This is a genomic window from Phocicoccus schoeneichii, from assembly GCF_014635565.1.
In the GTDB taxonomy this organism is placed as follows: Bacteria; Bacillota; Bacilli; order Staphylococcales; family Salinicoccaceae; genus Phocicoccus; species Phocicoccus schoeneichii.
On record NZ_BMDB01000002.1, the window covers coordinates 112,574 to 170,244 of the forward strand.

Genomic DNA, 57,671 nt, shown 5'->3' on the forward strand with positions numbered 1-57,671 from the left:
TTACTCTTTTCATTTCACTAAAGTATGTTGGTGGTTCTGGTTGATCTTTCGTAAGTTCATCAATAAATGCTGATTTTTCATTCTCTCCATACTGCAATGCCCAGTTATTTTTACGTTCATAACCGAGAGTAGATAAAGGTACTGCACCAAGTGATTTACCACATGCGCTACCTGCACCATGACCTGGCCATATTTGTAAAAAATCAGGATACTGAGATAGCTTTTGTAAAGAATCAAACATTTGATTACCACCAATCTCAGTTGTTCCTTTTATGTTCGCAGCTACTTCTAATAAATCCGGTCTACCGACATCACCTACAAATAAAAAGTCACCAGTGAACATTCCCATAGGTTCTGTACTACCACCGCCATGATCCGTTAATACAAATGAAATACTTTCAGGTGTATGTCCTGGTGTATGAACAACTTTAAGTTCAACAAAACCAATATTAATGATATCTCCATCTTTAAGAAACACAGTATCTGACGGCATATTTAGATACTTCCAATTATCATCACCTTCGTCAGACACATAGAGTTGTGAACCTAGCTTTCTACCCACATCTCTTAAGCCAGAAGCAAAATCCGCGTGTATGTGTGTTTCAGTCGCTTTTGTAATTTTAAACCCTTCTTGCTCTGCTACTTCGATGTATTCATCTAACACTCTTTTTGGGTCTATGATCATCGCTTCATTCGTCTTTTGACATCCGATCATATAAGATGTTTGTGCAAGTTTGCTATCAAAAAATTGTTTAAAAAACATGTAAATTCTCCTATTCTATATAAATAAATTTAAATTACTATTTTCAGTATCACCAAGATACGTACCAACGCCACCAAATTCTACAAATGGTAGTAATTCTTCTTTCTCTATTGCCATTACATCCATACTCATTGTGCACGCAATCATCTTCACACCAAGGCTATCCGCTTTTTGAATCATTGTAGATAATGCCTCTACCTTTTTCTTATTCATGATATTTTTCATCATTTTTTGGCCTGCACCAAGCATATTCATTTTAGAAATTGGCAAATGATTCGCAGAATTTGGCAACATTGCGCTGAATAACTTATCTATCCCTGATTTTTTAATCTTTTTGGCATTTGGATCTTTAATCACGCTTAGTCCCCAAAATGTAAAGAACATAGTAACTTCGCGTCCCATACTGCGTGCACCAGTCGCGATGATAAATGAAGCAAGTGCTTTATCAAGGTCTCCACTAAACACGACCATTGTCGCTCCATCTTTTGTCTCCATCATTTTAGGTGCATCATTATCTTGATTTTCTTGTTTTTCAATGATGATATTTACAGCGTTATTTTCAACCACATTTTTTAATATTTTATTACCAGATTTCTTTGCCCATGCCTCTATATCTGCACTAAATCCAATATCGTCCACCGTTACTTCAAGTTTCTCACCAGCATTTAATTTTTGCATTTCCATATTCACAGTGATGAGTGGGCCAGGGCATTGTAAACTCCCAAGCGCCAAAAGTTTATGCGCTGATGAAGTTATGTTTTTATGTGTCGAATTAAAACTTCCTTTATATTCGCTATATCCTTCAGTAAGATTTTTTGCAGAGAATCCTTTATCATTTAAAATACTAACTGCAATTTCACTTCTTCTACCGCTCTGACAGTACACATAGATTTCTTTTTCTTTTGGAAGTTCTTCCAAACGACTGTCTAATTCTCCTAGAGGCACATGCTTCACTCCAGAAATATGTCCAGATTCAAATTCCGAGTACTCTCTAACATCTAATATCAATTGCTGATTTTCTAATAAACGATCCACATCATTTATGTGGTAAACATTTTCGCTCATTATTATTCCCCCTTCAAATACCTATAGGGGTATAATAGCACGTAAATTTTTGAAATGCAAATACCATGCGGGGTATGTAATAATATAAATAAAAAAAGCAGCCGATTAGCTACTTTTATTAAGTAGTTCGACTGCCTGGCTTACAAGTTCATCCGTTTTCTCATCATTGTTCAAGACACTTTCTCTGACACATTGAACAAGATTGTCACTAACGATAACGTTCATGGTACGATTCAAAGCACTTTTAGCGGCACTTAATTGTGTCACAACCTCTTTGCAATCTTTACCTTCTTCCATCATCTTTAACGCACCATTTATTTGTCCTTGAAGTCTTTTAATTCTGTTTATAACTGCTCTATCATAAGTTGTTTGCTGATTAATATTCATCATTTATACCCCCTATTGTATACATAGTAACACGAAGTACCTTAATTAAAAAATATTACATATATAAAACATTAACCTGTTTAAGAAGAATTTTAAATAACGTATATCGTTTTAACATAAACATCTCTATAACAGTTATTATAGGTGTTTATATCATAGTTATAACGTAATTCATTACCTTAGATATTGTTGTAGACGTGTTATATCTACTGGCGTTATAACCCCAGTAGTATCTTCTCTTGATTTAATATATCCATTAGGTGTGATTAGAATAATAAGATTTGAATCTCAGTGTACGTCTTTCTTCATTGCTGTTTGAAGCAGGTTAAACGCCGTTAGAAACCGTCAAGAATATTTCACGTGAAACATTTAAAATAAAAAGCCATCCCGCCAAGTAGGCTGAGATGACTGTAACATCTATTAATGTGTAACATCTGAAGTCGAAATACCAGTAATAGATTTAACTTGAACTTCTCTAAATTTTTCATCAGATTCTTTCTTACCAAAGAACGTACCGACAAATGCTCCTATGAATCCTGCAGGAACGGATATAATCGCTGGATTCGCAAGTGGGAATATCGCTTCCGCATTGATAAACCCAGTTCCTGCTGGGTTCATAACGTTCGGACTTAATATAACGAGTACAAGCGAAGTTACCAAACCAACAACGATACCTGTGATTGCGCCTTGTGTGTTAAATCTCTTCCAAAATATGGTATATACAATAACAGGTAAATTAGCACTCGCAGCCACACAAAATGCTAATGAAACAAGGAATGCGACGTTCATATTTTGTGCAAATAGAGCAAGTACGATTGAGAATATAGAAACAGCTAGTGAGGCCATTTTCGCCGCGAAGATCTGTTCTTTATCTGTAATCTTCCCTTTTTTAATAACTTGCCCATAAATATCATGAGCAAATGCAGATGCTCCTGTTAATACTAGTCCTGCAACTACCGCTAAAATCGTTGCGAATGCAACAGCTGATACAAATGACATTAACAAATCTCCACCTAAACGGTCAGCGAGAAGTGGTGCAGCCATGTTACCCGCAGGATTTGCTGCGATAATTTCTTCTCTAGTTAAAAGTGCAGCAGCACCGAAGCCTAAGAAGATTGTAAGAATGTAGAAAATACCGATAATCCATGTTGCCCACATTACAGACGAACGAGCTGTTTTCGCATCCCTAACAGTGAAGAAACGCATCAGAATATGTGGTAAACCAGCGGTACCAAAAAGTAATGCAATAATAAGTGAAATATTATCTAATGGAGACTTACCTTGAGAACCCGGATTTAAGAAATCTCCTTTAAGTTCTGGCGCTTTAATATTTTGCATAGATCCAAACATCTCAGAAATACTAAAATTAAAATGTAAGAGTACTAAGAACGAAATGATAATCGTACCAATCATAAGTAATACAGCTTTAACCATCTGTACCCAGCTCGTAGCAGTCATACCACCGAAGAGTACGTAAATCGTCATCATAATACCTACAAGAACTACAGCAACTGTGTATGGAATACCAAATAATAGCTGAATCAATGCACCTGCACCCACAAGCTGTGCCAGCATGTAAAATATGACTATAGTTATAGAAGATAACGCTGCAGTAGCACGCACTTTTTTCAACTCAAAGCGTGATGCGATCATATCAGCAAGTGTATATTTACCTAAATTACGAAGTGGCTCTGCAACAATGTATAATACAACTAAATAAGCAGTTAAATATCCAATACTATAAAAGAATCCATCAAATCCCCAAAGCGCAATTGCACCTGCAATACCGAGGAACGAGGCTGCAGATAAATAATCACCAGCAATCGCAAGCCCGTTCTGCCAACCAGTTAAACCACCACCGGCAGTGTAAAAGTCACTCGTAGACTGCGTTCTCTTAGATGCAAAATATGTAATGACTAGTGTTAAGCTCACAAACACAATAAACATGATTACAACAGTAGCATTCATTTAGTATCCCCCTTGTACTTTTCAATAATACGTTCGGCTTTCTTATCAAAAGTCTTAGCTTTGTTCATATAAAGCATAACTAACGTCCATACCATAATGAACAGCATAAGAGAATAGATCCACGCCCAGGAGATATTCCAAAATGCAATGTTGTTTAAAAACGTAGTGTAACCTGTTAAAAATGGAAACAGTAAAGTCGCAACGACGAAAAACAGAGTGATAGGTAAGATAAAAGAATTGCGCTCTTTCTTAAGTGCTTTATACTCATCACTATGCGCAATTTTCTCATAATCAATTCGTGACAATAGTAGACCCCCTTATTTTATAAACATTCATTATACTGATAGTTTATTTTTCTTATATATCAATGTCAACGGAAATGTAATCGCATACAATAATGAATATAAGAAAATTACACCTATAAAATAAAAATCCATACATTATATATAATGTATGAATTATTTTAAATAACTATATTTGTACTCGCAGGAGGATTCATGCTTCTCATCTCTAGAAGAAGAAAATTTGAGAGATAATACTCCACAAAAAATGGCCTAGACAATTTGTCTAGGCCTTCTTTTTTATTTATTTTCAGCTGGTTTGTATAGAATTGTTTGAATGAAGAACACAATAAAGCTAAGTAATAAGACAGATCCACCAACAATATAGAATACTAATGAAAATGTCGTACTAGATAGTACGTTATTCATATACATTCCAATTGTAAGTCCAAATGCGCCAACGATTGCTGACCACACATGTATTTTCTCTAAGACACCATATTTATTAACAAACACTTTATAGTAAACAGACCAACTAAATAACGTAAGCCAACCTACAACTAATACGTGAGCGTGAATGGGTCTCATTGCGTAATCACCAGCACCTGCCATATGTGATCCCATAAATGCACCAATTAAACCAAATAATCCTGCACTAACTAATAATATTTTCGATGGTTTGTGCACCTTAATTTCCCCCTAAACTCTTGTTTATATAGATAATATGAATTCAATATGAACAGAGTATGAACGCGTGTAACATTTATTACACCGGATAAGCTGTTTAATTCACCGCTTACGAAAGATTCAACTTTATTAGAGATAAATATCCTATACTAAATGTAACAAAGGAGGGACATCATATGAAAACCGAACTAATCTTAGACCACTCTTTACCAGATGATGTAGTAAAAATTTATTCAAAAGATGCTCAGATAGGCGCACGCATTTTATCTTATATCGATCACTTCACCACTGGTCTAGAAAACTTGGTCATACGCTCAGAAGACGGTGTAATCATTATAAAGAAAATGGATATCGTCTCTGCTGCAATTTACGATAAGTCTTTAACCATTTATACAAAAGAAGATGAAATCAAGACGTCAAAGGCTTTATCTGCACTTATGAAAGAATTAGATTCAAAAACCTTTTTACAAGTTTCAAAATCGGAGATGTTGAATATTCATATGATTAAACGAGTAGAGCCATCGTTCTCAGGAAATCTAGTTGCAAGAATGGCATACGGGGATAAAGTAATTATTTCAAGAAGGTATGTTTCAAAATTAAAAGAAAGGTTGGGAATAAAATGATTAAAAATATAATCAAAACAATATCACTCTCAGTGGGGATTGGAAGCTTTATCTTTCTATTCTCATTAATGACTATAGAACCTTCAAAAACTATTCTATCAGTCTGGATTGCTTCAGCTTTAATCGGCATTGCATCAATATTATATTATACAAAAGTCCCTAAAGTTATTGCTACAGTCGTACAGCTCGTTGTTGGTATCACTGCATTTACAATCGTCGCAATCATGAATCGTTGGATAACGATGACTATTACTAATATTATATTATATGCTGGTGCTATACTAGCAATCATGATTATTATCCAATTGATTTTTTATCTTGTATCATTGAGTGATAGTAAACAAATCAACCAAAGACTTGAAGAGAAATAATACTAAACTAACAAAACCCAGTAGAACAACTACTGGGTTTTGTTTAAATAAATGTTTGGGTAATGCTACCTTTGCCATTTGCACATTGAACTTTAGCATATGCACCATTCACTAGTGTGATTTGAGGTGGCATATGTCCACAGTCAGTATCATAATTAGTGATTTTTAATTACCACTTGCTCAACTGTCAGATTCTTTCTCTCTTTTACATTTGCCATAATGATATCAGCGATATCTTCTGGATCCATTAATCCTGACATTTGTTTTTCTTCTAAGATGCCATTCCAAAACTCTGTCTTCATACCACCCATATAAGCACCAAAGATGCGGATGTCCGTATCCTTAAGTTCTACTAGTAAGGCTTCTGTGAATCCACGTGCTCCAAATTTGCTCGCACAATATACCGTCTCATTCATTTTACCGACAAGACCTGCAGTAGATACAATGTTTGCGATCACACCGTCGTTATTTTTCTTCATAGAAGGCACCACTTGTTGCGTACAGTAAATCGTTCCCTTAACATTCACATCAATCATGCTGTTGATTTCATCCGCACTGATATCTTCCACTAATTTAAAAGCACCTGTACCAGCGTTATTGACCAATACATCTACGTCACCATATTGTTCAGTAATTCCTTTAAACGTTGTTTCAACTGCAGAATAATCTGCAACATCCACTGAGTGAACAGAAAAATCATCCGACTTTAACGTCTCACCAACTTTTTTAAGTTTATGTTCATTACGGCCCAAAAGCGCTACATGATATCCTAAATCAGAAAAACGACGTGCAAGAGACGCACCAAGACCACTACCAGCACCTGTAATTACCGCTAATTTTTTACTCATTGATAAAAACTCTCCTCTAATTAATTTCAATCTATCCATAAACAACATGCTTATCGAAAATGAATCTTACATACTTATATACTACAAAAATAACGACTACCATTACAAACAATACCTCCACATAAATCAATGAATATAAAAGGTCTAGTTCACTCTTTTCCCCTAAGAAATATCGCCTAGTGTTATAGAAAGGATACTAGAACCGAGACATAATATACTGGCAGCAATTGAAACTCTCTTTAAAGCCACATTCATAATAATTGTAGCCATTCTAAATTGCACTATTTTTTTGCAACAATTCTTCCATTGGATTTCAAATTATTAATATATTTTAACAAATTAGGCGAAATAGAATTTGTGCTAATCGCTTTTATTGTTTAATATTAGATATGTCAGATTCATTCTGACTATCCTCAATGGTTATGTTAAATACAAGTGAATACAATTCTTTCGGGGCTTGGTGAAATTCCAAACCGGCAGTAAAAGCCTGCGACCCGCATATTTCTTTTATGTGGCTGATCTAGTGAATATCTAGAGCCGACAGTTAAAGTCTGGATGGGAGAAAGAATGAAGTGTACAGTTTATGAAAAGTAAACTGTTTATTTAGTGTACACTTTTTTATAAATCAACCACCCCTGAATCTAAAATTCAGGGGTATTTTTTGAGGTGAACAATTTTATGTATATGGATGCTGCTAGAGAACTCGTCAAAATGACGGTTGGACAAACCGGAGTCAATCCTCCTGTTGGTGCAATCATCGTTAAAGGTGGCGAAATTGTAGGCATAGGTGCGCATTTAAAAGACGGCGATGCGCACGCAGAAGTCCAAGCAATCCGAATGGCGAAAGAAAAATCTAAAAATGCAACTATTTATGTCACGCTTGAACCGTGCTCTCATTATGGTAAAACACCACCCTGTGTAGACGCGATTATAGAAGCGCGTATTAAACGTGTGATTTTTTCAGTAAAAGACCGTTCTTTAAAAGGTTGTACAGACCTTATGAAAGATCACGGCATTGAAGTCATTCAAGAATCAAACGAAGCACTCGAACAATTTTACGCTGAGTTTTTTCATGGAAAACAATTGCAAGTTCCAATCACGACGGTGAAAGTTTCGAGTTCATTGGATGGGAAAGTTGCAAATGATTTTAGTGAAAGCAAATGGATCACTAATAAGCAAGTCAAAGAGGATGTCTTTAAGCTAAGACACAGACACGATGCGATTATAACCGGCTATCAAACAATAAAAAAAGATAACCCAAAATTAACGACAAGACTTCGGGATGGTAAGAGTCCCACTCCGATTATCTTGAGTCGCAGTGGCATCATTGACTTTAGCTTGGATATTTTTAAAGACGACAGCCGCAATATCATTATCATTACAGAAAACAAAAGATTACGTGCGCCATACACGCATGTAACTGTATTTTATCTTGATAAATGTAACGTGGAAAACATCCTGAAGAAATTGTACGCGTCTGGTTTTGGACGCGTGCTAGTAGAATCGGGACCAAACGTTACTTCACAATTTTTAAATTCAGATTTAGTATTACACTTCACTCTCTATTATGCCCCGAAATTAATAGGTGGAAGCGGAAGATATCAATTCTTTCAAACAGAAGATATCGTACCTCTACACGAATCCAAATTATTTACTTGTGTAAAGACAGAACATATTGAAGATAATCTCAAACTTACATTTAAAAAGGAGATTTAATATGTTTACAGGTATTGTGGAAACAACTGGTGTAGTCACTAAGAAAAGCACGACGAATACATTACACACGATTACAATCCATGCGAATCATTTCCTAGAGAATGTTCAAATTGGAAGTTCGATTAGTGTAAATGGCACATGTCTAACGGTGACTGATTTTAGCACAAACACATTTACGGTCGACATTATGCAAGAAACGCTTCAAATCACAACTCTCAAACATTTAGAAATAGGAAAAAAAGTCAATCTTGAGCGTGCCCTGACACCTACCAGTGAACTTGGTGGGCACTTTGTCACAGGTCATGTGGATGGAATTGGCGTGATTAAAGACATAGAATCACTTAATGAAACTAAAGTCATCACGATTGAAGTAGATGAACGCCTAAAATCTCACCTGATGAATCAAGGTTCAATCACAGTGGACGGGATCAGCCTGACTATCTTTAAAGTAGAAGATACACGTTTTAAAGTGCATATTATTCCAGAAACACTGCGAATCACGACGCTAAACGAAAGTCATGTGGATGACACGGTGAACATCGAAACAGACATGCTCATAAAATATGTCGACAACATCCTGAAAAATAGGGAGGTTGCTGTTCAATGATTTTCGACTCAATAGAAGAGGCTTTAAAAGACCTTAAGAGCGGTAAGGCAATCATCGTTGTAGACGATGAAAACAGAGAAAACGAAGGTGATTTACTCTCTGTTACAGAATGGATGAACGAAGACACAATCAATTTCATGGCAACACATGGCCGTGGTCTTATCTGTTCACCTGTTTCAGAGAAAATCGCAAAATCAATCGGACTCACACCTATGATTAATAACAATACTGATCCATATGGTACAGCATTCACAATTAGTATTGATCACAAAGAAACTACTACTGGAATCAGTGCAGAAGAACGGTACTTCACAGCCAAAATGATGTTAGAAGATAATATCACGATAGAGTCATTCAATCAACCAGGTCACCTGTTTCCTCTTATCGCAAAGAAAAATGGAGTGCTGGAACGTCCTGGACATACTGAAGCGGCAGTAGATCTTGCACGACTGACTGGTGCTAAAGAAGCAGGAATCATCTGCGAAATTATGAACGAAGACGGTACGATGTCTCGACTTGAAGACCTCGTTCATTTCAAAGATAAACACAATCTAAAACTCATCACGATACAAGATCTTGTTCATTTCAGACGAGTCAATGAAGTCAATGTAACGCGCGTAGCATCTGTAAAACTTCCTTCGGAAGATGGAGAATTTACGCTCGATGCCTATCGCAACTTTGATGGGTCGGAGCATCTGATGTTGCACAAAAATTTACACGAAAATCCAAATGTGCGCGTGCATTCATCTTGTATCACTGGAGATATTTTTCATAGTAAACGTTGTGACTGCAAGGAACAATTAAGTAATGCTATGCGTTATATCGATGAAAATGGTGGTGCTGTTATTTATCTTTTTCAAGAAGGAAGAGGCATTGGACTCGTAAATAAATTAAAAGCATATGAGCTCATAGAAGAAGGGTATAACACAATCAGTGCGAACGAAAAATTAGGCTTTAAAGCGGATCTTCGAACATATGAAGTAGCTGCACAAATTTTAAAATATAACGAAATAGAATCTGTACGATTACTTACAAATAATCCAGATAAAATTATGAGTCTGGAGTCATTTGGAATCGAAGTAGAATCACGAATTCCTTTAATAATTGAGGGCAACGAACACAACGCAGATTATCTAACGACAAAATTTGAACAGATGGGGCATATCATTTAGGAGGAAACAGCATGAAATTAGAAGGTAAATTAAATGGTAAAGATTTAAATATAGGGATTGTAGTCGCACGTTTTAATGACTTTATAACAGACCGGTTACTAGAAGGGGCAAAGAAAACACTTATGCAACATGAGGTAGAAGAGGCCGATGTTGATATAGTATATGTACCAGGCGCATTCGAAATTCCATACGTTACAAAGAAACTCGCAGAATCAGAGAAATACGATGCAATCATTACAGTCGGATGCGTGATTAGAGGTGCTACAACACATTATGACTATGTGTGTAACGCTGTTACAAATGGAGTGAATCAAATAAATTTAACATCGAATACACCCGTTATATTTGGCGTTATAACTACAGAGAATATAGAACAAGCGATAGAACGCTCCGGCACGAAAGCAGGAAATAAAGGATCAGACTGTGCGCAAGCAGCAATTGAAATGGCACAACTAAAACGCTTATTATAAAACAAAAATCACGACTCTCCGAGTCGTGATTTTTTATATTATTTTTGATCAGCATGAGTATCCCCAATAACTTCACTATTTTTAATTGGATAGTTTCTAAATACATATGACATCACGAGACCTACTGCGAAACAGATCGCTGCTGTGATTATTGCATATTTTACAACTTCCATTGCTGGGTTAAATCCAAACATAACAAGTAGTCCTGGCGTCGGTGCTGCCGTTCCTGGAGCGTTATTTACAAGCCCAGAGTAGGCAAGTACAATACCGGCTAATCCACCGCCTATGAAATTGGTCACATAAATCGGTATCGGGTTAGCGGAGACGAGGTCTGCCTTCGATAATGGCTCGATCGCGATTGAAATTACGGATTTTAAGTTACCAATTTTTAATCGATGCAAGATTGTTGTATTCATAAAGCTTGAACCAAATGCTGTTAAGGCAGCTACTGCCATTGGAACACCTGTTAAACCAAGCATTGCTGTTAACGCCATTGAGCTGAGTGGAGATGTACCAACAACTGTGATGATACCACCTAAAATAAGTCCCATAATTAGTGGGCTTGTTGACATCGCACCATCAATAATTGCACCTATTCTAAGTAATGATCCATCTACTAATGGAGTGAATAAAACACCAATTAAGCGTGCCAATGGAATACAAAAGATCACAATGATAATAAAATCGAGTCCGTTTGTTACTTTCTTTTCAATAAAACGTATAATAAATGAAATAATGTAGGCTGCAAATAGTGCAGGGATGAGTCCGATTTCAACAAAAGATACCGCAAGTAACGCTGAGTTTTGTGCGTTTATCTTTCTAGATAAAGCGACTAAGAATCCAACAATTACACCACTCATTGTGCCTGCTAAGTGACCTGTTTCTTGTAAGAATTCAATATGTAAAATATCACCAAGAACAAAACCTTGAAGTGCTTCTACTAGAAACGTAGCGATTGCAGCTGTCGCCAGCGCACTCATTACCGCACTACCGTCTGGAGCGTAGTAAGTAAAAATACTAAAAAATACTAGAATTAATAATAATAAACCAGTACCAACTAAAATATCTATTTTAAACAACTCCTTTACTTTTACTATACACATTTGATTCTCAAAATGCATAGACTCTTGTGTAAAATAACACTCTTTTCTTCGAATTATCTTAATAATATCTAATTGTGAATGATTATAATATTTTGACTAAATGCTATAATTCATTTTCTCCACAAAATAAAGCAGAAATTATTCCATTTATCGTTCATGAAATGTAAAGTGAGTATATAGAAAAGAGGGAGTCGCCATGAGCTCTGGAAAAAATCCTAATGATGCTTTTTCTCCACAATCTGTTATTTCATTGATATTTCTAATTATTGTCATTGCTTTGTTTATATGGGCGTACTTTAACGTGGATGTACCTGAACCTGAAAAATTAAGACAAATTATTCTCGGCTACGGTTGGGCGGGGTGGATTGTGTTTATCGGCATCGCATCACTGATTGCCATTACGCCAATTCCTGTTACAATTCCAGCACTCGTCGCTGGATCGTTATATGGTGTTGTAGAGGGAAGTGTCGTATCATTTCTTGGGGTTATGATTGGCTCTTGGATTGGGTATTGGATTGCACGTCTCACTGGTCAAGAACTGACTTTTAGATTATTAGGTCGTCATGGTCAGACTGTTAAAAATTATCTTGGGGATGCTGGATTCTTAGCGATGTGTACCGCACGCCTCATGCCAGGTTTGCCGTATTGGCCAGTCAATTATGGCGCCGGGGCATTAGGTGTCAGTCAATCTGCATTTCTTTCAGCCACATTTATTGCCTCGATTCCAGGACAAGTGTCACTTGTTGCACTTGGCGCATTTGCAGTAAATCCAACCATCTTAAATGGAACGATCCTTGCCTTCGCGTGGATTGTAGTAGGAGTAGCTACATGGACTTCGTATAAATATTGGCGCGGATCTAAAGCACAGAAACGCATCAAGAAGAACAAAAAATACAAATTGAAGACTAAATTATTAAACACGAAAAAGCATGTATATGAAAAATGAACTGACCCCCTAATTCCGGACACGGATTTAGAAGGTCTTTGTATGTCAAAGTATAGTTATGATTTGAAGTTAGAAATTATAAAAAGATATGAAGAAGGTTTTGGATCAACCATTCTTTCAAAATAGTTTAATATAAGCCATGATACGATAAATAATTGGATAATGGCTTATAATCTCTATGGCGAAGTTCGTCTAAAGAAAAGTTTATCTAAAACACGTTATTCTGGTGAGTTTAAGTTATCCGTATTAAAATATAGGATAAATAACGAAACTTCCTATTCAGAAACAGCTCAAGTCTTTGGGATCAAGAATCCATCTACTTAATTACTCTAATATATTTTTATTAAACCGGAAAATAAAGAAGTAACAAGTAGTCTCTTCATAAAAATCCAGAACAAATATAGTCAAATCCTTTTGTGTAACTGAACTATTTGTGTTAATATCATCATGAATAAAATGACGATTTTTTAATAAGAATAGAAGGTTAAATAGATTATGAAAGAAAACTTTTGGCGTGATTTACCACGTCCATTTTTTATTTTGGCACCTATGGAAGACGTTACAGATATTGTATTCCGACACGTTGTTAGTGAAGCGGGCAGACCTGATGTGTTTTTCACTGAATTTACAAATACGGAAAGCTATTGTCATCCTGATGGGATACAAAGTGTTCGTGGACGCTTAACTTTCAGTGAGGATGAGCAACCTATGGTCGCTCACATTTGGGGTGACAAACCTGAAAACTTTAGACAAATGAGCATCGGTATGGCCGAAATGGGTTTTAAAGGAATCGATCTTAATATGGGATGCCCTGTAGATAATGTTGCAAAGAAAGGAAAAGGATCTGGTTTAATACTCCGTCCTGAAACTGCAGCAGAGATCATTCAAGCCGCTAAAGCTGGAGGACTCCCGGTAAGTGTCAAAACCCGTCTTGGATATTATGAAATAGATGAATGGAGAGACTGGTTAAGGCATGTTTTGGAACAAGACATTTCAAACTTATCCATTCACCTTCGTACCCGTAAGGAAATGAGTAAAGTAGACGCACACTGGGAATTAATTTCTGCTATTAAAGAACTTCGTGACGAGATTGCACCAGATACACTCCTTACAATTAATGGAGATATTCCAGATAGACAAACAGGACTAGAACTTGCTGAAAAATATGGTGTGGATGGTATTATGATTGGTCGTGGAATCTTCCATAATCCGTTCGCATTTGAAAAAGAACCTCGTGAACACTCGAGCGAAGAATTGCTTGATTTATTAAGATTACACTTGTCTTTATTCGACAAATACTCAAAAGACGAACCTAAACAGTTCAAACCATTGCGTAGATTCTTTAAAATCTACGTACGTGGGTTTAGAGGTGCGAGTGAACTACGCCATCAATTGATGGAAACACACACGACAGATGAAGTTCGCGCGTTACTCGATTCCTTTGAGTCACAAATGGAAGATATATAATAATATATTGTATACAAAAACGAGAGAAGAATTTTTGTTCCTCTCTCGTTTTTATTTTAGTCTTCTAATCTTTGATTGTCTTTATGATATTTAATGATACCTTCTGCACAACGGTATGCAAATGCTCCTACTGTACCTGTTGGGTTATTTCCTGAGTTGTGTACGAATGTACTTGAACCTGCAACAAAGAGGTTATCTCTATCCCAGTGTTGTAACCAAGTATTTACTACACTGTTTTTAGGATCTGTTCCCATTGGTGTCCCACCAGAAATGTTTGTAGATTGATAAGGAACGATATCGTAGTCACCTAAGTCACCATTTTGTACATCGATATGTTTTGCACCCATTTTTTCTACGATTTCTGCACATTTCTCCGTAAGATATTTGTTTCTCGCATTATCTTGTTCTGTCCAGTTGTAAGTAAGCATTACTTGAGGATTATCATAAGCATCTTTATACGTATCATCTAAATCTAGGTAATGATCTCTATGTGGACCTGTATGCGCCATTGAGTACACTTCTAGAGTTCTTGTGAAATTCTCAACTGATTCTTTCTTAAACTCTTCACCCCACGCTGGTGTACCTTCACGTACTTTGTTGTTCAGTATTGGACGTAAACCTGTTTGAGTAAAGTGGATAGATCCACCATGAATGAAGTCTAAGTCTTCATGGTCAAAGTTATCTCCGTTGAAATCATCTAAAATCATTCCTAATGCACCTGCACCCATGAATGTATTATATTGCTCATCGAAGAATCCCGTTGCACCTAATCCAGTTTGGTAACAATAGTTACTACCAAGTGTACCTGTTTCTGTTTCAGGGTCATATTGTTCACCAATCTCAGAAACTCTGAGTAATTTATAGTTGTTAAATAAGAAGCTTGTTAAAACAACGACATCTGCAGGTTGGAAGTATTCTTCTCTTGTTTCTGTATCGATGAATTTAACACCTGTTACTTTATTTTTATCTTTTTCATCTGTAACGATTTCAGTAACGTTAGAATTATAACGAATTTCATAGTTCCCAGTTTTTTCTGCTGTTCTCAATACCGTTACATCTGGCGTTGCTTTTGCATCGTATTCACACGCAAAACGTTCACAGAATGCACAATACTGACATTGGTTTAACTTTTCTCCGTCAGGGTTTGTATAGTTTTGTGACATGTTAGCAGAAGGCATCATGACTGGATGGAGCTCTAATTTTTTAGCTGCTTCTTCAAACAGTTTTAATGATTTTGTTTTAATCATCGGTGGGTTTGGATATGGACTTGAGCGTTTTTCTCCAAGTGGGTTTTCTTCACCACTGACCCCCGCAGTCTTCTCAAACTTATCATAGTATTTTTCCATTTCGTCAAACGTGATACCCCAGTCACGGTAGCGTAGACCAGAATCTTCACCAAGTTTATCTTTACCGTACTTTTTCTCAGTCATAGACTTGATTTCGAAATCATACGCCATATAGCGGTCTGTCTGACCATTCCAGTGAGTACCCGCTCCACCACGACCATTACCTGGTAAAAATGAACCTAAACGGCGTACTGGAAGCGCGCGCTCATCTCTTTTATTTCTAAAAGTGAGTGTTTCCACTGATGTATCTTGCATCAATTCATAACGTTGTGCATATTTTAATTCGTCGTGAACACGTTGATAGTCATTTGTATCGCGATAGCCTCCACGTTCTAGACTTTTTACTTTTAGGCCCGCTTTGGCTGTTTCTGCAGCAACAATACCGCCAGTCCAACCAGCACCAATTGTTACTACATCTACTTTTTCTAATTCTTTAACCAATCGTTATTCCTCCTGTAATATTAACTAGCCAAAATTAGGCATAGGTTCGATATCTTGAAACTCATCGCTATCAATGAGATTTAGATAAGAGTGTTGGTGTCCTGGGAATTGTTTCATCTTCCAGCCACCCATATTTCTGTTACCTCTATATATTGGATCTGAATATACTCCTTCAAGAGTTGCTTCACGTAAAAGTTGGAAGAAGTAACCTGCAGTCGCTGTACTTCTTGGTATATCGAAATCGACTTTGTCATCTTCAAAGTCTTTTAGGATTTCATCTTGTTCTCCCGCTTCAAGCTCTGCAAATGATTTTTCAAAACGATCATTTGATTCTTCTTGTAGCTTTCTGATACCAAGTGTGAAATACTCTGCACGGTTTAAGTTAGACTGATACCCTTGAGTCGCTGTACCTTCGTAGAAAGGACCTTGCATGTACTCTCTAGAGTTATTTCCATACGCTCCAGCCAACTGGCCATCTAAAAAGTAAGCTGCACCGAGCTCTTTAGCACCTGGTCCAATATCTGAATCAGGGAAAATTCTTTCCATAGCAGCTTCTATTACTTTAAAATCTTCATCTTTGCTGAAGAAGATACGTCCTTTTTCTGGAATTATTAACCCCTCGCTGGATGACTCAGAACTCTCAGACTTAGTGTCTGTCGATGTATTTTCTGTGCCATCCATGTTAAAACCAATCAAACCACCAAGTAAACTACCTCCGATAATACCTCCCGTAGCAACACCTGTGGTTTTTAGGAAATCACGTCTTGAAAATTGCTTTTCCTTCGCCATTTCGCTTACCCCCATATTCTTTTTAGGCATAAAAACACCCTCTACTAGTATATTGTACCATTAATAGAACATTTAGTAAGGGGCGAATAAGTTTATGTAGTTGCTTAACATAAATATTGTATCAATACGAAGAAATTAATTGTGCAAAATTGATTATAGATAAAAATAGAAGGAAAGTGTTTTTTTATGCTGGACTTATGCCCAGCCCTATTTTTTCTATCAATTAGTAAATAAATGGGCATAAAAAAAGAGAGATACCTAATGTTATATCTCCTTGCCTATATCCTTGTGGTTATACACAGCAAGGTAGGACTTCCCTTATTCCTTATATACTATAATATAGAAATAGGTTATATTTTCAACCATTAGATTCGATATACTTTGTCAAAACTATTTCTAAGCTTTAATATACTTCATTTTATAATCATATTCCTCATAATAGCCTCTATTTTTTACTAATATATCTATTAACTTCTCAAGATTTTTGGCAGCTCTTAATTTTATATTTAAAAATATGATATACTAGTATTAATAAAATAGTTCTCTTATTAAGAGTGAGTGGAGGGATTTGGCCCTTGGAAGCTCCAGCAACAGCTTATAGCGATGTGCTAATTCCAACAGTTTTAAGTAACTGAAAGATGAGAAGATGTGTTAAAGCTCTTCTTAATATAGAAGAGCTATTTTATTTAATATAATAAAAGGATGGTTATATTTTATGAAAACATGTCGTGAACTTTACGAAGAACTCGAATACCGAGAGAATACTCCAGCAAAAAATTGGGCAGGAAGTATGGCTAGAGTTGGAAGAATTAATCAGATTAAAGCAGAAATCAGTCAACAGATTGATGTTGTGAAACACAAAGACGCTATTTTAAAAATGCTAGAATCTTCTCATTAAACACAAAAACGAAGTGCACATGAAGTGCGCTTCGTTTTTTAATTGCTATCTCTTTTCCCATAAATTTCTCTAACAAATACTTCTTTTGAATCCGTATATTCTTTAATTCCAGTAGATGAGTGTTTCAGAAAGTTTTGTTTAATATCTAGATATCCTTTTCTAACATCTTCATGAGTATTTAAATAGTCTCTGAAGAATATTAGGTTGTTCCAAAGCTCTCCATCATACTCAACCAGGTGTAGGAAATGTGTTTTTATCTTATAAGTATCATCTGAGAATTTCGCCAACACTATCTCTCCAGGTCTTTCGACTCTCAACCTCAAGAATCCAACTTTACTTAGTCTATAAAAAAATTCCTTATCAACAGACTCAAGGTCATCTACGCCAGCTACAATATCTATTATTGGCTTAGCTGACATTCCTTCAATTGCAGTGCTTCCTATGTGCTCAATTCTTGATGCTTGTAGATCTGTATTGTTCAGTAGATCATTCTTAACTCGTAAAAACTCATCTTTCCATTCCGGATTATACGGTTCTAATCTTATTTCATTATTTTCAAGGCCTAATTTCAAAATAAGCACTCCCATATTTAAACAATTAAGTTAAAGCACTATTATATATTCATTACATTGATTCCACTACGTTTCAATTTGCTGTTTACATGGTAAAGATAGTTAAGGAAGTGATTACGTGCGTATTAGTTTAATTGTATTGTCTGTAATCAATATCATCTATATGTTTACGACATTTATCATCAACGACCCGAACATCTTTTTCCTCGCACCATACGGGCTTACTTACTATCTTGCCTTCTTTTTAGCGCTATTCAGCGTTGGTGTGTTAATCATCACTAAGTCGAGTGATGGTAGAGATAAAAACCTGCTACTCGTCTCGATGATCATCAATATTGTAGGTATGTTCCTAGTAAAAATATTCTTTTAGATTAAAGAGCAGAGTAATCTGCTCTTATTTATTTTCTAAAACTGGGTACACAACTTCCCCGTCATCCTCAATAATCGGCATTGCTCCCCATTGCCCTAATTTATGTGGAACGAGATCACTACTATCTTTGTTTAAGATAATATGTGTGACGTCTTGATCGTGTGCCGCTAAAAAGTTACTAATGATCAAGCGATGGCATCTTGAAGGGTGTCTTTCAGCACAGAGGAGTGCGACTGTGTCATCTTCCATCTCTTTCTTCAATACCTGTATACCTTCCTTAAAATCGTCAGTTAAAGTGTAATCTGAATAGTTGCGAAAGGACTGGTTTTTCCAACCAGCATTTAAATCATCGCCAACAAAGCTAGAAGTACCACGTCTGCCACCTAATAGAGTGATGTGTTTGTATTTATAATTATTTTCTTCAAGCCATTTCTTGAACACATCTTGGTTATAATGTGGGCTCTTTTTACTCATAGGAAATGCACGGACATCAATAATTTTTGTGACTTTACCTTTTTTCATCATTTCATGAAACTTAACAAGGTCGTAATCAAAATGACCAATTGTAAATACTGTCATGAACAGCAACTCCTTTTATAAATCAAAGTTCGTTGAAATGGGGCATTATCACTAAGAAATACTTTCAAAAATTCATACGCATACTGATCTGTATCATCTACTTCGGCATATACCCTTTTGATATTTTTATTATCCACATTCGTTAAACGTTTGAATAATAAATGCTTTAAATATTGTTTTGCAATATTATCTTGATAATACATATATTCAAGTTCTACAGTCGCTTCATCGTAATTCATAAGTAATTCTTGATCTACTATGATAACGCTTTACGTCTATTTCCTGTATTATAAAAGTAACTACTGTTTTATTAGGAAGGGAAGGAAATTAATGAGCTATAAAGAAAATTGGGATATGGAGAGTGTATTTCCTGGTGGAAGTGATTCTCAGGCTTTCCAAGATCGATTATCAGAAGTAAAGAAAAGTATCACAAGTTTTTCACAAGAACTAGGGAATTGGGAGCTAGGTGAAGATTCTAATGACTTTTCGCCACTGAAAAATCTCTTACAGCACTATGAAAAGATTTCAAATGCACTTGGTGAAATGGGAACATTTGCGAATGGTTTAGTATCTGCAGATGTTAAGGATCAAAAGGCATTGCAGATTTTAAATGCAGTCGCAAACTTACGTAAAGACTTCTCATCACAAAATATTATCTTAAATAAAAAGATTAGCGCATTAACTGAAGATCAGTTTAATAAACTGTTAGAAGATGATTTCTTTAAACCAATGCATTTCCCGTTAGAAGAAATTCGTAAAAAAGAACATGATTTACTATCCACTGAAGAGGAAACTATCATCAACAACTTATCACTAGACGGCTTAAATGGTTGGGGTAATATGTACAATCAACTCGTCGCTTCTATTCAAGTTCCTGTAACCGAAGATGGTGAAACTACTTATTACTCAGCTGGTCAATTTGAAAACAAGATGAATTCAGAAGAAGACCCAAATAAACGCGAAGCGCTTTTAAAAATTTGGGAACATACTTGGGAGAAAAAAGCGGATCTATTCTCTACAACACTAAACCATTTATCAGGATTTCGTTTAAGTAACTATGAACTTCATGACTATGATGATTATATGAAAGTTCCACTAGACTACAACCGAATGGACGAAGAAACACTCAATACAATGTGGGATACGATTACAAAAAATAAAGCTCCTATCAAAAAGTACTTCGAAAGAAAAGCGAAACTCATAGGTGTAGATCAACTCGGATGGCTCGATGTTACCACAGGTGTTGACGTAGGGGATTACACAAGCAAACAGTATACGTATAATGAAGCTGCAAAGTTCATTATCGATAACTTTGAATCATTCAGTCCAAAAATGTCAGAGATGGCAACTCGAGCATTTGAAGAGCAGTGGATTGAAGCGGAAGACCGTCCTGGAAAACGTCCTGGAGGGTATTGCTCAAATCTACCTGAATCAAAACAATCACGTATTTTTATGACATTTGCAGGTAGCACAAGTAATGTGTCCACACTCGCACATGAACTCGGACACGCATTCCATGGTTACGTAATGCGTGATTTACCACTATTCAACCAACGTTATGCAATGAACGTTGCAGAAACAGCATCTACATTTGCTGAGCTTGTAGTATCAAACGCAACAATTGAAAGTGCGTCATCAGAAGCAGAAAAAATTAACTTACTCGATGAAAAAATTTCCAGAAGTGCGACATTTATGATGAACATTCACGCACGTTATATCTTTGAACGAAACTTTTATGACGAACGTCAAAAAGGAACTGTGGACAGCAGTAGACTGAAAGAACTGATGGAAGAAGCACAAAAAGAAGCATTCCAAGAAAATCTACGTTCATATCACCCAATGTTCTGGGCAACGAAGTTACATTTCCATATTACAGGTGTACCATTCTATAACTTCCCGTACACATTTGGATACTTCTTTAGCTTAGGAATATACAACCGTTTCTTAGAAGATGAAACAGTAAATGAAGATAACTATATCGCATTACTTCGCGATACTGCAAGTATGACCACAGAAGACCTTGCACAGAAGCATTTAAATGTGGACCTAAGAAAACCAGACTTCTGGCAAGACGCACTAGATACCGTGCATAAAGATATTGAAGAATTCTTAAATCTCACGGAATCATATGTTTAACTCATAGTATAGAAGAGCTAAGTGAAGCGTTAGTCAAAAATTGAATTTTTAATATTGAGATCAGACAATCAAGTAATAACTAGGTAGAAGTACAATTGCAAAAATGAATTTTAATTGTGTTAGTTTCATATTATACATGTTACTTTAAATATAAAGTGACACATCACTCACCGTTCTAATGAATAGAGCGGTGAGTTTTTAACAATTTTTTCATAATTAAATCACGTATCTAAATCACTTATGATAGCTCTCATTATTCAATATCTTATTCACCCTAAATAGTTGCTCTAGGAGTATGACTTTCATCATTTGATGCGGGTAGGTCATTTTACCGAAACTAATCTCCTGGTTTGAGCGTTTCTTCACATCTTCTCCGATTCCGTTACTTCCACCAATCACAAACACAACATTGCTTTTTCCTGTATTTTTCCACTTTTGATACTCCGTTGCGAGTTGTTCCGATGTATATTCCTTACCGTCGATCTCCAAGGTCACTACATATTGGTTGTCTTTAATCTTAGACAAAATTCTCTCTGCTTCTTTTTCTTTAATCATCTCTAAGTCTTTAAGACTAGCGTTATTCGGTTCTTTTTCATCTGCTACTTCCATCATAGTAACGCTCGCATACTTTCCGAGTCGCTTTTCATATTCCTTAACTGCTTCACGCCAATACTTCTCCTTAAGTTTGCCTACCGTTATTATCGTCAATTTCATCTCATTATCGCCTTTCTTTTCCTAAATTATACACAAAAAAGACCAAGTTATTCACACTTGGTCATTTGTTATCCACATTATATCCACGTTATCCACACAAACCTGTGGATAACTTTATAACGTGTAAATTTCAGTCGGAATTTCCTTATCCGTATCACATAGCGTTATATGTTGTTTCGTATCAATATCATAATGATGAAGCACTTGTTCTACACTCATACGTGCCAGTTCTTTAATATTGTTATCCTGACTCAAGTGAGATAAGTAAATACGCTTCGTACGGTCTGTAATCACGTCACGCATCGCATGTGCCGCATCTTCATTCGACACATGCCCAACATCACTCAAAATACGCTGCTTCGTCGACCACGGGTATCTTCCCATTCTTAACATGTCTATATCATGGTTCGATTCAAAGATAAATACATCGCTGTCTTTAATAATTCCCTTCATCTCATCCGATACATAGCCCGTATCCGTGATTACAGAGAGTTTTTTGTCATTTTGAGCCATTGTGTAGAACTGTGGGTTAATGGCATCGTGTGACACGTTAAATGACTGTATATCCATTCCTATAATCTCTTTTGTTTGGAGTGGATTAAATTCAAATCTCTGCTCTGATGGCACAGGTATGTTTTTCTGGTCAATCGCTATCCAAGTTTCTTTATTCGCAAATATCGGCACATTGTAACGTTTTGCAATTACCTTAAGCCCTTTGATGTGGTCAATATGCTCATGAGTAATTAAAATCGCATCGATATCATTTAAACTTCGATCAATTGATCCTAAAGCAAGCTCAATTCTTTTACATGTTAATCCCACATCGATTAAGAGACTTCCTCGATCTGATTCTACATATATGCAGTTTCCACTCGAGCCACTCGCAAGTACACTCATTTCCATGTGGTATTTCACTCTTTCTCAATAAGTTTTTCAGTCTGACTAATTGCATCAATAAAAATTGTGCGTGTCAGATTTCCATCTTCAATAACAAATCTCCATTTAGGTCGCATGACCACTTGTCGCGATTCTTCTTCAATGGCAATAATATAGTATCCAAGTCTTGCATCTAATATTTTTGCGTCTGCGGTAATCGCATTATCTTTATATAACTCTTCAATAATTTGTAACGGTTCACGTACTTTCTGTGGTGATGAGAATCTACTCTCTCGTATATCTGTGAGATAGCTCTGTTGCATCATTTTATTTCCATCTTCTTCTAAAAAACGTATGCGTGCACTATGATGATTAAACACAGGCTTTCCATTGATGAGCTGATTGAAGTTTATCATATCTTCTTTACTTGTTATGGTGTCATATTCATATTCAGTCCCACGATATACATCAACTTCCATGTACTGTTTTAAATATCCAATTTCAAAAGGTAGATCTGAGACATCTTTCACTACTTCAATTGTAACATTAGTGATGTCTCCATCTGCCTCATCATTCTTAAAACGATACATCTCAGCGTTCATGATATTTAATGTATCTCCTTTAAATTCAGGTACTTGAGATACATCAATATTTGTTGAACGCAAGCTTCTCGTGGACGTTAAAATCGATTCTGGCTCTTCATTTTGTTGATTTAGGAGAATAATTAAAAACACGATATTCACAAAGAAAAATACACTGATATAAATAGATTTCGTATGATTCCAAATCAATTCATAGCGCCTCCTTCGAATTTACGCCATTCCCCATCATAGAGCACATACCACGCAGGTGTGTATTCTATTGTGTTGAGCTCTGTCTGATCTTTCGTAAAATGCATATCATACGCAACGATCAGCTTCGATACTTTCGTTAAATCAAGATTAGGGTTTGATGCGATATTATAACGCACGAGTTCAATGTCAGCAAGTTCCATGCTTTCATCTGTCGGCAGTACCGCATTCGTTTGAATCATCGGTCTATCGTACTCCACAATCGTACTCTTACCTGATGCGATTCTGATTTCTGTCGCTATTTCATCACTGAACACGATGTAGTCGTCGAGCGTCTGTCGATACGTCACTTCATCTTTGTCTAAATCATAGCTAAACAGTATATATCTGGATGATAAACCCATGTGTCCATTTAAAAAGATGAACGATTTTTCAATCGTTCTGTGAGGGGAACGGTCGTTATCTCGCGTCTCTTTTAAATTCGTATAGGAATAACCATAAGTTTTAGAAGAGTATGTCGCAAGACCCGTGTCACTCTCATAAATTGTAAAGTCATCTTCCTTACGTGCCGTCACTTTCTCATTTAAAAAGAGTGACTCATTTAGTGCGTTAACACTAATTGTAGATGGTATAAATTGCTGCACTTTCTTGCGTCCAGGGACAGACGGACCATATATTGCAGTCATTCGATTCGACGTGAGATCGTTCGTAATAATGGCAGAGTAATCCTCGAAAGTTTTCATGTTTTTATCTAACACATTACGAAGATCTCTTGTCTTTATATCAGTTTCATATGATACGAAATTAGTACGGTCCCCATTTACCAAGTTGAATACTACAAACTCTTTATTTAAGTCGATTAACACACGGTCAAAATTGTATTCTATCATCTCAGGACCAATTTCAAAACCTAATATACTGAATAAAGATCGTGCGGGTAATTCTGACAAGTAGTCTACAATCATAAAGTTTTCTTCAGTAGTCTCTGAAGGTGATAGTTTCAAGTTATTAATTTTTTCAGGCTTGCCTGACAGATTGATTTTAGAGCCTTCCAAGAATTGACGCATACCTACAAGTGTTCCTTGGTCCATCGTACCAATAGATTTGTCATCTTTTACTCGAATAATCTGAAATGTACGCATCGTTGTCTTAAATTCTACTTGTTCACCTTGCGCTGTGGACGGGGCAGTCGTGAGGGTCGTGTCCACTTTCCTGAATTCAGGCTCGTAACTCCACGTCTTGTAAGTGAGCACACAGCTCGAAATTACGAGTATGACAAGCGCAATGGTTTTTAGGTGTTCCTTAGACATCCCAATCATCCTCATTTATAACTTCACTAGGTAAGTTAATAAAAATTGTCGTGCCTTCACCCTCAATACTATTTGCCCAAATTTTTCCGTCATGAGCTTCAACGATTTCTTTTGAAATCGCAAGACCGAGTCCCGTACCACCCATCTTTCTTGTACGTGCCTTATCAATTCTATAAAAACGGTCAAAAATACGGTCAACTTTTGAGTTAGGTATACCGAGACCATAGTCTTTGATACGTAATGTTAACCTATTATAGTATGAGTTTTGTTGTAGATAAAATTCCACACGCTTTGGCTCTCGTTGTTGATATTTAATGGCATTAGAAATGACGTTATCTAACACTTGTCCCATTTTATCAATAGCAATTTCTGTGAATATCGCTGTGTTAGGAAAGTTCTTAATGAATTGCACATCTTCTTTATGTGTCATCTCAAATCTTTCAATAATACGATCTAAGAACATATTAAAGTTCACAATTTCTTTGTTAATTTCTTCAACTTCACTATCCATACAAGAGAGTTGAAGAAGATCCTCTACTAGTCGAGACATTCGCTCTGTTTCCTCATGCGTTACTTTTAAGAATCTCGGTGCAATTTCTTCATCTTGCCACGCACCATCTTGTAACGCCTCAATATAACTTTTCATAGAAGTTAGTGGCGTACGCAGTTCGTGCGATACGTTCGCAACGAATTCACGACGTTCTGCATCGATACGTTCTTGTTCAGTAACGTCATGCAAAACAGCGATATATCCGTTGATAAATCCAGTATCCTTAACGATTGTACTGAAGTTTACACGGATCATCGTATCTTCTTCATCTTTATTTTCGATGACAAGTAGGTGACTTATTTCAGTACCTTCAACGATATCTTCTGTCGTTACATCGTTCTGAAGGTTTAAGATTTCGAGCATATCTCTCCCTTGGAGTTCTTCTGCTTGTAAGTTCAATAATCCAAGTGCCATATCATTGATTAGTCTGATGCGCCCACGTCTGTCTGATGCAATAATACCGTCCGACATGTGCGTAATGACAGAGTCCAATCGATTTTTCTCACTCTCCGTGTTCGCTTGTGCTTCTTGTACACGTTTTGATAGTATGTTGAAAGATTCTGCGAGTTGCCCAATCTCGTCATCACTGTAAATTTGTACACGTGATGTGTAGTTACCTTCAGACATGAGGAGTGCTTGGTTCCTCATATTTATGATTGGCTTAGTAATTGTACGCGCAACAAATATACCCAAGATACTCGTAATAAATAACGAGAGTATCGTTGCGATAATGAATGTATTATTAATTTTTTCTAACTGTTGATACACGCTTTCAATATTAGATGCAACATAAATCGCACCAATGACGCGGTCTTCCACAATCAACGGAGCGTTTACAATCCACATGCGTTTTGAGTCATCTTCAACGCTTACAAATATCTCATCATTAGATAATCCTGTATCGAGTGATTCTTTCGTCTTCGGAGCCTTTATTGTCGAGTTTACAGATGATTCATTAGATAATTTACTTGTTGCGATTAAAACACTGTCTGGATTCACAAAACGAATCTCATCAATGTCGGAACGATTTCCATAATCATAAAGTAGTTTCTGTACTTCAGCTTGGAAACCCGCACGGTCATCTCCATATTCTTCGTTGATTTCTTCAATTCGAGTTTCAATTAAATCGATTTGTGTCTCAATATTCGTCTTGAAGTTCCCAGTTAAGTCACGCTCAAGTACGTTAGTGAAATACACACCAATGATCTGCATTCCAACTATAATAAGCAATACATAAATCACTACAAGTTTAATTTGCAGTGATTGTAAGCTTTTAAATAGATTTTTCATCTATTCATCACCTTTTATAAAATATCCAACCCCACGACGTGTCATGATATATTCTGGGTGACTTGAATCTGTTTCAATTTTTTCACGTAGACGTCTTACTGTTACATCAACTGTACGCACGTCCCCAAAGTAGTCGTAACCCCAAACAGTCTCAAGTAGATGTTCACGTGTCATGACTTGAGAAGGGTGCTTTGCTAAATAAATTAACAGTTCAAATTCACGCTGAGTCAGGTCAACTTCTGTCCCATTCTTCTTAACAGAATACGCGTCTAAGTTAATTTCAATTTCACGAAGTTTGATTGTGTTTTCATCTACTTCTTTTGTATCATCCACAGGTACTTTGCGTCGTAAGTTTGCTTTTACGCGCGCAATGAGTTCGCGTGTTGAAAATGGTTTTGTGACATAGTCATCAGCGCCGAGTTCAAGGCCAAGAACCTTATCAATCTCGTCATCTTTCGCCGTCAGCATAATGATTGGCATATCGTGTGACTTTCTTACTTCACGACAAATCTCCATACCATCTTTTCCTGGCAGCATAATATCCAGAAGTACGAGATCTGGAACTTCTTTTAAAATCAGTTCGAGCGCTTCATCTCCATCGTTTGCTGTTAATACGTCATATCCTTCTTTTTCAAGGTTAAATTGTAAAATATCTGGAATTGGCTTTTCATCGTCTACAACTACAATCTTTTTTGCCATTCTTTACCCTCATTTCATGAGTTATCTAATCCTAAATGATTATATATAAATGTATCATTTTCATGCTATTTTGCCTAATTCTGAATCATCCCATATTCTTCTATTGTAATATGTATGACAAATTATTGAAATGAAAAAAACCTATAACTGACATGGATTCAGTTATAGGTTAATGCGATTTTATACTTGCCACGCTTTAAATTCTTCTTCTGTACAGTATACGTAATGATCGTTACCAAAACTTCTAAATTCGAGTAAGCTATCATCAATCTCTGTGTATTCTTGATGTTCATATTTGATGCGCTTTCTCCCACGTTCCGAAATTGGATCTGGTTGCGGGACTGCTGATAAAAGTGATTTTGTGTATGGATGAATCGGGTTGTTATATAATTCATCCGCTTCACCAATTTCAAGTAGGCGTCCCTTATACATCACCGCAATTCTGTCAGAGATGTATTTGACCATTGAAAGGTCATGCGCAATAAAGAGATATGCAAGACCACGTTCTTTTTGTATATCTTTCATCATGTTGACGACCTGTGCTTGAATCGAGACGTCGAGTGCCGAAATCGGCTCGTCTGCAATAATCAATTTAGGGTCAAATGATAAAGCACGTGCGATACCAATTCTCTGGCGTTGACCCCCAGAGAACTCATGTGGATAACGACTTGCATGCTCTCTATTGAGGCCAACAGACTCTAGGAGTTCATACACTTTTTCTTTACGTTCTTTTTTATTTTTATAAAGACCGTGAATTTCGTACCCTTCTTCTAAGATCTCACGTACTGTCATTCTAGGGTTTAGCGATGCGTATGGGTCTTGGAAAATCATCTGCATATCTTGATAGAAATGCTTTTTCTCTTTCTTAGACAATTTACTGATGTCTTTACCATCAAAAATGACTTGCCCAGAAGTACTTTCATACAATTTAATGATCGTACGTCCCGTTGTTGATTTCCCACACCCTGATTCTCCAACAAGCCCGAGGGTTTCTCCTGGCATGATGTTAAATGACACGCCATCTACTGCTTTAACCAGATTTTTACGTGACCCAAAGTGTTTTGATAGGTTCTTAACCTCTAATAGTGGCTTAGACAATGGAGTCACCTTCTTTCGTTTGACGATACTGATTGTAGCGCTCTTTAATTATTTCAGGAATCTCCGTTTTCGGAGCGTCCGGATGTAATCTCCACGTTTTTGCATAGTGTGTTTCACTCACTTTAAACATTGGTGGGTTTTTCTCATAGTCAATTTTCATTGCATGGGGGTTACGCGCTGCAAATGCATCCCCTGCTGGCGGATGCGTTAGGTCTGGTGGTGAACCAGGGATTGTTCTTAACTTTTGTGATTTGTCTGCAGTTAAGTCTGGCATAGAACCGAGCAGTCCCCATGTATATGGGTGTTGTGGGTTATAGAAAATATCTTCTACTGTCCCAATCTCTACAATCTCACCTGCATACATAACTGCTACTCTATCTGCCACGTTTGCTACAACTCCGAGGTCATGAGTAATGAAGATGACTGCTGTTTCCATCTCTTTTTGAATCTCTTTCATCACCTCTAAGATTTGTGCTTGAATTGTTACATCGAGAGCTGTCGTTGGTTCATCAGCAATAAGTAGTTTTGGATTCGCAGCTAACGCAATCGCGATGACGACACGCTGTCTCATCCCACCTGAAAACTCGTGTGGATATTGTTTTAATCTTTTTTCTGGCATTGGAATACCAACAAGTTCCATGAGTTCTAAAGCACGTTTGTCTGCTTCACTACGTGAAATCTTGTGGTGTTTAATCATCACTTCTGTGATTTGTTTTCCAATTTTCATTGTCGGGTTTAAACTTGTCATCGGATCTTGGAAGATCATACTGATTTCATTACCACGTACTTTTTCCATTTGTCTATCCGATAATTTTAATAAGTCGCGTCCCTCAAATAGAATTTCTCCGCCTTCATAGATTGCCGGCGGGACAGGAAGTAATTGCATAATCGCCTGTGACGTTACACTTTTACCTGATCCTGATTCTCCAACTATCGCAAGTGTTTCACCACTGAATACTTCAAAAGATACATTTCTTACGGCTTGAACTTTACCTGCGTATGTTGAGAAATTCACCTTTAAATCATTTACTTCTAAAATGGATTTCTTCATACTATCACTTCCTTAACTTCGGATCGAGCGCGTCTCTAAGCCCGTCTCCTACTGTATTAAATGCAAAGATTGTTAAACAGATAAAGGCCGCAGGGAAGAATAATCTCCATGGCGCGTTTGCGAGCGCTGGATACCCATCGTTAGCCATTGTACCCCAACTTGCAAGTGGAGCAGGGACACCAAGTCCAAGGTAACTTAAGAATGCTTCTGTAAAGATTGCACTTGGAATTGTAAGTGTCATTGTTACTAGAATCGCACCGAGTGCGTTTGGAATTAAGTGTTTCATAATTAAGTGTCCAGTAGACGCACCGAGTGTACGTGCTGCTAAGACATATTCTTGGTTCTTTAATTTTAAGATTTCAGAGCGTGTAATACGTGCCATATTTACCCAGCCTGTAATTGAGATCGCAATGATCATTGGTAATAGTCCTGGTTGCATTACTACAAGTAAGATAATTACTACAAGTAGGTAAGGAACAGCTGTTAACACGTCTGCAATACGCATCATGACTTCATCGACACGACCACCACGCATACCAGCAATTGCACCCCATGCAACACCAATAATGAGGTCAATGACTGCAGCAGCAAATCCAATAAAGATTGAGATTCGTGCACCGACCCAAACGCGTACAAATATGTCACGACCTAGGTCATCAGTACCAAAGAAGTACTTCGATGATGGTGCAGCATTATAGTCGCCGTTTTGCTGCCTATACGTGAATTCTGAAAACATTGGTACAAAAATCGCACCAAGTATAATAATTGAGAGTAATACAAGTCCAACGAGTGCAAGTTTATTTTGCATAAACCTTCTGAGCACTTCTTCCCAGAATGAAATGGATTTTTTACTCAGTTGCTCAGCTTCTTTGTCTCGCTCACCAACCACTTCAAAATCTTCCGGATTTAACTTAATGTGCTCTTTATCAATCATTTGATTTGCCTCCTCTCAGCTGAATACGTGGGTCAATAAAGCTGTAAAGAATATCGACGATTAGAACAGCGAGCAGCAGGATCACTGCATAGAATACTGTCGTACCCATGATTACTGTATAGTCACGGTTTGTGATACTCGTTACAAAGTGTTTACCAAGTCCTGGAATCGAGAAGATTTTCTCGATAACGAAACTTCCTGTAACGACCCCAGCTGTTAACGGTGCAAGGTAAGTGACTACTGGTAAAAGTGCGTTTCTTAGTGCATGTTTAAACACAATTACTGGTTTAGAAATACCTTTTGCTTTTGCCATTTTAACATATTCGCTATTTGTTTCTTCAAGCATACTTGAACGTGTCAGCTTCGCAATAAACGCCATTGGCGTAGATGCGAGTGCGACTGCTGGCAGTATACTATAGGCGAACCCCTTCCATCCTGCTATTGGAAACAGATTAAGCTGAAGTGCTAAATAATACTGTAAGATTGTGGCCATTACGAAGCTTGGGATGGATATCCCCAAGACGGCCAATATGGTCATGAGATAATCTGGCCACTTATTATGGAATAGGGCAGCAATTGTCCCGATTAAAACACCGAATGCAACAGCGATAAACATTGCTTCTAACCCAAGTGTCATAGACACAGGGAAACTTTCCGCAATCATATCGTTTGTTTCACGATATTTATATTTCATAGATGTACCAAAGTCACCCTTAGCACTGTTAATTAAATAGTCTTTATACTGTACATACCATGGATTATCTAATCCGTATTGTGCATTTAGACTCTCTTGAATTGCTGGTGGCAACGCACGTTCAGATGCGAACGGATTACCTGGAGCTAAGCGCATCAGGAAGAATGTTGCTGTGATAATTAACCACATGGCAATTAAAATATATACTAAGCGTTTCGCTATGTAACTAATCACAGTGAAACCCTCCTTAAAAATAAATTAAAGGTGAGTGATTACACTCACCTTTTAGGTTTTACTCTTCAACGTCAACGTATTTTAACTGTACGTTACCCATTGGGTCTGCTTCCATGTTCTTAACGCTATCTTGTTTAACTGATAGGTTAGTGTAGAAGTAAATTGGAGAGATTGGGAATTCACTCATTAAGATTTCCTCAGCGTCTTTCATGTACTGAGTACGAGCCGCTTCATCAGTTTCAGTTGCGACTTGGTTTAATAAGTTAGTGTATTCCTCATTCGTCCAACCCGTTTGGTTGTTTCCGCCATCACGTTTGTAAATTTCTAAGAAGTTAATAGGGTCATTAAAGTCACCAACCCAACCATAACGTCCTGCTTGGTATTCACCTGCGTCTAATTGCTCAAGGTAGACTTGCCACTCTGAGTTATCTAAAGAAACATCGATACCAAGGTTTTTAGACCAACCTTGTTGCACGAACTGCATGATTGCCGCGTGAGCTTCACTTGTGTTATAAGATAATTTAATTTTTAAATCTGCAGGGCTGTCTAATCCGAGTTCAGTTAATCCTTTTTCTAATGCAGCTTTTGCAGCTTCGATATCATTAGATTTAAAGTAATCCGCTGGCTCTTCAAATCCAGTCATTGTAAGTGGTACTAAACCAGAACCTGGTTTTTGTTCCCCTTTAGTTACGTTATCGATTAAACCTTGACGATCAATCGCGATTGTTAATGCTTCACGGATATTTTTGTTACCAAGAATTTCATCTTTAGTATTGAATACGATCATGTAAGTACCTGCTTGGTCAGATACGTTTAGTGTACCGTCTTCTTTAAATCCGTCTAACGCGTTTAAGTCAATTGAGTTAAATGGAGCACCGAGGTAATCAAGGTTACCTGCTTGGTATTCCTTAAGTGCTGTAGCTTCACTTTCGATCATTGAGATGTTTACTTTGTCTAAAGCAACGTTGTCTTTATCCCAATAGTTATCGTTTTTAGATAAAGTGATGTGATCCGCACTTGCGAATTCGTCTAGATTGAATGGACCGTTACCAACGAAATCTTCGCCGCTTGGATCTTTGTACCAATCTGGATTTTCTTCAGCAAGTTTAGAGTTCACTGGGAAGTAAGTGTAGAACGCTGTTAACTCGTCAAAGAACGGCGTAGGGTTCACTAGAGTAACTTCAAGCGTTTTTTCGTCGATTACTTTCACACCAACGTCATCCGCTGAACCTTCCCCATTGTTGTATTCTTCAGCACCAACTATGTAATATAGTTGATACGCATAGTCCGCAGCATTTTCAGGGTCTAAAGCCCATTTCCATGCAAATTCGAAGTCCTGTGCAATTACAGGGTCTCCGTTAGACCATTTTGCGTCTCGTAATGTATATGTGTAAGTTTTACCATCTTCGCTTACTTCAACTTTTTCTGCCATACCTTCAGTAGGTTCCCCTTTGGCATCTAAACGAGTAAGACCTTCAAATGCTGATGCTAAGATTGCACCTGAAGTTGTATCAGTAGCAAGTGCTGGATGGAACGCTGGTGGATCTGATGTAATAGAAACATTCAGTTCCTTCATTGCCTCACCATCTTCAGTTGTGTCAGAATCTCCGCCACCACCGAAGTTACAAGCAGCAAGTACGATACCCGAAACAAGTAAGAGTAATAATGTACCTAACTTCTTCATTGTTATTTCCCCCTTAGTAAGGATATTTTTGATTATAAACCGTTTTCATACGGTTATAAATAAATTATAGGCTTATTAAATAATGTATGTCAATACGGTTGGATAGAAGATACATCGCCTTTACTTAACTAAAAACAAAATAACTTACTAAAATCATTATGATATGGGTGAGGTGGGGGATTGGAAGTTGGTGGTGAAATTGGCACGGATGACAAGATGCGATTGGAGGTGGATGGCTAGAAAGGTCGTTGTGGTAAATTGGGTTTTTATCAGAATAGTGCAAGAAGGTAGGAAAGCTTCTTGTCTTAAAGTCTGTTTTTATCGAATGAGCGGGAAAAGATAGGAGAAAGTAATCTATTTAGCTATTTAATATGTGGGTAAAGAAATGTTGTCTGTTAAAACTGATTAAAATGTAGCTTTCTAAAAAGTAGATTCCGAAGATGAAAAAAATTCTCTCCATAAGTCCAATTTTTTACGAAATAGAGGCAGAAGTTTTCTTCCAATTAATATTTACGTCTATATAAAAGATAAAGACATAGTATCTTTGCGTTAATTCGGAAATTTGATAAGATAGCACAAAGATAGTTTCTGAATCGTTGCGGTAAATAGATAAAAACAAAAAATAGCGCAGAGTTCGTTCGTGAATCGTTGCGCTAATCGGAGTTTAGTTGAGGGTAGCGCGAAGATACTCACTGCATCGTTGCGCTAATCGGAGTTTAGTTGCGATTAGCACGAAGATACTCCCTGCATCATTGCGCTAATCGGAGTTTAGTTGAGGGTAGCGCGAAGATACTCACTGCATCGTTGCGCTAATCGGAGTTTAGTTGAGGGTAGCGCGAAGATACTCCCTGCATCATTGCGCTAATCGGAGTTTAGTTGAGGGTAGCGCGAAGATACTCACTGCATCGTTGCGCTAATCGGAGTTTAGTTGAGATTAGTGCGAAGATACTCCCTGCATCATTGCGCTAATCGGAGTTTAGTTGAGGGTAGCGCGAAGATACTCACTGCATCGTTGCGCTAATCGGAGTTTAGTTGAGATTAGCGCGAAGATACTCCCTGCATCATTGCGCTAATCGGAGTTTAGTTGAGGGTAGCGCGAAGATACTCCCTGCATCGTTGCGCTAATCGGAGTTTGGTTGCGATTAGCAAGAAGATACTCCCTGCATCGTTGCGCTAATCGGAGTTTTGTTGAGGGTAGCGCGAAGATACTCCCTGCATCGTTGCGCTAATCGGAGTTTAGTTGAGATTAGCACGAAGATACTCACTAGATCATCGCGCTAAACGAATTTTCTGAACGAGTAGCACAACAATGTATTGAAAAAGTTGCATTTAGCTAAAGATAAACAAAAAAACTCTAACGATATTTCGCTAGAGTTTGAAGCGGTCCCGACGGGAATCGAACCCGCGATCTCCTGCGTGACAGGCAGGCATGTTAACCGCTACACCACGGGACCAAAATTTATAAAATTTGTATAAATAAAAAAAGTGACCCCTACGGGATTCGAACCCGTGTTACCGCCGTGAAAGGGCGGTGTCTTAACCGCTTGACCAAGGGGCCTTACTATTGAACACAAGACTTATAGTACCACGTAATAAATATTAATGCAACACTTTTTAGTAATTATTAAAAAAATAATTGCACTTGAAGGATTTTCAAGTGCAATTTCTTTATCTTATCCCCAAAGATCTGCTAAAAGGTTTGTTTGATCTCTATCTGGACCTACTGAGAAGATTGAAATTTTCACGTTACATAAACGTTCAATTTCTTTCAAGTAGTTTAGTGCGTTTTCTGGTAAGTCTTCTAACTTACGCACGCCTGTGATGTCCTCATCCCAACCTGGTAGTTCTTTGTAGATTGGTTTTGCTTTTGAGAGGTCTTCTAAAGTTGCTGGGTATTCTGTAATTTCTTTACCATCGATTTCGTAGGCAGTACAGATTTTAACTGTATCTAATCCTGATAATACGTCGATTGAGTTTAATGATAGGTCCGTGATTCCACTTACTCTGCGTGAGTGGCGTACGACTACTGAGTCGAACCAGCCGACACGACGTGGACGTCCTGTTGTTGTACCGTACTCACGACCAACTTCACGAATGTGATGTCCGTCTTCATCGAATAACTCTGTTGGGAACGGGCCGTCTCCAACGCGTGACGTGTATGCTTTACATACACCAATGATGTGCTTGATATGTGTTGGGCCAACACCACAACCTACTGTCACGTTACCAGCGATTGGGTTAGATGACGTTACAAATGGATATGTACCATGGTCGATATCTAACATAACACCTTGTGCACCCTCAAATAATACACGCTCATCGTTTTGGAATGCATCATCTAAAATTTTAGACGTATCTGTCACATATGGTCTTAAGCGCTCTGCTGCTTTTTTGTATTCACTGTGAATTTCTTCAAATGAGAATCCTTCGTGACCATACATATTTTTTAAGTAGTTGTTTTTGAGTTCTAAGTTATCTTTTAAACGTTTTGAAAAGACTTCATCATCAACAAGGTCAGCCATACGGATACCAATACGCTGTACTTTGTCTACGTAACATGGACCGATACCACGTTTTGTTGTACCAATCTTATTGTCTCCACGTGCTTCTTCTTCTAGCTCATCTTGTGTGATGTGATATGGAAGAACGACGTTTGCGCGGTTTGAAATTCTTAAGTTATCTGTTTTGATTCCACGTGCTTCTAATCCATCTAATTCTTTAATTAGTGATAGTGGATCAATCACAACTCCGTTACCAATTAAAGCGATCTTATCGCTCGCAAAAATTCCAGATGGAACTAAGTGTAATTTATAAGTTTCTCCACCAAATTGAATCGTATGACCTGCGTTGTTACCGCCAGAAAATCGTGCAATAACGTTTGCTTCATCCGCTAGGAAGTCTGTAATCTTCCCTTTACCTTCGTCTCCCCATTGTGTTCCCACAACAACTGTTCCAGACATAGCATTGCCTCCATTAAATCTTTTTTAAACCTTATCTAATCTACCACAAATTTACTGAATTATCAATTAAAAAAAGCGTCAACCATCATTGAAGACAGTGACGCCATGCTTAATTCGGCGGGATATATCCATCGCCATATTCTCTAAAATCAATATCCATAAATTTACTATGTGCTTTGTTAAACATGAGTGACACCGTACCTGTCGGTCCATTACGATGCTTAGCTAAAATGATTTCAATCTCATCTTGCACACTCTGCGTGCCGCCATCATTTTCATCTCCATCACCGCGGTTATAATAATCATCGCGGTAAAGGAATGCAATGATATCTGCGTCCTGCTCAATCGAACCAGACTCACGCAAGTCACTCATCATCGGACGCTTGTCCTGACGTTGTTCGACACCCCTAGAGAGCTGTGACAGTGCGATAACAGGGGCCTGCAACTCACGCGCCAATGCTTTTAACATACGAGAAATCTCAGACACTTCTTGCTGTCTGTTCTCACTGCGCTTCCCACCCGAACCTTGAATCAGCTGCAGGTAGTCAATGATTACAAGATCAAGACCATGTTGCGCCTGGAGCTTCAGACACTTCGAACGAATGTCGTTCACACGAATCCCTGGTGAGTCATCAATAAAAATCCTTGTGCCCGCGAGACGATTCGTCACCATTGCTAAGTTATCCCACTCGTCATTCGATAAACTTCTGTTTCTTAAACTTGATGAATCGATGTGACCAACTGAAGCAATCATACGAGTTGCCAGTTGTTCTGCACCCATCTCAAGTGAGAAAATTGCCACAGAATACTCACCATCACGCGCCATACCAACGTTTTCTGCAATATTTAATGCGAATGCTGTTTTACCCATGGATGGTCGCGCCGCAACAATAATCAGGTCATTGCGTTGCAAGCCACTCGTCATGCGGTCAAGTTCACGGTATCCCGTCGGAATACCGGTAATTCCCGAGTTATCCTTCTTTGAATACTCATCGAGCTCCTCGAAGATGTTGACAACCACGTCACGCATCGACTTAAATCCTTCACGTCCACGGCCTTCGCCGATATTCATCATCGACGTTTCCGCTACTGATAAAAGATCGTCCACATCGACATCTGTGGAATACCCGCTCTCAACAAGCTCACTCGCTTTTTGAATGACCGTACGCTTCAGAGACATCGCATATACAATCTCAGCGTACTGTTCCCAGTTATAACTCGAAGGCGTAATCTGAGTTAGCGTTTGTAAGTACGTTACGCCACCCACATCGTTCATCGCATTCATACGAATCAGCTCTTGACCAAGCAAGATCCCCGTTATCTCTTTATTGTTATCACTAAGCGTGATCATCGCTTGGTAAATTAACTGGTGTTCACGACGATAAAAATCATCGATATCCAAGACGTTTCTCACATCTAAAATGATGACAGGATCTAGTAGAACTGCACCTAAAAGGGCTTGTTCTGCCTCAACGTTGTGAGGCATCTGTTTCCCTACATCAAAGTTTTCCATTTTGAGACACCCTTACTGTTCTACTACATGAACTTTTAGTTGCGCCGTTACCTCTGGATGTAATTTAATGCTTACTTTATGATACCCTAGCGTTCTAAATGGCTCTGGCATATCCAGCTTTCTACGGTCTAGTTTCACGTTCTTTTGTTCTTTATATGCTTCAATGACTTGTTTAGAGCTTACTGAACCAAATAGACGACCATCCTCACCAGACTTCATTTTGATTTCAACTTCAGAACCGTCCAGTTCTTTCTTTAAGTCTTGTGCCTCTTGTAGTTCAGCCGCAGCCTCTTCTCTTGCTTCTTCTTTTTGTGCTTCAAGCTTCGCTAAGTTCTTGGTATTCGCTTCTTCAGCTAGTCCTTTTTTAAACAAGAAGTTATGTGCATAACCTGATGCAACTTCTTTCACTTCACCTTGTTTACCGATATTTTTAACGTCTTTTAATAAAATTACTTTCATTCATTTTCACTCCTAGAATCTCTTACTTTTTCTATTTCGGTCACTAATTCATCATACAATTCATCTATTGTCAGATCCGTACGTCTTGTCGCAGCGTTCGTTAAATGTCCGCCTCCACCAAGTGCTTCCATGACGAGCTGAACGTTTACTTCACCGAGCGAGCGAGCCGAAATACCAATCGATTCGTCCTCACGTGTTGCGACAACAAATGATGCACGCACACCTTCCATTTGAAGCAGAGTATCAGCCGCTTGCGCCACCGTCACAGGGTGATAAGTCATCGTAGGGTCTGCTTTTACTATCGCAATACCATGCTTATCAATATTCGCAGATTTAATTAAATCACTACGTGCGATAAAGGTATCGATATCATCTTTTAGGAACGTCTGTGCGAGTACTGGATCCGCACCATTTGAACGCAGGTAACTTGCCGCGTCAAACGTACGACTACCCGTACGAAGCGTATAGTTTCTCGTATCTACGATAATACCCGTAAGCATTATTGTAGCTTCAATACGCGACATTTTATTTTGTTTGTACTGATATTCTAATAACTCCGCAACTAGTTCACATGCACTTGATGCATATGGTTCCATATACACAAGTAGCGGGTTAGAAATCATTTCATCAGCACGTCTATGGTGGTCAATCACGACCTTACGTGTCGCTTTGTTTAGTATGTCTTCATCTAGCACCATAGAAGGGCGGTGCGTATCGACAACTACGACTGTCGTATTCGGCGTCATGATATCCCACGCGTCTTCACTACTAATAAAGAGATTGTATAGACTTTCGTGATCACGCACTTCTTTCATGAGGCGTGATAATGTGTCGTCTAAATCCGATTCATTTAGGATAATTTTAGCATCGATATCATTTGAGCTTGCGATTTTCGCAACCCCAATAGATGCACCGATTGAGTCAACATCCGGATTCTCATGTCCCATAATAATTACGTTGTCGCCCTCTAAGAGAATGTCTCTCAGTGCGTGTGCCATGACACGTGCTTTTACGCGCGTACGTTTCTCCATGGGATCTGTCTTACCACCATAAAAACGTGCTGAACCGTTTACCGCTTTAATTGCGACTTGGTCACCACCACGTCCGAGTGATAGGTCTAATGCTGACTGTGCGAGATGACCAACTTCTATGTAATCATCTGATCCTTCACCAATACCAATAGATAGGGTGATTTGAGCACCAATTTCTTGAGTATTATCACGCACAGTATCGAGTAATCCAAATTTTGTTTTCTCAACAGATTTAAGACTTTCTGAGTTCATAACAATCATAAATCTATCGTTAGAAAAACGACGGATATAAATGTGATGTTCCGTTGCCCATTCGTTAATAGATGTTGTGATCATGTTGTTTAATTCACTTTTCAGTGCTTCTGTCATGTTTTGCGTCACATCGTCATAGTTATCTAAGAAAAGAATTCCAATTACTGGACGTGCATTTTCAATTTTATTCTCAAGTTCTTTTAATCTTGTGATGTCAACAAAATGAAGTGCCTTGATATCTTCTTCATGATAGACGCGGTAATGTCTGTCATTATACATAGCTTCTGTTGAAGTTAAGTTATTCGAACGAAGTGTTGTAAGTAAATTTGGGAACGTCACGTTGATTGGCTCTTTATAAAGATCCACTGGCACAACGCGTTCCATGTATTCGTTCATCCACATAATTTCATCATCATCATTTAGAATAATTAACCCAAAAGGTAACTCGTCAACAGTGTACTGTTTACCTGTCGCAATATCTTTAGCAAGTGACTGAAGATTGTTTTCGCTTAGAGAGAGCCAACGATTCGCATAAATATAAACAAGTATTAGAATAATTGTACTTACAAAAAAGCTCAGTATCCCAAAACTAAAGTTATTCACTATTATAAACGTACACAAAATGACGATATGAAGTAACATAATTGCAAATGGTATTAATATTAGCTTCTTATCTAGCACTTTAAACATCTCGATCACTTCCTTCCGTTAGTTAGTTCCATTCTTAAACGAAGTCTTAAAATGAGTTCCATAAATCCAACAAAGATTGTGATTGGTCTAAGTAGAATTGCTAGGATTACAAATAGCACAACCACTGCTGTGTGCATCTTTTTCTTCTTAACAAAGTAATACGTAAAGGCCAAACCATGAACGAATAACGCCCACTCTAATATTAGCATTACGTTTGAAATGACATTATACACTGAACCTTCCGGTGTAATGAATAGCGAGACTAATAGACCAATGAAGTATAGATGTGCAACAAAACGTGGGACAACCCAATACATGAATGGTCGATTCTGCCATACTTTACCCGTTGGGTTCAGTACTCGGACCATTAATACTGTATAAAGTGACATAAAAAATCCAAAAATTAATATTTGTGCAGGTAAAGTCACAAAAAATTGGGTAATCGATGCGCTAATTACCTTCATATCGACAACTTGTTCACCAAGAATTTTTTTAACTTCGTTTAATTGACTGCCGTACCAATCGATTACTTTACTAGCAATCGTGTCAAATGATGGTACTATTTCAACTGCTTGTAGCATGATGATAAAGCTTAGCGTCATGAGCCCAATCATAAAGCCCACATAAACAATCGCATTCTCTTCTGTGTATCCACCACGAATCGTGCGGTCTAAGAATAAGGAAACAAAGAATGCAACCATAAGTAACATGAAACTAAAGACCGAGAAGAACACGCTCGCAATCACTATTAATATGAGTGCTGTGATCCATAGTCTTATCATGGATTCTGATTTGATCTTCATCAGAAAATATATTAAAAAGGGAAATCCAATGAGCCCTAATATAATTGTATAATCAAGTAGTAAAAAGCATACAAATCCGACGAGTACTGCTAATAATACTTGGATGTCGGTATTTAACTTCAATTAAAGCACTCCTCAAACTATAAAAATATGCTCCTAAGAATTAGGAGCATTCAGTACTATTATTATACCTTTTCAATGAGTTCTTGACCACCCATATACGGTCTTAAGACTTCTGGAATTGTTACAGTGCCGTCTTCATTTTGGTAATTCTCTAAGAGAGCTGCCATCGTACGACCGACTGCTAAACCACTCCCGTTTAATGTGTGCACGTATTCGGCTTTTGAATCTTTATCTCTCTTGAAGCGGATGTTCGCACGACGCGCCTGGAAGTCTGTCATGTTTGAAATTGAGCTAATTTCACGGTAACCATCATATGCTGGTAAGAAAACTTCCACGTCATATGTCTTAGAAGAACCAAACCCGATGTCTCCAGTACATAGAATCACTGTACGGTGTGGAATCTCAAGTAAGTTTAGAATGTTTTCCGCGTGCTCAGTCATTTCTTCTAGAGCTGCAAATGAATCTTCTGGGCGCTCAAAACGTACCATTTCTACTTTGTTGAACTGGTGTAGGCGGATTAACCCACGTGTGTCACGACCAGCTGAACCCGCTTCACTTCTGAAGCATGCTGTTTGTGCTGTGAAACGTGTCGGCACTTTTTCTGCTGGCATAATTTCGCCTGCATAGTAGTTCGTGAGTGTGACTTCTGAAGTTGGGATTGTGTACATATCCATATCTTGAATCTTGAATAAGTCTTCCTCGAACTTCGGTAACTGACCTGTACCGTACATTGCTGAGCCGCGTACGATTTGTGGTGTCATCATTTCACGATAGCCGTTTTTCGCGTGCACATCTAACATGAAGTTCATTAATGCACGTTCTAGTCTTGCTCCGTCTCCTGTAAGATAAACAAAACGTGTACCTGAAACTTTAGACGCACGTTCGAAATCGGCAAGCTTTAAGTCTTCTAAGATTTCCCAGTGGGGCTTTGGCTCGAAAGTGAACTCTTTCTTTTCACCTTTACGGCGAATCTCCACGTTCTCAGAGTCATCTGCACCAACCGGTACTTCTTCGTGAATTAGATTCGGAATGCGCGCCATCTTGTCGTTGAAGTCCGCGTTTAATTCTTTTAATTTTGCATCGATATCAGCGATTTCCTTACCAACTTCTTGCATCTCTTTAATTTCAGCATCTGCATCTTCTTTGTTGCGTTTCTTCAGTGCGATTCGTTCAGATACTTTGTTTCTGTTTGCTTTTAACTCTTCAGTTTTCTGAATTAGTGTGCGTCGTGCTTCATCTAGTTCTAGAATTTCATCGATTACAACAGGATCCATGCCACGTTTTTCTGTACGCTCTTTGACAAAATCAGTGTTTGTTCTAATTTGTTTAATGTCTAACATTTTTGTTACCTCCAATAGTTTGACTACTTGTTTGATGAAATAAAAAAAACCACGCCCCCTAAAAGGGACGTGGTTGTACGTGTTGCCACCCTAATTACATCACAAATGTGATGCATCTCATTTTCATAACGGAAAGACCGCCTACCTGGGTTTTTATCAAGATAGAAATTCACAATCTCTACTGACTATTTCCAGCACCATAGTCTCTCTTTGAAGTAGGGGGATTGTTACTGCATCTCACAAGTAGTATATATTTGATTACACCTAATATACTACAAGTATTTAAAAATTTAAAGTAAAGTGTGACTTGTTTAGTTTAAAAGACCAGGACGTGCATAGACGAGTTTACCATTTGCAATCACTTTTTCAGCGTGGTTCACACCGTAGTGATAGAGGATATACTCGTGGTTTGGTGCATCCCATAATACAACGTTCGCGTCATCTCCAACTTCCATTGTGCCACGGTCACTGTCAATCGCTTTCGCAGCATTGACCGTCACTGCGTTCCAAATTTCATTTGGCGTCATCTTAAGTTTTAAGGCAGCGATTGTCATGATGAGCTGTAAATTGTCTGTAACGTTAGACCCTGGGTTGTAATCCGTTGCTAGAGCAACTGCTCCACCGTATTCAATCATACCACGTGCATCCGCAAATTCATTTTTACCAAGATAAAAAGTTGTTCCTGGTAAGAGCACAGCGACAGTGTTGCTTTCTTTAAGCGCTTTTTTATCTGCTTCAGCAGCAGCAACGAGATGGTCTGCACTAATTGCATCTTGCTCAATCGCTAATCCTAAACCACCGAGTGGATCGATTTCGTCTGCATGGATTTTTACTCTGAATCCACGTTTACGTGCTTCTTTCATGTATCTGCGTGACTCTTCAAGAGAGAAGACTCCTGTTTCAGTGAAGATATCAGCAAAATCTGCTAGGTCTTTCACATCGTCTAATAGTTCAATCATTTCATCTAAAAATTCTTCTGATCCACGTCCCTTTGGAATCGCGTGTGGTCCTAGGAACGTATGCTTCATTTGAACTGGATAGTTTTCTTCTAGTTTATGTGCAACTTCTAATTGCTTGATTTCCGTGTCTTTATCTAACCCATAACCACTCTTCGTCTCGATTGTAAGCACTCCGTGCTGAATCATGCGAATGATGTTTTTCTCTGCTTTCTTATAGAGTTCGTCGAACGATGCTTCTTGTGTGCTTTTCACAGAACTTAAGATTCCGCCACCTTGCTCAAGGATTGTCAGATAGTCGACACCTTGAACTTTCAGCGCCATCTCGTGCTCGCGTGAACCACCGTGCACTGTATGCGTGTGTGCTTCGACGAGAGCAGGGGAAACGACTTTGCCTTCAGCATCGATTGTTTCTTGTGCTTCGTATCCGTCCGTTTCTTTGCCACGGTAGACAATTTTGCCGTCTTTGATGACAACCATTCCACCTTCTATGATTTCGAGCTCGTTCATTTCACTTCCTTTTAATGGACGATCCATTTTCTTAGGTAGTAATAGTTGGCCGATATTTTTTATGATTAAATCATTCATGAATTAGTCCTCCATCATTGGTATGTTAATGTTGTTCTTTTTCGCTGTATCGATTGCAATATCATATCCAGCATCGACGTGACGTACGACACCCATGCCTGGGTCAGTTGTAAGTACGCGTTCTAATCGTCGTGCAGCACGGTCTGTTCCATCTGCTACAACAACCATTCCTGCGTGTAATGAATATCCCATTCCAACGCCTCCGCCGTGATGCACTGAAATCCATGAGCCACCTGCAGCTGTGTTTACGAGTGCATTTAGAATCGCCCAGTCTCCAACCGCATCTGAACCGTCTTTCATTGACTCTGTTTCACGGTTAGGAGAAGCAACGGAACCTGAGTCTAAGTGGTCACGCCCAATAACGATTGGTGCTGATATTTCTCCCGTTCTCACCATCTCGTTTAATGCGAGACCCATCTTCGCACGTTCACCGTATCCAAGCCATGCGATACGCGCAGGAAGTCCTTGGAATGCGATTTTTTCTTCTGCCATGTCTAACCAGCGAATTAATTTTTCGTTGTCTGGGAAAAGTTCGCGCATTTTTTATCTGCTGCAGCGATGTCTTTTGGATCACCAGAAAGTGCCGCAAATCTGAATGGCCCTTTACCTTCACAGAAAAGAGGGCGAATGTATGCGGGTACGAATCCTTTGAAATCAAACGCATTCTTAAGTCCGTTGTCAAACGCGACTTGACGAATATTGTTCCCGTAGTCGAATACGATTGCGCCTTTGTCTTTAAACTTCAGCATCGCATCGACATGCTTAGTCATGGATGCCGTAGATAGTTTGACATACGCATCTGGATCTTCCTTGCGCAGTTTTGCTGCTGGCTCTAGACCGTATCCTTCAGGAATATATCCATTCAGTGGGTCGTGCGCTGACGTTTGGTCTGTGACGATATCGATTTTGAATCCTCGACGTAAGATTTCGTGATGGACTTCAGCCGCGTTACCGAGTAATCCAATCGACAGTGCCTCGCCTTTATCTTTTGCTTCCTGTGCTTTTTCTAGAGCTTCGTCTAAATCTGTGCACTTAATGTCACAATAACGCGTTTCCAGACGTTTATCAATTCTTGTCTCATCGATTTCAACACATAGCGCAACTCCGCCATTCATTGTGACCGCAAGAGGTTGCGCGCCACCCATACCTCCGAGTCCTGCTGTTAACGTGATTGTCCCTTTTAATGAACCGTCGTAGTTTTGTTCTGCGAGTTCTGCGAACGTCTCGTATGTTCCTTGCACAATCCCTTGTGAACCGATGTAAATCCATGAACCTGCGGTCATTTGACCGTACATCATGAGGCCTTTTTTATCGAGCTCGTGGAAATGATCCCATGTTGCCCACTTAGGTACAAGTACTGAGTTAGATAAAAGTACGCGAGGCGCTTCTTCGTGAGTCTTGAATACAGCAACCGGCTTACCTGATTGGATGAGCATGGTTTCATCGTCTTCCAATTCGCGGAGTGTTCTCTCGATTGCTTCGAACGCTGGCCAGTTACGTGCTGCTTTACCGATACCGCCGTAAACAACGAGTTCTTCAGGGTGCTCTGCAACCTCTGGGTCTAAATTGTTGTACAGCATGCGGAGTGCCGCTTCTTGTTCCCAACCCTTACATTCTAATTCTAATCCTTTTTTAGCTATAATTTTTCTTGTCATTTTTCTTCCTCCTTAAATGCTTCTTAATGCAGTTGATAGATTTTTTATATCAATGCTGAATTGTCTGTCTTGGTCTAAAAAGTCTGCGACTTGACGATACTGGTCAAATTTCTCACGTGTTTTTGGCGAGAGTTTATCTACACCACGAATTTCAACAGCACTCATTGCGATAAAAAGCTCGGTCGCAAGAACGTTGCGCACATTGTCGATGATGTCGCGTGCATGACGAGAACCAATAGTTCCCATAGAGACGTGGTCTTCTTGATTTGCTGAAGAGGGAATCGAGTCTACAGATGCTGGGTGCGCAAGTGTCTTGTTTTCAGAAACAAGTGCTGCTGCCATGTACTGTAAAATCATCGCGCCACTTTGGAATCCGTCTTCTGGACTTAAAAATGCTGGTAGATCTTCGTTTAATTGTGGGTTCACTAATCGTTCGATACGGCGTTCTGAAATGTTAGCAATTTCTGCGACACCGATTTTCAATAGGTCCATCGCTATTGCGATTGGCTGACCGTGGAAGTTACCACCTGAATACACTTCTTCCTCGCTGAAGATGAGTGGGTTGTCGTTTGCTGCATTCATTTCGATTTCTAACTTCTCTTTAACATAAACAAGTGTCTGGAAGCTCGCGCCGTGTACTTGTGGAATACAGCGGAGTGAGTACGCGTCTTGAACACGTAGTTCACCTTGGCGAGTAGTTAGCTTCGATCCTTCAAGGTAGTCGAGCATTTTTTCTGCAACATATACAGACTCTTTATAACCACGTGATTCATGGATTTTATGGTCGAATGCATCCGTAATTCCACGCAGACCTTGGTGCGTGAGTGATGCGATCCAAAGGCTGTCTTCCATGAGTTTTTCCGCTTCGATGTAGTTGATTACACCTTGAGCAGTCATTGGTTGTGTACCATTGATGAGTGCGAGTCCTTCTTTGGCTTCAAGTGAGATTGGAGAGATGTTGAGTTCATCTAAAACCTCTTTAGTATCTACTGCGACGCCGTCTTTAAATACTTCACCTTCGCCGATTAAAGTGAGTGCCATGTGTGAAAGTGGGGCAAGGTCACCAGAAGCTCCGAGCGATCCTTGTTCAGGTACAACTGGAATGATGCGCTTGTTGATGTATGTTTTCAGCTGGTTTACAAGCGCTTCACGTACACCAGAATGTCCTTTTAACATTGTGTTTAATCTGAATACCATCATGAGTAATGCAACTTCTTCTCGGAACGGACGACCCACACCGACTGCGTGTGAACGAATCAAGTTCGTTTGAAGTTGTGCTGTTTTTTCTTCTGAGATGAGCACGTTACAGAAGAGACCAAATCCTGTTGTGATTCCGTAAATTGTCTTCTCATTTCTAATGATGCTTTCTACAACTGCACGAGAAGCGCGCACACGTTGGTATGCTTCCTCTGTAATTTCGACTGTAGAGTCTGAATTTCCCAGGAAATCTTTGATATCCTCGATTGTTAAATGGTTACCGTCTAACATTAAAACTGACATTGTTTTCCTCCTTTTATGTACAAAAAAAGACACAAATATCCCTTTGATATTTATGTCCCTAATAACTAATGTCTATGACAATGATTTATTTAATTTAAATGTGGTTGATTCCGAGACCTAACGCCTCGTGTTCTTTTCCTCGAATCGGCGCACCAATTGTCCCGTAGAAGCACACCGCAATCCATTCACCTTCGCCGTCTTCGACATAAGGTTTACCGCGGATGATAGAAAACTCAAGACCAACTGTACGCATAATATCGCCAACTGCGAGATCACCACGCGTCACACCTTGAATCGCTTCCACAATCGCATGGTAGAGTGCATGTGTTTCTCTATACACCTCATCGTTGATGATACCCTCACGCTTTGCCGCAGTTTCCACAGATGCAATCACCTTTTTTAAATCCATCGTGCCCACTTTACCAGTGATGACGCGAAAACTTTTGAATTCCGGCATCAAGCGACGTGCCGTGTCTTCATCTGTGAGTGCAACAAGGCTCGCAAACTTACCGAATCTAAGATTTTTATTCATTTTAACCCTCAACTAATGTCTATTAACTAATTTAAGTATAGCGTTTTCATTTAGCTGACGCAATTATTTAAAGATAAAAACAAGCTGGCTGGAGGTGGGGGGATTAAGTTGGATTTTGTAGGATTAGAACTGAAAGATCGTTGTGAAAGTTTATATTCATTATTTTTTAATAGATAAAAACAGTCTCCTACCGTTAATCATTAAAAATATTCGTTTTGTGGCAGGATTGACCGCCATTCACAAATATATGCAGATAAAAACAGTCTACTTAAGAAAATATACGAAAATAAGTGATTAGCTATAGGGTGACTGGAGGATTGTTGCACTAATGCTAAGTAGGCTGGGATTAGCGCAACGATGTGAGGAGTATCTTCGCGCTACCGTCAAACAAACTCCAATTAGCGCAACGATGTAGAGAGTATCTTCGCGCTACCGTCAGCCAAACTCCAATTAGAGCAACGATGTAGAGAGTATCTTCGCGCTACCGTCAAACAAACTCCAATTAGCGCAACGATGTGAGGAGTATCCTCGCGCTACCGTCAGCCAAACTCCAATTAGCGCAACGATGTGAGGAGTATCCTCGCGCTACCGTCAGCCAAACTCCAATTAGCGCAACGATGTAGAGAGTATCTTCGCGCTACCGTCAAACAAACTCCAATTAGCGCAACGATGTAGAGAGTATCTTCGCGCTACCGTCAAACAAACTCCAATTAGCGCAACGATGTGAGGAGTATCCTCGCGCTACCCTCAAACAAACTCCAATTAGCGCAACGATGTAGAGAGTATCTTCGCGCTACCGTCAGCCAAACTCCAATTAGCGCAACGATGTAGAGAGTATCTTTGCGCTACCGTCAGCCAAACTCCAATTAGCGCAACGATGTGAGGAGTATCCTCGCGCTAATCTGCATCAAACACAATGTACTGCAACATTCCGAACAAACATAATTCTCATCAACAAAAAAGCCACACAGTCTTTCAACTGTGTGGCGTTTCTCTATTTAAATTTTACTCTTCCTCTTCATTATTGAGCGTGTCTTCATCTTTTAATGTTTCTTCTGCGAGTTCTTCTAATTCGTCTTCTGCTTCGTCGATTTCTGCATCTACATTTTTAACTACCGCAACTGTTGCGACGCCATGATCGTCGTCTAGACGCATAAGTCTTACACCTTGTGTTGCGCGTCCTAATGTCGATACGTCTTCAATTGCAAATCGGATAATGACGCCTCCGTCTGTCACAACCATAATGTCTTCGTCACCATTGACTGCTGCGATTGCTTCGAGTCGTCCGTTTCGCTCGTTCAAGTTGATTGTTTTCACACCTAATCCACCACGGCGTGTCGGTCTATAATCCGCTTCAGTTGTTTGTTTACCATATCCTTTGTCAGTAACTACAAGGATATTTTGCCCTTCAGATAGAACGTCAAGCCCAACAACTTCGTCGCCTTCACGTAACTTAATTCCTTTCACTCCGGCTGCAGTACGTCCCATTGAACGTACTTCTGTTTCATCAAAGCGAATCAGTGAACCGTCTTTAGATCCAATCACAACTTCTCTGCTGCCGTCTGTTAATCTTACAGCTAGAAGTTCATCTTCATCTTTAAACGTAATCGCGATTTTACCATTTTTGTTAATACGATCAAATTCAGTAAGTGACGTCCGTTTCACAATACCGTTCTTCGTCGCAAAGAGGAGATAATGCCCGTCTATTTCGTCTTTCTTATCTTTAACAGATAACATTGTGGTAATCATTTCGTCCTTGTCGATTTCAATCATATTGATGACTGGAATTCCTTTAGACTGACGAGATAATTCAGGCACCTCGTATCCTTTTAATCTGAATACACGACCTTTATTAGTAAAGAATAGCAAATAATCGTGCGTCGACATCGTCACGATTTGTGACACAAAGTCGTCTTCTTGCGTGTTCATACCTTGAATACCACGACCTCCACGGCGTTGTGCGCGATACGTATCTGAAGGTAATCGCTTGATGTAGTTACCATGAGACAATGTCACAACGATTTGCTCTTCTGGGATTAAATCCTCGTCCTCAATGTCATGAATCACACCAGCTAAAATTTCTGTACGTCTTTCGTCACCGTACTTGTCTCGAATCTCGATGAGTTCCTCACGAATGAGATCTAGAAGTTTATCTTCAGAATCTAAAATTTCTTGAAGCTCTTTAATTCTATTCATGAGTTCGTCATACTCTGCTTGAATTTTGTCACGTTCAAGTCCTGTTAAACGACGGAGTCTCATATCGAGAATCGCTTGAGATTGCTTCTCAGAAAGACTGAACTTCTCCATCAATCCATTCTTTGCTTCCTCGTCCGTCTGTGACGCACGAATAAGCGCGATAATTGCATCTATATTATCCAGCGCAATCATTAAACCTTCTAAGATGTGTGCGCGATCTTGTGCACGTTTTAAATCAAAACGCGTACGTCTCGTCACCACTTCTTTTTGGTGGTCTAAATAATGCACGAGCATTTGTTTAAGATTAAGAACCTGTGGCTCTCCGTTAACGAGTGCCAACATGTTTACACCAAATGTCATTTGTAGCGGTGTCTGTTTGTAAAGGTTATTTAATACAACATTCGCATTCTGATCTCTTCTGATTTCGATAATGATTTTTACGCCTTCTTTAAGTGACGTTTCGTCACGTAAGTCCGTAATCCCTTCAATCTTTTTATCTCTCGCTAGCTCTGCGATTTTTTCAACAAGACGTGCTTTGTTCAGCTGATAAGGAATTTCAGAAACTACGATGCGTTCACGACCGTTTTTCATTTCCTCAATTTCACATTTCGCACGCATAATAATTGAACCGCGACCTGTTTCATATGCTTTACGAATGCCAGATTTACCCATGATGTAACCTGCTGTTGGGAAGTCCGGTCCTTGAATGATATTCATAAGATCCATAATAGATACATCTGGGTTCCTAGACACTTCAAGTACACCGTCGATTGCTTCGACTAAGTTGTGTGGTGGAATGTTTGTTGCCATACCAACCGCTATACCTGAAGTACCGTTTACGAGTAGGTTAGGGAAGTGAGCAGGTAACACGACCGGCTCACGTTCGTTTTCATCATAGTTTGGCATGAAATCAATCGTATCTTTATTGATATCTCTCATGAGTTCCATTGCGATTTTTGACATCTTCGCTTCTGTATAACGCATCGCTGCTGCGCCGTCTCCATCCATCGAACCGAAGTTCCCTTGTCCGTGAACGAGCGGGTAGCGCGTCGAGAAGTCTTGTGCGAGTCTAACCATCGCATCATAAATAGATGAGTCACCGTGTGGGTGGAATTTACCCATTACGTCCCCAACGATACGCGCCGATTTTTTAAATGGCTTATCATTTGTCATTCCATTGTCATACATTCCGTATAATATACGACGGTGAACAGGTTTTAATCCGTCACGTACATCTGGTAATGCACGAGAAACGATGACACTCATCGCATAGCTAAGGAAAGATGATTTCATCGTCTTACTAATATTTATTTGTTCAGTTCCAAGTCTTTCAGACATTCATGTTTCCTCCTATACATCCAAGTTTTCTACGTATCTTGCATTTTCTTCAATGAATTCGCGTCTCGTTTCTACAACGTCACCCATGAGCATTTCAAACACTTCATCTGCTTCAACCGCATCCGTTAACTCTACTTGTAAGAGCGTACGGTTATCTGGGTCCATCGTCGTTTCCCATAGTTGGTCTGCGTTCATCTCACCAAGACCTTTATATCTAGAAATACTCGGTTTAGGCGTTTCCGGTAATGTTGCACGTAACTCTTCTAACGCCTCATCATCGTACACATAGTGTTTCTTACGTCCTTGTTCTACTTTGTAAAGTGGTGGCTGCGCAATATAAATATATCCCGCTTCAACCAGTGGACGCATAAAACGATAAAAGAACGTGAGCAACAGAGTTCTGATATGTGCCCCGTCTACGTCAGCATCGGTCATGATGACAACTTTGTGATAACGTGCTTTCTCCAAGTTGAATTCTTCGCCGATACCTGTGCCAAGCGCTGTGATCATACTACGAATCTCATTGTTCGTTAAAATTCTGTCTAAGCGTGCTTTTTCAACGTTTAGAATCTTACCACGAAGCGGTAAAATCGCTTGGTGCATCGAGTCACGACCAGATTTTGCTGAACCACCCGCAGAGTCTCCCTCTACGATAAATAACTCAGATTTACTTGGATCTTTAGAAGAACAGTCCGCAAGTTTACCTGGTAAGCTTGATACTTCGAGGGCTGACTTTCTACGTGTCATTTCACGTGCTTTACGTGCGGCAACACGCGCACGTTGAGCTGTGATTCCTTTTTCGACAATCGTACGTGCAGTTTGTGGGTTCTCCATTAAGAAACGTTCGAATCCTTCAGAGAATAGTTGGTCAGTGATTGTACGTGCTTCTGAGTTACCAAGTTTCGTTTTCGTTTGACCTTCAAACTGTGGATCCGTATGTTTGATTGAAACGACTGCTGTTATACCTTCACGCACATCATCGCCTGATAAACGATCATCTGTACTTTTTAAGATTTTTTGATTAAATGCATAGTTGTTGATTACACGTGTCAGTGCACGGCGGAATCCTTCTTCGTGAGTCCCACCCTCATACGTATGAATATTGTTCGCATACGTTAACAGAATCGTGTTGAATCCTGCGTTGTACTGCATCGCGATTTCTACTTCAATTTCGTCGCGTTCACTATCTAAATAAATCACTTCATCATGAAGTACTTCTTTCTTACGGTTTAATTCTTCTACGTAAGATTTAATACCACCTTCGAAATGATATTCAGCTGTGACAGGTTCTTCTTCGCGCTCATCTGTTAAGCGAATGAAGAGCCCTTTATTTAAGAAAGCAAGCTCTTTGATACGCTTTTCTAAAATTTCTCTTTCGTACACAGTTGTTTCAGTGAATATTTCAGGGTCTGCTTTAAAGCGGATCGATGTCCCTGTTTTATCTGTTTCACCAATGACTTTAAGGTCTGCTTGTGGCACACCACGTGAATATTTTTGGAAATGAATTTCACCGTCAAGATGAACATATACTTCTAATGTTTCAGATAGTGCGTTTACTACTGATGAACCAACACCGTGTAATCCACCAGACACTTTATAACCGCCACCGCCGAATTTACCCCCTGCATGAAGCACAGTTAAAATAACTTCTACCGCAGGACGTCCCATAGATTCTTGGATACCTACAGGAATTCCACGTCCGTTATCTGTGACTCTAATCCAGTTATCTTTCTCTATGACTACATCAATCTGTGATGCAAATCCCGCTAACGCCTCATCAATAGAGTTATCTACAATCTCCCAAACGAGATGGTGCAGTCCGCGTGAAGAGGTGGATCCAATGTACATCCCTGGACGCTTACGAACCGCTTCAAGCCCTTCTAAAACTTGTATCTGATTCGCATCATAATGTTCAATATTTTGTTCTGCCAAGTTGTTCACCTTCCTAATTTTTAACTGTGCCACTATTTACAGTGTAAAGTTTCATATCATCCATAATTCGATGGTTAATGTCACTAATACTTGTTGTTGTAACAAACGTCTGCACTCTATCTCTGATTGACGTCAGTAGATGTGCTTGTCTCGACTCATCGAGTTCACTGAGTACATCATCTAAAAGTAAAATTGGATATTCGCCAATTTCTTCTTTAATGACGTCGAGTTCCGCGAGTTTCAATGAGAGTGCCGTCGAACGCTGCTGACCTTGTGATCCGTATGTCTGCACATCAAATCCGTTGATTAAAAACTTGATGTCATCACGATGCGGTCCAATCAGTGTCTGCCTGCGTTCAATTTCTTTATCAATTACATTCTCATACTCCTCTAATATAAAAGCGCTCAACGTATCTTTATTATCATCGTCATACTTAATATTCGGATGATAATTCACCGTGAGCGTCTCAATACCATTAGATATATCACTGTGAATTCTTTTCGCATATTTGCTGAGCGTTTTAATGAACGCTTCGCGCTTTAAAATGACTGCCGCTGCTTCAACTGCGAGCTGTTCATTCAACACGCTGATCATGACACTATCCACATGTCTCTCTTTTAAATACTGATTTTTTTGTTGTAAGAGCCGTTTGTAGTTACTTAAGTGAGCGAGGTACACTTTTGAAATCTGACCACATTCAATATCAATAAACGAACGTCTGACTTGCGGTGCGCCTTTAACGATTTCTAAATCTTCTGGAGCAAAGAGCACACAGTTTAAATGACCGATGTACTCCGAGAGCTTTGACATCTCTAAATGATTCACCTTTGCACGCTTTCCTTTTTTTGTAATTGCTAAAGATAAAGGAATAGTACTACGGAGATTCTCCACTCGACCAGAAACGTATGCCTCTTCTTTGTCGAACTTAATCATCTCTTTGTCACGCGGTGTACGGTGACTTTTTGTTAGAGATAAAAAATAGATTGCCTCTAGTAAATTCGTTTTACCTTGCGCATTCTGACCAATGAAGACATTCAATTTGTCATGAAATGTCAGAGATAAAGACTCATAGTTTCTAAAACCGTTAAGCTCAATCTCTTTTAGTCTCATTCACTTTTGTACTCAATTCTAAATTGACCAAATTCTCCAAGGTCTAAAACATCGTCATGATGTAATTTCTTTCCACGACGATCTTCTCTTTCACCATTTAAAAATACATCATTTTCTCGTAAGAACCATTTTGCTTCTCCGCCAGAACCAATGATTGCTTGGTGTTTTAAAAACTGACCTAATGTAATTTGATCTTCTAATTGAATGATTTCCATGGGCTTTCCTCCTCACATACACTCTATTATTGTACTATAAATCAAAGAGTTTTTCATCTTCTCACTTATTTAGAGCCAATATAAGCCATTTATAACGTTTTATGATAAAACCTACATAAAAATAAAAAAAGTAGCAGAACCGCCTTATTTTTAATTTTAAGCGGTACTACTACTTCAAATTCTTTTTTTATTAATAAGTTCTAATAGGTAAAATTAACTGAATAACGTCGTAAGAATTGCTCGATTGAATCGTGAATGGCTTCATTGTTCCGAAGAATTCGATCGCAACTTCTTCGTCTGGAACTGCACGCAGCGCATCCATCATATATTTAGAGTTGAATGAAATCTGTAATGATTCCCCTTCAAGTCCCTCAATATTAACGTCTTCTTCAACGTTACCAATTTCTGGTGAGTTAGAAGAAAGTTCTACCTTACCATTTTCTATTGTCATCTTGATTGCGTTATTCCCGCCCTCACGAGCAAGTAATGATACACGGTCAATCGCTTGTAAGAATTCACTGTTATTCACAGTTAATTTAGTCTCATAGTTTTCGGGGAAGAGACGTGACGTGTCTGGATAATTCCCTTCAAGTAAACGAGAGATGAATCTCATATTTCCATATTTGAATAATACTTGGTTTTGAGAGAAGTTCACTTCTACGTCATCTTCTTTATCATCGATAATCTTGTTTAATTCTCCAAGTGCCTTACCTGGAATGATTGCATTGTTGATTTCTACAGAATTAGGTTTGTCTGTTAATTTTCTTAATGCCAGTCTATGTGAATCCGTTGCAGTGAATTTAATTTCATCATCTAAGAACTGCCAGTTAACACCTGTTAACACTGGGCGAGTTTCTGAAGGAGATACCGCAAAGTTTGTTTCGTTAATAATAGTTTTAAGTACAGAAGATGAAACAATAATGCTCGATTCATTGTTCACTTCAGGAAGTAATGGGTACTGATTTGGATCATTACCACTTAAGTTGAAATTCGATTTACCCGCACGGATATGTGTTAAGTACTGTGCATTTGTATCTAATTCTACAAAGTCACCAGATAATTTTTTAATAACATCTGTAAAGAATCGTGCAGATAAAACGACAGATCCTGGAGATTCGATTTCTAATACTGTTTCATTATTCACTTCAGTAGGAATTGTGATTTCAATTGAAATTTCAGAATCACTACCAGTAAGTATTAAGTTGTCTTCAGTAGCTTCAAGTTTAATACCATTTAAAATTGGTAATGCTGTTCTTGGTGAGATGGCTTTTAAAACGTCGTTTAATTGCTCAATAAAATATGTGCGTTTAATACGAATTTTCATTTGTAATCTCCTTATTTATTATTAATTATTTATATAAAGATATTAAAAGCATTAGTAGGTCCTGTGAATATGTGGATAACTCCAAAAACTGTATATTTACGTAAGTTATTCACATGTGGATAACCTGTTGGTAATAGTGTAACACTTATCCACATTACTCACATGTTTTAATTCAGCTTAGATTCTATCTGTGCGAGCTCTGAAAGAAATGATTCATCATTTTCTCTGAGTTTCGCAATTTTTTCATGCGCATGAATCACTGTTGTGTGATCTCTGCCTCCAAAAATTTCTCCAATTTTCGGTAATGAATTATCCGTAAGCTCTCTAGATAAATACATTGCAACATGACGTGGGAACGCAATCGAGCGGGTACGTTTTTTCGATGCAAAGTCTTCAATTTGAATGCCGTAATATTCTGCAACAGCTTTCTGGATATCTGGTATTGTAATTTTTTTTGACTTCGGTTGTGAAACAATATCCTTCAGTGCGAGTGCTACAAGCTCTGGTGTCATCACCTGGTTTGTTAATTTGGAGTATGCTGCAACACGTGTTAATGCACCCTCAAGTTCACGAATATTGGTATCGATATGATTCGCAATATAAAGCATTGCTTCATTTGGAATCTCTACATTTTCCTCTTCACATTTTTTGCGTAGAATTGCAATTCTTGTTTCTAAATCAGGTGGTGTGATATCTGTGATGAGTCCCCATCCAAAACGTGAACGCAGACGGTCTTCTAGGGTTGGAATCTCATTTGGCGTACGGTCACTTGTGATCACAATCTGTTTATCATGATCATGAAGCGCGTTAAACGTATGGAAGAACTCTTCCTGAGTTGATTCTTTCCCTGCTAAGAACTGAATGTCATCAATTAATAGTACGTCTACATTACGATACTTGTTTCTGAATGCTTCAGGCTTATTATCACGAATCGAGTTGATGAAGTCATTCGTAAACTTTTCACTTGAAAGGTAAGCGACTTTTGCCCCTGGTCTCGTTTCTGTGACATAATTTCCTATCGCATGCATGAGATGTGTCTTTCCTAAACCAACGCCTCCATAAATGAATAGCGGGTTATATGCTTTAGCAGGTGCTTCAGCTACTGCTAAGCTTGCTGCATGCGCAAATCGGTTTCCACTACCAATGACAAACGTCTCAAATGTATTCTGATCATTGATTTGGAAGTTTGGTCCAAATGATGTGTCGACTTTTTCTTCATCTTTAACTGGTGCTTCATTACTCACTTCGTCTCCTTTAATAATAAAAGTGACATTTGGTCTTTCACCAACAGAATTAAAAAGCGCATCTTGAACAACATCAGTATAGTGTGTTTCAAGCCAATCTCTATTGAACGAGTTATGCGTTTCAATGATCGCTTCTTCTTTAGTGAGTTCAATAAGAGTGACATCCATAAACCACGTCTCAAAACTTGGGCCAGCTAATTTCTCTTTAATAGATTCTAAGGCCTTCTGCCAAATCTGATCGAGTCCATTCATAAAATTTTTCCTCACTTTTAACATTTTCACATGGTGTGGATAACTATAATTCACGGGTGTATAAAAGTTATCCACAAGTTGTGCACAAACTGTGGATAAGTCAGATGAAAACAAAAGTTACCCACAG

50 protein-coding genes, 2 tRNA genes, 1 pseudogene, 2 riboswitches and 1 other annotated feature (1 of these 56 cut by a window edge) are annotated in these 57,671 nt (G+C 38.6%); of the genes and pseudogenes, 11 read left to right on the top strand and 42 right to left on the bottom strand.

The window, feature by feature from the left end; all coding sequences use genetic code 11:
- The 6 genes from IEU51_RS05710 to IEU51_RS05735 all read right to left on the bottom strand — a co-directional run.
- On the bottom strand, nucleotides 1-763 hold the 5' portion of the coding sequence (locus IEU51_RS05710; protein ID WP_186086211.1) for an MBL fold metallo-hydrolase. Its footprint begins 605 nt before the window's first position; the window shows 763 of its 1,368 coding nt (coding positions 1-763); it begins with the start codon at nucleotides 761-763; its stop codon lies off the left edge, out of view.
- 15 nt (nucleotides 764-778) lie between these two features.
- The gene (locus IEU51_RS05715; protein ID WP_186086208.1) at nucleotides 779-1,828 is read right to left on the bottom strand and encodes a DsrE/DsrF/DrsH-like family protein; all 1,050 of its coding nucleotides are present in this window, start codon (nucleotides 1,826-1,828) and stop codon (nucleotides 779-781) included.
- Between the two features lie 105 nt (nucleotides 1,829-1,933).
- On the bottom strand, nucleotides 1,934-2,215 hold the full coding sequence (locus IEU51_RS05720; protein WP_186086485.1) for a metal-sensitive transcriptional regulator: 282 nt from the start codon (nucleotides 2,213-2,215) through the stop codon (nucleotides 1,934-1,936).
- 420 nt (nucleotides 2,216-2,635) lie between these two features.
- Nucleotides 2,636-4,183: a solute symporter family protein gene (locus tag IEU51_RS05725; protein ID WP_186086205.1), complete on the bottom strand. Its 1,548-nt coding sequence runs from the start codon at nucleotides 4,181-4,183 to the stop codon at nucleotides 2,636-2,638.
- Nucleotides 4,180-4,488: a DUF485 domain-containing protein gene (locus IEU51_RS05730; protein WP_186086202.1), complete on the bottom strand. Its 309-nt coding sequence runs from the start codon at nucleotides 4,486-4,488 to the stop codon at nucleotides 4,180-4,182. Before IEU51_RS05730 ends, IEU51_RS05725 begins: the two co-directional genes overlap by 4 nt.
- Nucleotides 4,489-4,764: 276 nt before the next feature.
- Nucleotides 4,765-5,151, bottom strand: a complete 387-nt coding sequence (locus IEU51_RS05735) for a hypothetical protein (protein ID WP_186086199.1) — start codon at nucleotides 5,149-5,151, stop codon at nucleotides 4,765-4,767.
- Between the two features lie 176 nt (nucleotides 5,152-5,327).
- Here IEU51_RS05735 and IEU51_RS05740 point away from each other — a divergent pair, with 176 nt between their 5' ends.
- Both IEU51_RS05740 and IEU51_RS05745 read left to right on the top strand, forming a co-directional pair.
- Entirely contained in the window at nucleotides 5,328-5,774 is a 447-nt protein-coding gene (locus IEU51_RS05740) for a LytTR family DNA-binding domain-containing protein (protein ID WP_186086196.1), read from the top strand.
- Nucleotides 5,771-6,145 (top strand): DUF3021 family protein, encoded by a 375-nt coding sequence (locus tag IEU51_RS05745; protein WP_186086193.1) that lies wholly within the window; start codon nucleotides 5,771-5,773, stop codon nucleotides 6,143-6,145. The genes IEU51_RS05740 and IEU51_RS05745 overlap by 4 nt, the downstream gene beginning before the upstream one ends.
- 155 nt (nucleotides 6,146-6,300) lie before the next feature.
- On the opposite strand, the gene IEU51_RS05750 is transcribed toward IEU51_RS05745, so the two are convergent.
- Complete coding sequence (locus IEU51_RS05750) at nucleotides 6,301-6,993, bottom strand: SDR family oxidoreductase (protein ID WP_186086190.1); 693 nt, start codon at nucleotides 6,991-6,993, stop codon at nucleotides 6,301-6,303.
- Nucleotides 6,994-7,435: 442 nt separating this feature from the next.
- Nucleotides 7,436-7,564, top strand: a riboswitch (FMN riboswitch).
- A 107-nt stretch (nucleotides 7,565-7,671) separates the two neighbouring features.
- Here IEU51_RS05750 and ribD point away from each other — a divergent pair.
- From ribD to ribH, 4 genes are read left to right on the top strand one after another with little or no spacing between them, the layout of a single operon-like run.
- Complete coding sequence (ribD, locus tag IEU51_RS05755) at nucleotides 7,672-8,709, top strand: bifunctional diaminohydroxyphosphoribosylaminopyrimidine deaminase/5-amino-6-(5-phosphoribosylamino)uracil reductase RibD (protein ID WP_186086482.1); 1,038 nt, start codon at nucleotides 7,672-7,674, stop codon at nucleotides 8,707-8,709.
- A 1-nt stretch (nucleotide 8,710) separates the two neighbouring features.
- Nucleotides 8,711-9,316, top strand: coding sequence for a riboflavin synthase (locus IEU51_RS05760; RefSeq protein ID WP_186086187.1), 606 nt, complete (start codon nucleotides 8,711-8,713; stop codon nucleotides 9,314-9,316).
- Entirely contained in the window at nucleotides 9,313-10,488 is a 1,176-nt protein-coding gene (gene ribB, locus IEU51_RS05765) for a 3,4-dihydroxy-2-butanone-4-phosphate synthase (RefSeq protein ID WP_308808174.1), read from the top strand. Before IEU51_RS05760 ends, ribB begins: the two co-directional genes overlap by 4 nt.
- Nucleotides 10,489-10,499: 11 nt before the next feature.
- On the top strand, nucleotides 10,500-10,958 hold the full coding sequence (ribH, locus tag IEU51_RS05770) for a 6,7-dimethyl-8-ribityllumazine synthase (protein ID WP_186086184.1): 459 nt from the start codon (nucleotides 10,500-10,502) through the stop codon (nucleotides 10,956-10,958).
- Nucleotides 10,959-10,996: 38 nt separating this feature from the next.
- Here the strand turns inward: ribH and IEU51_RS05775 are convergent, their stop codons facing one another.
- Nucleotides 10,997-12,028: a PTS sugar transporter subunit IIC gene (locus IEU51_RS05775; protein ID WP_186086476.1), complete on the bottom strand. Its 1,032-nt coding sequence runs from the start codon at nucleotides 12,026-12,028 to the stop codon at nucleotides 10,997-10,999.
- Between the two features lie 229 nt (nucleotides 12,029-12,257).
- On the opposite strand from IEU51_RS05775, the gene IEU51_RS05780 reads away from it, so the two are divergent.
- Together IEU51_RS05780 and IEU51_RS05785 are read left to right on the top strand one after the other, a co-directional pair.
- Nucleotides 12,258-13,007: a TVP38/TMEM64 family protein gene (locus IEU51_RS05780; protein ID WP_186086183.1), complete on the top strand. Its 750-nt coding sequence runs from the start codon at nucleotides 12,258-12,260 to the stop codon at nucleotides 13,005-13,007.
- Nucleotides 13,008-13,502: 495 nt separating this feature from the next.
- Nucleotides 13,503-14,474: a tRNA dihydrouridine synthase gene (locus IEU51_RS05785; RefSeq protein WP_186086181.1), complete on the top strand. Its 972-nt coding sequence runs from the start codon at nucleotides 13,503-13,505 to the stop codon at nucleotides 14,472-14,474.
- A gap of 56 nt (nucleotides 14,475-14,530) precedes the next feature.
- Here IEU51_RS05785 and IEU51_RS05790 read toward each other — a convergent pair whose 3' ends face one another.
- Nucleotides 14,531-16,261 (bottom strand): GMC family oxidoreductase, encoded by a 1,731-nt coding sequence (locus tag IEU51_RS05790; RefSeq protein WP_186086178.1) that lies wholly within the window; start codon nucleotides 16,259-16,261, stop codon nucleotides 14,531-14,533.
- A 24-nt stretch (nucleotides 16,262-16,285) separates the two neighbouring features.
- Nucleotides 16,286-17,080 (bottom strand): gluconate 2-dehydrogenase subunit 3 family protein, encoded by a 795-nt coding sequence (locus IEU51_RS05795; RefSeq protein WP_229713885.1) that lies wholly within the window; start codon nucleotides 17,078-17,080, stop codon nucleotides 16,286-16,288.
- Nucleotides 17,081-17,592: 512 nt separating this feature from the next.
- A riboswitch (SAM riboswitch) is annotated at nucleotides 17,593-17,695 on the top strand.
- Nucleotides 17,696-17,765: 70 nt separating this feature from the next.
- On the opposite strand from IEU51_RS05795, the gene IEU51_RS05800 reads away from it, so the two are divergent.
- Nucleotides 17,766-17,948, top strand: a complete 183-nt coding sequence (locus IEU51_RS05800) for a hypothetical protein (protein WP_186086175.1) — start codon at nucleotides 17,766-17,768, stop codon at nucleotides 17,946-17,948.
- A 38-nt stretch (nucleotides 17,949-17,986) separates the two neighbouring features.
- Here the strand turns inward: IEU51_RS05800 and IEU51_RS05805 are convergent, their stop codons facing one another.
- A complete protein-coding gene (locus IEU51_RS05805; protein ID WP_186086172.1) occupies nucleotides 17,987-18,520 on the bottom strand; it encodes a GrpB family protein in 534 nt (177 codons plus the stop codon).
- A gap of 118 nt (nucleotides 18,521-18,638) precedes the next feature.
- Between IEU51_RS05805 and IEU51_RS05810 the strand changes: the two genes are divergently transcribed.
- Nucleotides 18,639-18,890, top strand: coding sequence for a hypothetical protein (locus IEU51_RS05810; RefSeq protein ID WP_186086169.1), 252 nt, complete (start codon nucleotides 18,639-18,641; stop codon nucleotides 18,888-18,890).
- 24 nt (nucleotides 18,891-18,914) lie between these two features.
- Here the strand turns inward: IEU51_RS05810 and IEU51_RS05815 are convergent, their stop codons facing one another.
- Nucleotides 18,915-19,469: a DUF488 domain-containing protein gene (locus IEU51_RS05815; protein WP_186086166.1), complete on the bottom strand. Its 555-nt coding sequence runs from the start codon at nucleotides 19,467-19,469 to the stop codon at nucleotides 18,915-18,917.
- Nucleotides 19,466-19,708, bottom strand: a complete 243-nt coding sequence (locus IEU51_RS05820; protein WP_188349288.1) for a hypothetical protein — start codon at nucleotides 19,706-19,708, stop codon at nucleotides 19,466-19,468. Before IEU51_RS05820 ends, IEU51_RS05815 begins: the two co-directional genes overlap by 4 nt.
- A 91-nt stretch (nucleotides 19,709-19,799) precedes the next feature.
- Between IEU51_RS05820 and IEU51_RS05825 the strand changes: the two genes are divergently transcribed.
- Nucleotides 19,800-21,605, top strand: a complete 1,806-nt coding sequence (locus IEU51_RS05825) for a M3 family oligoendopeptidase (protein WP_186086163.1) — start codon at nucleotides 19,800-19,802, stop codon at nucleotides 21,603-21,605.
- 234 nt (nucleotides 21,606-21,839) lie between these two features.
- Here the strand turns inward: IEU51_RS05825 and rlmH are convergent, their stop codons facing one another.
- From rlmH to dnaA, 29 genes and pseudogenes are all read right to left on the bottom strand, one after another.
- Entirely contained in the window at nucleotides 21,840-22,319 is a 480-nt protein-coding gene (gene rlmH / locus IEU51_RS05830; protein ID WP_186086160.1) for a 23S rRNA (pseudouridine(1915)-N(3))-methyltransferase RlmH, read from the bottom strand.
- A 114-nt stretch (nucleotides 22,320-22,433) separates the two neighbouring features.
- Nucleotides 22,434-23,222: an MBL fold metallo-hydrolase gene (locus tag IEU51_RS05835; RefSeq protein ID WP_408634880.1), complete on the bottom strand. Its 789-nt coding sequence runs from the start codon at nucleotides 23,220-23,222 to the stop codon at nucleotides 22,434-22,436.
- 8 nt (nucleotides 23,223-23,230) lie between these two features.
- Entirely contained in the window at nucleotides 23,231-23,986 is a 756-nt protein-coding gene (gene yycI / locus IEU51_RS05840; protein ID WP_186086157.1) for a two-component system regulatory protein YycI, read from the bottom strand.
- A complete protein-coding gene (locus tag IEU51_RS05845) occupies nucleotides 23,983-25,296 on the bottom strand; it encodes a YycH family regulatory protein (RefSeq protein ID WP_186086154.1) in 1,314 nt (437 codons plus the stop codon). Before IEU51_RS05845 ends, yycI begins: the two co-directional genes overlap by 4 nt.
- Nucleotides 25,289-27,136: a cell wall metabolism sensor histidine kinase WalK gene (gene walK / locus IEU51_RS05850; protein ID WP_186086151.1), complete on the bottom strand. Its 1,848-nt coding sequence runs from the start codon at nucleotides 27,134-27,136 to the stop codon at nucleotides 25,289-25,291. The genes IEU51_RS05845 and walK overlap by 8 nt, the downstream gene beginning before the upstream one ends.
- Entirely contained in the window at nucleotides 27,137-27,835 is a 699-nt protein-coding gene (yycF, locus tag IEU51_RS05855) for a response regulator YycF (protein ID WP_186086148.1), read from the bottom strand.
- A gap of 180 nt (nucleotides 27,836-28,015) precedes the next feature.
- A complete protein-coding gene (locus IEU51_RS05860; protein WP_186086145.1) occupies nucleotides 28,016-28,933 on the bottom strand; it encodes an ABC transporter ATP-binding protein in 918 nt (305 codons plus the stop codon).
- The gene (locus tag IEU51_RS05865) at nucleotides 28,926-29,984 is read right to left on the bottom strand and encodes an ABC transporter ATP-binding protein (protein ID WP_186086142.1); all 1,059 of its coding nucleotides are present in this window, start codon (nucleotides 29,982-29,984) and stop codon (nucleotides 28,926-28,928) included. The genes IEU51_RS05860 and IEU51_RS05865 overlap by 8 nt, the downstream gene beginning before the upstream one ends.
- A gap of 4 nt (nucleotides 29,985-29,988) precedes the next feature.
- Nucleotides 29,989-30,918 (bottom strand): ABC transporter permease, encoded by a 930-nt coding sequence (locus IEU51_RS05870; protein WP_186086139.1) that lies wholly within the window; start codon nucleotides 30,916-30,918, stop codon nucleotides 29,989-29,991.
- Nucleotides 30,911-31,846, bottom strand: coding sequence for an ABC transporter permease (locus IEU51_RS05875; protein ID WP_186086136.1), 936 nt, complete (start codon nucleotides 31,844-31,846; stop codon nucleotides 30,911-30,913). The genes IEU51_RS05870 and IEU51_RS05875 overlap by 8 nt, the downstream gene beginning before the upstream one ends.
- Before the next feature lie 58 nt (nucleotides 31,847-31,904).
- Nucleotides 31,905-33,530 carry a peptide ABC transporter substrate-binding protein gene (locus IEU51_RS05880; RefSeq protein WP_186086133.1) on the bottom strand — a complete coding sequence of 542 codons (1,626 nt, stop codon included), beginning with the start codon at nucleotides 33,528-33,530 and terminating at the stop codon, nucleotides 31,905-31,907.
- A 1,381-nt stretch (nucleotides 33,531-34,911) separates the two neighbouring features.
- Nucleotides 34,912-34,984: transfer RNA gene (locus tag IEU51_RS05885), tRNA-Asp, on the bottom strand.
- Nucleotides 34,985-35,016: 32 nt separating this feature from the next.
- Nucleotides 35,017-35,088: transfer RNA gene (locus tag IEU51_RS05890), tRNA-Glu, on the bottom strand.
- Between the two features lie 115 nt (nucleotides 35,089-35,203).
- The gene (locus IEU51_RS05895; protein WP_186086130.1) at nucleotides 35,204-36,490 is read right to left on the bottom strand and encodes an adenylosuccinate synthase; all 1,287 of its coding nucleotides are present in this window, start codon (nucleotides 36,488-36,490) and stop codon (nucleotides 35,204-35,206) included.
- A 109-nt stretch (nucleotides 36,491-36,599) separates the two neighbouring features.
- Nucleotides 36,600-38,003, bottom strand: a complete 1,404-nt coding sequence (gene dnaB / locus IEU51_RS05900) for a replicative DNA helicase (RefSeq protein ID WP_186086127.1) — start codon at nucleotides 38,001-38,003, stop codon at nucleotides 36,600-36,602.
- A 12-nt stretch (nucleotides 38,004-38,015) separates the two neighbouring features.
- Nucleotides 38,016-38,462, bottom strand: a complete 447-nt coding sequence (gene rplI, locus IEU51_RS05905) for a 50S ribosomal protein L9 (protein WP_186086124.1) — start codon at nucleotides 38,460-38,462, stop codon at nucleotides 38,016-38,018.
- Nucleotides 38,459-40,435 (bottom strand): DHH family phosphoesterase, encoded by a 1,977-nt coding sequence (locus IEU51_RS05910; protein ID WP_186086122.1) that lies wholly within the window; start codon nucleotides 40,433-40,435, stop codon nucleotides 38,459-38,461. The genes rplI and IEU51_RS05910 overlap by 4 nt, the downstream gene beginning before the upstream one ends.
- Nucleotides 40,436-40,440: 5 nt before the next feature.
- A complete protein-coding gene (locus tag IEU51_RS05915; RefSeq protein WP_186086119.1) occupies nucleotides 40,441-41,361 on the bottom strand; it encodes a DUF2232 domain-containing protein in 921 nt (306 codons plus the stop codon).
- Nucleotides 41,362-41,423: 62 nt separating this feature from the next.
- Nucleotides 41,424-42,701, bottom strand: a complete 1,278-nt coding sequence (serS, locus tag IEU51_RS05920; RefSeq protein WP_186086116.1) for a serine--tRNA ligase — start codon at nucleotides 42,699-42,701, stop codon at nucleotides 41,424-41,426.
- Nucleotides 42,702-42,761: 60 nt separating this feature from the next.
- Nucleotides 42,762-42,953, bottom strand: a binding site (T-box leader).
- Nucleotides 42,954-43,012: 59 nt separating this feature from the next.
- Entirely contained in the window at nucleotides 43,013-44,245 is a 1,233-nt protein-coding gene (gene hutI / locus IEU51_RS05925) for an imidazolonepropionase (RefSeq protein ID WP_186086113.1), read from the bottom strand.
- 3 nt (nucleotides 44,246-44,248) lie between these two features.
- A pseudogene (hutU, locus tag IEU51_RS05930) lies at nucleotides 44,249-45,900 on the bottom strand (urocanate hydratase).
- Nucleotides 45,901-45,912: 12 nt separating this feature from the next.
- Nucleotides 45,913-47,400 carry a histidine ammonia-lyase gene (gene hutH / locus IEU51_RS05935; protein ID WP_186086110.1) on the bottom strand — a complete coding sequence of 496 codons (1,488 nt, stop codon included), beginning with the start codon at nucleotides 47,398-47,400 and terminating at the stop codon, nucleotides 45,913-45,915.
- A 94-nt stretch (nucleotides 47,401-47,494) separates the two neighbouring features.
- Entirely contained in the window at nucleotides 47,495-47,932 is a 438-nt protein-coding gene (hutP, locus tag IEU51_RS05940; RefSeq protein WP_186086107.1) for a hut operon transcriptional regulator HutP, read from the bottom strand.
- A gap of 1,005 nt (nucleotides 47,933-48,937) precedes the next feature.
- The gene (gene gyrA / locus IEU51_RS05945; RefSeq protein ID WP_186086104.1) at nucleotides 48,938-51,466 is read right to left on the bottom strand and encodes a DNA gyrase subunit A; all 2,529 of its coding nucleotides are present in this window, start codon (nucleotides 51,464-51,466) and stop codon (nucleotides 48,938-48,940) included.
- Between the two features lie 12 nt (nucleotides 51,467-51,478).
- On the bottom strand, nucleotides 51,479-53,407 hold the full coding sequence (gene gyrB / locus IEU51_RS05950; RefSeq protein WP_229713894.1) for a DNA topoisomerase (ATP-hydrolyzing) subunit B: 1,929 nt from the start codon (nucleotides 53,405-53,407) through the stop codon (nucleotides 51,479-51,481).
- Between the two features lie 4 nt (nucleotides 53,408-53,411).
- Entirely contained in the window at nucleotides 53,412-54,509 is a 1,098-nt protein-coding gene (recF, locus tag IEU51_RS05955; RefSeq protein ID WP_186086098.1) for a DNA replication/repair protein RecF, read from the bottom strand.
- On the bottom strand, nucleotides 54,506-54,724 hold the full coding sequence (locus IEU51_RS05960; RefSeq protein WP_186086096.1) for an RNA-binding S4 domain-containing protein: 219 nt from the start codon (nucleotides 54,722-54,724) through the stop codon (nucleotides 54,506-54,508). The genes recF and IEU51_RS05960 overlap by 4 nt, the downstream gene beginning before the upstream one ends.
- A gap of 190 nt (nucleotides 54,725-54,914) precedes the next feature.
- The gene (gene dnaN, locus IEU51_RS05965; protein WP_188349289.1) at nucleotides 54,915-56,048 is read right to left on the bottom strand and encodes a DNA polymerase III subunit beta; all 1,134 of its coding nucleotides are present in this window, start codon (nucleotides 56,046-56,048) and stop codon (nucleotides 54,915-54,917) included.
- 167 nt (nucleotides 56,049-56,215) lie between these two features.
- A complete protein-coding gene (gene dnaA / locus IEU51_RS05970) occupies nucleotides 56,216-57,544 on the bottom strand; it encodes a chromosomal replication initiator protein DnaA (RefSeq protein ID WP_186086090.1) in 1,329 nt (442 codons plus the stop codon).
- Nucleotides 57,545-57,671: the final 127 nt, after the last annotated feature.

Excerpts from the sequence above, each read along its gene's own strand:
- IEU51_RS05835 (WP_408634880.1), bottom strand. The coding sequence starts at position 23,222 with ATGGAAATGAGTGTACTTGCGAGTGGCTCGAGTGGAAACTGCATATAT.
- rlmH (WP_186086160.1), bottom strand. The coding sequence starts at position 22,319 with ATGAAATTGACGATAATAACGGTAGGCAAACTTAAGGAGAAGTATTGG.
- IEU51_RS05725 (WP_186086205.1), bottom strand. The coding sequence starts at position 4,183 with ATGAATGCTACTGTTGTAATCATGTTTATTGTGTTTGTGAGCTTAACA.
- IEU51_RS05820 (WP_188349288.1), bottom strand. The coding sequence starts at position 19,708 with ATGAATTACGATGAAGCGACTGTAGAACTTGAATATATGTATTATCAA.
- IEU51_RS05780 (WP_186086183.1), top strand. The coding sequence starts at position 12,258 with ATGAGCTCTGGAAAAAATCCTAATGATGCTTTTTCTCCACAATCTGTT.
- IEU51_RS05800 (WP_186086175.1), top strand. The coding sequence starts at position 17,766 with ATGAAAACATGTCGTGAACTTTACGAAGAACTCGAATACCGAGAGAAT.
- IEU51_RS05715 (WP_186086208.1), bottom strand. The coding sequence starts at position 1,828 with ATGAGCGAAAATGTTTACCACATAAATGATGTGGATCGTTTATTAGAA.
- IEU51_RS05910 (WP_186086122.1), bottom strand. The coding sequence starts at position 40,435 with ATGTTTAAAGTGCTAGATAAGAAGCTAATATTAATACCATTTGCAATT.
- gyrA (WP_186086104.1), bottom strand. The coding sequence starts at position 51,466 with ATGTCTGAAAGACTTGGAACTGAACAAATAAATATTAGTAAGACGATG.
- serS (WP_186086116.1), bottom strand. The coding sequence starts at position 42,701 with ATGTTAGACATTAAACAAATTAGAACAAACACTGATTTTGTCAAAGAG.
- IEU51_RS05960 (WP_186086096.1), bottom strand. The coding sequence starts at position 54,724 with ATGGAAATCATTCAATTAGAAGATCAAATTACATTAGGTCAGTTTTTA.
- IEU51_RS05825 (WP_186086163.1), top strand. The coding sequence starts at position 19,800 with ATGAGCTATAAAGAAAATTGGGATATGGAGAGTGTATTTCCTGGTGGA.
- yycF (WP_186086148.1), bottom strand. The coding sequence starts at position 27,835 with ATGGCAAAAAAGATTGTAGTTGTAGACGATGAAAAGCCAATTCCAGAT.
- IEU51_RS05895 (WP_186086130.1), bottom strand. The coding sequence starts at position 36,490 with ATGTCTGGAACAGTTGTTGTGGGAACACAATGGGGAGACGAAGGTAAA.
- recF (WP_186086098.1), bottom strand. The coding sequence starts at position 54,509 with ATGAGACTAAAAGAGATTGAGCTTAACGGTTTTAGAAACTATGAGTCT.
- hutI (WP_186086113.1), bottom strand. The coding sequence starts at position 44,245 with ATGAATGATTTAATCATAAAAAATATCGGCCAACTATTACTACCTAAG.
- hutP (WP_186086107.1), bottom strand. The coding sequence starts at position 47,932 with ATGAATAAAAATCTTAGATTCGGTAAGTTTGCGAGCCTTGTTGCACTC.
- IEU51_RS05745 (WP_186086193.1), top strand. The coding sequence starts at position 5,771 with ATGATTAAAAATATAATCAAAACAATATCACTCTCAGTGGGGATTGGA.
- dnaB (WP_186086127.1), bottom strand. The coding sequence starts at position 38,003 with ATGGAAAACTTTGATGTAGGGAAACAGATGCCTCACAACGTTGAGGCA.
- IEU51_RS05740 (WP_186086196.1), top strand. The coding sequence starts at position 5,328 with ATGAAAACCGAACTAATCTTAGACCACTCTTTACCAGATGATGTAGTA.
- IEU51_RS05870 (WP_186086139.1), bottom strand. The coding sequence starts at position 30,918 with ATGATTGATAAAGAGCACATTAAGTTAAATCCGGAAGATTTTGAAGTG.
- dnaN (WP_188349289.1), bottom strand. The coding sequence starts at position 56,048 with ATGAAAATTCGTATTAAACGCACATATTTTATTGAGCAATTAAACGAC.
- IEU51_RS05845 (WP_186086154.1), bottom strand. The coding sequence starts at position 25,296 with ATGTCTAAGGAACACCTAAAAACCATTGCGCTTGTCATACTCGTAATT.
- IEU51_RS05785 (WP_186086181.1), top strand. The coding sequence starts at position 13,503 with ATGAAAGAAAACTTTTGGCGTGATTTACCACGTCCATTTTTTATTTTG.
- IEU51_RS05815 (WP_186086166.1), bottom strand. The coding sequence starts at position 19,469 with ATGACAGTATTTACAATTGGTCATTTTGATTACGACCTTGTTAAGTTT.
- IEU51_RS05720 (WP_186086485.1), bottom strand. The coding sequence starts at position 2,215 with ATGAATATTAATCAGCAAACAACTTATGATAGAGCAGTTATAAACAGA.
- ribD (WP_186086482.1), top strand. The coding sequence starts at position 7,672 with ATGTATATGGATGCTGCTAGAGAACTCGTCAAAATGACGGTTGGACAA.
- IEU51_RS05760 (WP_186086187.1), top strand. The coding sequence starts at position 8,711 with ATGTTTACAGGTATTGTGGAAACAACTGGTGTAGTCACTAAGAAAAGC.
- rplI (WP_186086124.1), bottom strand. The coding sequence starts at position 38,462 with ATGAAAGTAATTTTATTAAAAGACGTTAAAAATATCGGTAAACAAGGT.
- ribB (WP_308808174.1), top strand. The coding sequence starts at position 9,313 with ATGATTTTCGACTCAATAGAAGAGGCTTTAAAAGACCTTAAGAGCGGT.
- dnaA (WP_186086090.1), bottom strand. The coding sequence starts at position 57,544 with ATGAATGGACTCGATCAGATTTGGCAGAAGGCCTTAGAATCTATTAAA.
- IEU51_RS05880 (WP_186086133.1), bottom strand. The coding sequence starts at position 33,530 with ATGAAGAAGTTAGGTACATTATTACTCTTACTTGTTTCGGGTATCGTA.
- ribH (WP_186086184.1), top strand. The coding sequence starts at position 10,500 with ATGAAATTAGAAGGTAAATTAAATGGTAAAGATTTAAATATAGGGATT.
- IEU51_RS05750 (WP_186086190.1), bottom strand. The coding sequence starts at position 6,993 with ATGAGTAAAAAATTAGCGGTAATTACAGGTGCTGGTAGTGGTCTTGGT.
- walK (WP_186086151.1), bottom strand. The coding sequence starts at position 27,136 with ATGAAAAATCTATTTAAAAGCTTACAATCACTGCAAATTAAACTTGTA.
- IEU51_RS05865 (WP_186086142.1), bottom strand. The coding sequence starts at position 29,984 with ATGAAGAAATCCATTTTAGAAGTAAATGATTTAAAGGTGAATTTCTCA.
- hutH (WP_186086110.1), bottom strand. The coding sequence starts at position 47,400 with ATGTCAGTTTTAATGTTAGACGGTAACCATTTAACAATCGAGGATATC.
- IEU51_RS05795 (WP_229713885.1), bottom strand. The coding sequence starts at position 17,080 with ATGCCTAAAAAGAATATGGGGGTAAGCGAAATGGCGAAGGAAAAGCAA.